The organism is Moheibacter stercoris (assembly GCF_040545805.1).
Classification (GTDB): Bacteria; Bacteroidota; Bacteroidia; order Flavobacteriales; family Weeksellaceae; genus Moheibacter; species Moheibacter stercoris.
This window is the reverse complement of sequence record NZ_JBEPMO010000008.1, coordinates 1-57,671: the sequence shown is the minus strand read 5'-3', so window position 1 is coordinate 57,671 and position 57,671 is coordinate 1. Positions and strand designations below refer to the sequence as shown.

Below are 57,671 nucleotides of genomic sequence, written 5' to 3'. Positions count from 1 at the left end.
GTACGTTACAATTTGTTGTTTCATTTTTTTAATTTTTTGAGTTAGTTATGTTTTAAAAAGGTATTTGAATGATTAATTGTATGTTTCTACCCATTTCTGGAATTTCCAATGCGCGGTAATAGCTCATATGGTTGAAATAGGTTTGATTGAAAAGATTCTGTCCCGACAAAATGATGTCTGATTGAAACTTGCCCAATTTTAATTTTGATTGAATTTTTGCTCCAAATAGGGTATACGAACCTGTTTCTTCCTCATTCTTCGCCACTCGATCTTGTTTCATCGCATGTTTTACTTGAACTGAAAAATGTAGATTTTCAAAAGTTTTTCCCTTCGAAATAATTTCCCAATCCCATTCGTTGAAAAATTGAATTGGTGGACTAAAAGGAAGCGGATACTTCTCTTTTGAATCTCGATCTTTCTGTTGATTGTAAAGGAATTCAACACTGAATATTCAGTTCAAACGATTCCAAAATTTCTTTTCAATAGTCGCTTCCATTCCTGTGATAAACGCTTCCGCTTGGTTGTATTGGTAAATTTGACCACCGTGTGGAAGAGGCGAAAATTGAACGGTTGGTTGTAAGAAAATATAATTTTGGAAATAATAGAAGTAAGGATTGAAAATAAAATTCCACGAATCCGGATGATAGGTAATTTTCAAATCACTTGACCATCCTTTTTCAGGATCCAAATTGGGATTTCCTTTTTCATGACGAAATGAACCATGATGAATTCCATTGGAAGCCAATTCAATCGCATTAGGAACTCTGAAGTTGCTGCTTAGATTAAAATTAAAATCTAAATTGGAAGTTGGTTGATAAAGCGCTCCAATTGCATAATTCAGATTCCAATAATCATTGGATAAAGCTTCGCTTCTTTGTGCAAGAATTTCTGCGTTTTCGTTTGTATGACCATTTTGAATAAGAAATTGATGCAAATAATCATCGAAAAATTCAGCGATTGACAGTTTGGTATAATCCAATCTGATTCCAAAATTCAAATTCCACCTTTCATGAAATTTCCAGTTATTCGTCCAAAATCCTGCGAAATTTTGTTTCGTAAATTCTGGTAACAAAAAACTATATCCTTTGATTTGGTTGTGTTGAATTTGAGACTGGATTCCCAATACTGACTCCCAATTTCTCAAAATAGAATGTTCGAATTTCAGATGAGCATCATACGTCGATAAATTAAAATCCAATTCTAGGTTTGGATCAACCAGAGGAGGAGTGTGTGAATTTCCATAATGCGTATGGAACTCACTAAATTCTTGTCGATGATTGTTTTGAAAACCCAAAGAGAATTTCAATTCACTTTCCCCAAAGGGTAAGATGGTTTCGTTCTGAAATTTAAGATGTTGAACCTTTTGAAAAGGAAATCCAATGTTTCTTCGATCGCCATCATCTTCCACGCGACTTAAATCTGGAACGCCATGCGCACCTGGGAAAAATCCTAATTTTTGCTGATAGAGGCTGAAGTTAAATGTGTTCTCCAATTCATGGGAATCATATCCCAATTGGATGGAAGTGGACAATTCATTTCCAGCAGTATTCTTCAATCGGCTATTGTAAATAGGGATGTTTCTTGATAAATATCGGATGGATTCTGTAGGAATTTCGTAGTCGGCAAAATCAGTATAATTCGAGGAAAACTTCCAATAAAAATTTTCATATCGTTTCTGAATTTTCACCGCTCCGCCCAAAGATTGATTGCCAGATCTTCCAATTCCAATAAAATGTCCATTGAAAGAATGTTTCGCTGGTTTTACATTGTTCTGAATGGAAATCACACCTCCAATGGCATCACTTCCGTATTGCAAAGCTCCAGAACCTTTGATGATTTCTATCTTTTCAATTGCCCATGGACTTATCTCCAATCCGTGATCTGCTCCCCATTGTTGTCCTTCTTGTTTCATACCATTTTCGGTAACCGAAATACGGTTAAATCCCAAACCACGAATGACGGGTTTTGAAGTTCCAGAACCAATTTCCATGGACTGAACTCCTGGAATTTTCTCCAAAGTTTTGGCAAGAGATCCGGCAAATTCATTTTGCAAAAATTGACGATTAACAACTTCTTTGTTTTCAACCTTTGCCTCATGTTGATGCTGAATTAATGATGTTGACAATTGGATAATTTCGGGCTCCAAAATAAAATTTATAGTTTCATTTTGGGATAAATATTTTGACTCCAACCATGGTTCATATAAGGGAAAGTCAATGGAAATATCGTATTGACCCGATTCTGCTAAAACGATTTGATAGCGACCATTTTTATCTGTATACGCTTTCTTTTCATTGAATTGTATCTCTACATTTTTCAAAGATTCTCCCATTGCGGATGTTACTGATCCTTGAATGGAAATTTGTGCATTGGCTCCAATCCCTATGAAACATAAGAATAGAAGCAAACGATTCATTTGCATAATGATGTTTTAAAAATTACTAAAAACGATTAATAGAAAGGTTTTTAAGCAATTTTTGGAGGTCCTCTTAAAAAATTTGAGTCGAATTTATAGGTTGAAATTTTGGATTTTATTTCCCCTATAGATGGAAGTTGTATGTTGGTGGTAAAATCATTGAATTCAAAGACATCAAATGTGATTTCCAAAGGTTGAGCAAATTGGAATTCACATACTTCACAATGATTTTCACTGTTTTGAAACTTTTCTTGAGACGAATGATCGGTATGACAATGATGAGAATGATGATCAAATAAATGCCCAATTTGATGGATAGGTTGCATCATAATCAACAAGAAGAAAAGACTTGTTGACAAGATGGAAATCCAGTTTTTATGGGTTACTTTAAACTTCAAATTATTTGATGTTTTTTAATTCTTTTAAATTTTTACCTAAGCGTCGCAAAAATACACCATAAATCAATCCATAATAAATTCCGCTAAAAATTAACATTAACACAATGGTAACTATCGCCATGATGTATCCAACCTTTTGGGCGGTCATTTTGGTTGACTCAATGGTTTCATTTAAATGAGGCTGGCTATTGAGGTAAGTATTGGAACCCATCTCGACCATGATAGGGGTGAAGAGTAACAAAATTCCAACAATCCAGATGATGATAAACCAAGTGATAATTCTACGGAATTTAATTATCGAAGTCATTAAATCTTTTACCGATAAAGAAGAATTAATTTTTCGATAGAAATAAAAAGTAATTCCGAAAATAACCAAAGATCCAAATAAACCTATATGTGAGAAATTCTCGTATTTGGTGAAAATATCTTCACCAATAACTTTAATTCTTTCTTGATCATATACATGTTTTCCAGAAAATAAAGTCCAAATAGACATCGAGATACCAATAATTACCTCAATGATTGTGATGATAAATAACCATTGAATGGAATTGACTGATTTGCGATGAATCATTTTGAATATATCATCGGAATCATAGGTAATTTTATCTTCTTGGCTTTGCCATAAAGATTTTAAATCATCTAATTCGTTATTATCTGTATTATTTCCTTGCATAACTTGGATTCATCATTTCTTTAAGTTTCTCTTTGGCTCTGTTCATTTTTACACGAGCATTAACTTCTGTAATTCCCATTGTTTCGGCAATTTCCTTATAAGGAAGTTCCTCTAAATATAATAAAACCAATGCTCTTTCGACGTCATTTAATTTTTTAATACTCGAATTCAGTAGTTTTAAACGTTCTTCCTGAACTTCATCGTATTCCTGTGATTTAAGATGTGAAAAGTTAGTTGAATCTATGGAGGTTACAGGGATTGATTTTGATTTTTTACGTATCAAGGTAATGGCAGTATTTAACCCAACGCGGTACATCCAAGTACTAAATTTGGAATCCCCTTTAAAAGAATCAAATGATTTCCAAAGTTGCAACACAATCTCTTGAAATAAATCCTCATGTTCTTCTTGGGTATCCGTATAGATACGGCATACCTTATGAACAATCCCTTGATTGTTTTGAATTAATTGTGTAAAATCAATTTCTTTTGAATTCAATTCCTAACCTATATAGTAGACAAAAATAGAATAGAATATGAACATAGCAAAATTATGGGATAGAATTTCCAGAAGGGGTAAAAACGAAGAAACCCTCGCTCAAAACTGAACGAGGGTATTCCCCCTAACCAACTTAAACCTAATGAAAATAGTTTTCACTATTTCCAGTGCAATTTTACGACATATTTTTGAACTACAAAGAAGAATTCAGGAAAAAATTCAAAAAAATCTCAAGAAATTTATATCTCATTGATTTTCATGGCTTGACTCGGAGAAATTTTTGCAATTAAGTAGGACGGAAAGATCAAAACTACCGCCGATATTAGGATTGCGGAGAGATTTAAAAGCAAAATTTGAGTCAAATCTAGGTGAACTGGAGCTACAGAAAGGTAATAATTTTCTGCTGGAAGCTTAATGACCTTGAAATATTTTTGAATTAATAACAAACTAATTCCAATGAGATTTCCGAAAAATAATCCGGGGATCATAATGAAAATAGAGTAGTAGATAAATATTTTACGAACTCTCCAATTGGTAGAGCCCAATGTCTTTAATAAACCGATGGAATGCGTTCTTTCTAAGATAAGAATCAGCAAAACCATGATCATATTAATAATGACAACCAATAGCATAATGAACAATACCACAAAAATATTGGTGTCAAAGATTTCAATCCAATCATTGATTTGGGTAAAAGAACTCGTTGCGGATTGGGCGTATAATTGGAAATCAATATATTCATTGACTTTGTTAGCCGTTTGATCTATCTTTTCAACGTTATTGGTGAACAATTCAAAACTTCCAATCGTCAAACTATCCCATTTGTTCAAACGTTGAACATGTTTGATGTCTCCTAAAATATAAATATCATCAAAGTCTTTGATGTCCGTGGAGAAAATTCCTGTAACCTTAAACCTTCTATAGATAGGCTTTCCTGTGTCTTGAAGGAAATAAGTAACAAAGCTACTATCCACATCCAAATGCAATTCGTTGGCAATTTTTTGTGGAAGAACAACTTCATCACTGATCTTCGTTTTTTCGATGTTTGGAAATCTTCCTTTTACTAAATAGGAATCAAAACGTTGGACATCATAATCGGTTCCCACACCTTTTAATACAATTCCACTAAAATTATCGGGCGTTCGGATGATTCCACTTTTTAAAGCAATGGCTTGAACGTGGGTAACTTCTGGAATAGAGGTGAAGATCGGATAAAAATCTTGTTGAATGGATAAAGAATCCGAATTAAAGGATTGATTGCTGTTGTAAGGTTTGATGGTAATATGTCCATTGAAGTCGGCTAATTTTTGTTTGATTCCCTTTCTTGCGCCAATTCCTGTAGAAAGCGTGATCAATGCTACCATAATTCCAATGGCAACAGCTAATTGTCCAATACGGATAATCGTGGTAGAAAGGTTATTTTTACTACTTTTACCAAACGCAATTTTTTTTGCAAACCACCAAGAAAAATTCAAACCTTAAAATTTTAGTTATGTTTCAAAATCTTTTCAAATATACAGCATTTGCATTATTCCTTTCGATTTCTTGTCAAGCTCAAACACCAAAAGCTGTAAAGGATGTTTCTAAAGATGAAATCAAGACAAATGGTATAACAAAAGAGGTTCTAACCGGAGCACAACAATCCAATGTGTATTTGCCAATTTTAAAAGCAAAAAGAGTAGGAGTTGTGACCAATCAAACGGGTATAACCGATGGAACAAAGATGATAGGTAAGAAGAATTGTGGAAATGAACCCAATTCGGGGACTTGTGCCATATTTGAACAAATAAGCATCGTGGATCATTTGATTGCCAATGGAGTGGAAGTGAAGAAGATTTTTTCTCCTGAACATGGTTTCAGAGGAGATGCCGATGCTGGCGAAACAGTGAAATCGGGTAAGGACACCAAAACGGGATTGCCTATTGTCTCTTTGTACGGAAAGAATAAAAAACCAACCAAAGAACAATATGCCGATTTGGATATCATTGTTTTTGATATTCAAGATGTAGGAGCGAGGTTCTATACCTATATTTCTACCTTGCATTATGTGATGGAAACGGCTGCAGAAACGAAAAAAAAGGTGATCGTATTAGATAGACCAAACCCCAATGCACATTATGTAGATGGACCTGTTTTGAGTATGAAGTACAAAACTTTCGTAGGAATGCATCCTGTGCCGATTGTCTACGGGATGACAATCGGAGAATATGCGCAAATGATCAATGGAGAAGGTTGGTTGGCAGGTAAACTGAAAGCTGATTTAGAAATTATTCCATTGAAAAACTATACGCATGATACGCCTTATTCCTTACCCGTAAAGCCTTCGCCCAACTTACCGAACGACAAATCCATTAATTTATATCCGTCTACCTGCTTTTTTGAAGCATTCAATGGAAGTGAAGGTCGTGGAACAGATAAACCATTTATGGTATATGGTTCGCCATTCCTGAAAAATATGCCGTATCAATTTACACCACAGCCAAACGCAGGAGCCAAGGATCCACGATTCAAAGGTCAAGTTTGTTATGGCGAAGATTTGTCAAATCATCCCGATGTGCATGAAATTAAGTTGGAATGGTTAATTCGAGCTTATCAAAATTATGAAGGAAAAGAACCCTTTTGGATTAAAAATTCAGGGGAATTGTGGATTGATAAATTAGCAGGGACCGATCAGCTGAGAAAACAGATTGAAGCAGGACTTTCAGAAGAAGAAATTAAAAAATCTTGGCAGGCAGATTTGGATAAATTCAAAGAAGTTAGAGCAAAGTATTTAATTTATCCATAAGTTTATATAAAATTTATAAATTACTACATTAGAGTTATTTAAATTGAAATATAAAAATATAATTTTTGATTTAGATGGTACACTTTGGGACTCCAGAAATACCATCATCGATAATTGGAATCGCATTTTGCTTCGTGCTGAATTGATTTCAAAACCCTTAGAAATTGATGATCTAAATCCATACATGGGATTATTGGCAGAAGATATTTTACGCGATATTGTTCCTGGAATTTCATCGGAAAAGCTGGAAGCAATTCTGATGGAAATTAAACAACATGAAAACAAAACGATTCGTGAAAAAGGTGGATTGTTGTATCCTTATGTTGCCGAATCCTTGGCATATTTAAAAAAAGGTCATGATTTATACATTGTAAGCAATTGTCAGGACGGCTACATTGAAGCATTTTTGGATTATTTTGGTTTTGAAGATATATTCAAAGATTTCGAATCTTACGGACGAACGAAACAAAATAAAGCCTCAAATATTAAATCCGTCATAGACCGAAATAAACTAAACGAAACTGAAACTGTTTATGTCGGTGATACACAAACAGATTTTGAATCATCTAAATCCAATGGTTTGGATTTTATTTTTTGTGCCTATGGTTTTGGAGAATTAGAAACGGAAAAACCAAACTATATCATTCAAGATTTTAAAGATTTGATACCAATTTTATAAGGTATATATATAATATTATATAGGTTGGTGAATTTGCCTCATTTCTATCCTAAAATTTACCTAGTAAAAATGCCTATAATTTATATTATGTTAAATAGAATTTCAAGGAAGAAAAGAAACACTTCCTTTCCGTTTATTTGTTCTGTATGAAAATTAATAGATTCCCTTCTTCAAAATTTATTTCTACTTCATTTGATTCCGCGCGATTTCTAGTTCCGATCCGAGCGACGATAGATAAATCTTCATTTTGAAGCGGATATTTTAACCCTTTGGTGGTAATATTTTTTGTTTCTGGGAATGGATACAAGGAAATTATTCTTCCTTCGTAGCCATCTAATCTAGTTTGGTTATCTGCGAAAAAATAATAACTATAATCGTCAAAAAATAAAAGTGTCAATTTTTCTTTGAATTTCAATCCAGCTGTTAGATTCCCTAGAAAATGGTCATGTTCCATGCCACTACTTCCATATACATGAACTTCTTGGTGCTTTCGATCGTTGATAATTTGCAGAGCTTTTTCAAAATCTGTGAAGTTTTGATCGGGTGTCGGGATAATTTCAATTCCATCAGAAATTAATTGTAAATCCAGTGAATCCATATCACCCGTTATCACATCTGGTTGAATATTTAATTTAGATAAATATCCATAAGCTCCATCAGTACAATAAATTAATTCATACTGTTCAATATTCGGAACTAGCTTTGGGGCTTGGCCATTTAAGAATAATGCGACTTTATTCATTGGGTAGCCATTTAATTTCCTCATGCCCTGCATCCATAGCTATTTTTCGTGCGAGTACAAACAAATAATCCGACAATCGGTTTAAGTATTTAATCACTTCTGGGCGAATTTCTTCCAATTCATGTAAAGAAACAGTAATTCTTTCGGCTCTTCTACAGATACAACGACTCACATGAGCCTGAGAAGCCGCTAAATTTCCACCTGGTAATATAAAATGCATTAAAGGTTCAAGCTTCTCCTCCATTTCATCAATCCAGGTTTCCAATTGCAAAATGTCTCCCTCTTCCATCAACTTAGGTAATCGGCATTGACCATTGGCGAGATACAATTTTGCTGCAGGAGTAGCTAGCTCTGCTCCTACATGAAAAAGATTCTTTTGAATTTGAATCAATTGATCTATAATGCTTTGTGATAAAGGATAACTTCTAATTAATCCAATTGTGGAATTCAATTCATCAACGGTTCCGTAAGAATCAATTCGAATATGATTTTTGGAAACCTTTACTCCACCATATAAAGAAGTTTCTCCCTTATCCCCTGTTTTTGTGTACACTTTCATTTAGATAGTTTTTTCAAAGATATTTATTTTTAAGTTTCTCATAAGTTTTTGATAGTATTTTCAAATATTGAAAAACTTGGTTCAATTTTTGTTGCAATTTCGAAAATTCAAATAATTCTTTATCAAATATTTGAATTTTTGTTGTGTTAATTGAGAATCAATTTAACGTAAACTTTTTAAAAAATTTAAGGGAAAAAAGCGAATTATTTAAGATAAAATTATAGATTCGCATTCTTGTAAATAAAATTTAGTGATAATTTAAATTAAAAATGGAAATGGAAACAAATGAAACTATTCAAACAAGAACATCTAAAAGAGGGGGATTAAATGCTCCAATTACAATCATTATTTTAATAGGCGTTGCGATGGCTATTTTCTATGGTTTATTTGGAAGCGTAAATAACTTCGAAGGAGGAACTACGGCAGGACACCCGAAAAACTTCATGGGGATTATTTACAAAGGAGGTGTGATTATTCCATTCCTAATGTCTTTTTTCTTAATGGTAATCGTTTTTGGTATTGATAGATTTTTTGCATTGGGCAAAGCAGCTGGTAAAGGTAACATTACCAAATTCGTTGAAAACATCCGTGATTTAGTTGGAAGAAACAAAATCAACGAAGCTTTGGAATTATGTGATCAACAACAAGGTTCAGTAGGTAACGTTGTTAGAGAAGGTTTGACTACGTACAAAGCTTTGTCTAATGATAACTCTATGAACAAAGAGCAAAAGTTGATTGAATTAAACAAAACATTAGAAGAAGCTACAACGTTGGAAATGCCAACTTTGGAGAAAAACACTTCTATTATTTCAACCATTGCATCAGTTGGTACGTTAATCGCGTTAATGGGTACGGTAATCGGGATGATCAAGGCATTCTTTGCTTTAGGTGAAGGAGGAGGAACTCCAGATGCTGCAGCATTATCAGTAGGTATTGCAGAAGCACTTATCAACACCGGTATGGGTATTGGAGCTTCAGCTATCGCGATCATCGTTTATAACATGATTACAAATAAGATTGATGACTTGACCTTCAAAATTGATGAAGTAGGTATGAGCATTCAACAATCTTTCGCATCTCACCATTAATTCATTTTTTTGAAATTCAAGTGACGGAATCGTATTCCGTTTGATTAACAAAATTATTGATAACAAAAAAAAATGAATAATGGCAAGAGTTAAACCAAAAAGACAAGGTATCCACATGGATATGACGGCGATGAGTGATATGGCTTGGTTGTTGCTAACATTCTTCATCCTAACCACGCAGTTCAAGAAGCCGGATATTGTCCCTGTGAAAACACCTAGCTCTGTCGCAGAAACCAAAATTCAAGATGGTCATTTGATGAGAATCACCATCAACAATGAAGGAAAATATTATTTTAGTATTGTTGACGACAGTAATAAAGTTCCAGTATTGGAAAGTATGGGAGCAAAACATGGTATTAATTTCACCGAAGCAGAGAAATTCGCATTTAGTAAAATTTCAGAAATTCCTGTTCCGATTAGACAATTAAAATCCTATTTGAATTTATCAGACGGTGAAAAACAAACATTCATTCCTGGTATCCCATTAGATAGTGTAGATACGCAATTAATTGACTGGGTTCAATTGACAATGGCTCAAGACCCTGAAGTAAAAATTGCAATCAAAGGAGACGTAGGGACACATTACCCTGAGTTCAGAGATTTAATTAAGCAATTAGTTGACCGCGACATTAACAAGTTTCAGTTACAAACTAATTCAGAAGCAAAACCTAAAGATTAATACCCATGGCACAAATAGAAGAAAAACAAAGCAATGATAGTGGCAAGGTAAGAGCGAAGAAGCAGTCGACAGCAGTTGATATGACTCCTTTGGCAGATTTAGGTTTCCTTTTGATCACGTTCTTCATGTTTACCACTACATTTAGTAAACCCAACGTGATGAGCTTAAATATGCCTCCGAAAACTCCACCTAAGGAAATTCCTCAGGAGACTCCGGAAATTCATTTGTCAAACTCAATTTCCATTATTTTAGGAGGAGAAAACACAATATTCTGGCATCAAGAGGATAAAACTAAATTGGTAGCAGACGGTTTGAATCAAACCGATTATACCAAAGAAGGTATTAGAAAAGTTATCATCGATGCTCGTAAAAGAGCAAGAGATGCTGATAAATTTACCGTGATCATTAAACCAACAGATGATTCAACTTATGAAAATTTGGTGAACGTCTTGGATGAAATGGAAATTACTGAGTCTTCAAGATATGGTATCGTTGATATCATAGAAAACGAAGTAAATGTGTATAGAGAGAAAAGTGGAATTAGTAGTAAAAATTAATCTGAAAAGTCATGTCAAAAGAAAATTACAAATCGCTAGATGACATTGTATTCGAAAACAGACACAAAGAATACGGTGCGTATGACCTTAGGATGACCGAACGTTCTACCTTGTTAAAAGCATTTTTAATCGGATTATTGGTCATTGGTTTAGTAACCGCAGGTGTTTTCACGTATAATTCGGTTTTCAATAGAAAAGATAAAGTTGAAACAGAAGTAGTTGTAACTTTGGAAAATATTGAAGAACCAGAAATTATTGAAGAAGAAGAAATCAAACCTGAGGAAGAACCGCCACCTCCTCCACCAGAACCAGAAGTAGCACAAGTTAATGCGGTTATTCCTGAGCCTAAAGAGGAAGTGAAAATTGAAATTCCACCTGCAAAACAGGAGGATATGCAAGACAAGCAAATCTCTAACGTTGACAAGGAAGGTGAGAAAACCACCACGATTGTAAGTAAACCAAAACAGGAAGAAGGAACAGGTACTGCACCAGCTCCAAAACCTGCTCCAGTTGGAAACTTTACAGCACGTCAAGTTAAAGATATGGCGGTATTTCCTGGATGTGAAAAGTTCAGTGGAGACAAAACGAAGTTAACACAATGTATGTCTCAAAAATTGAACGAAGAATTAGGAGATCAATTAGCTGATTTTTCTGATAGAATGAGTGATAGAGGTGAATCTCAAGCAGTAGCTAAAGTTCGTTTCGTTATCGACAAATCTGGAAAAATCATCCAAGTTCAAGCCTTACAAGGTGGCGCTGGAGGTGTTAATGCCGAATTAGGTAGAGAGTCTGAAAGAGCGTTGAAAAGCATCGCTACTCGTCTAGCTTCACGCGGTAGATTAATTACCCCTGCAAAACTAGAAGATGGTTCAAGTGTAAACTTACAGTTTGACTTACCTGTAACTTGGAGATCTGCGAATTAATAGATTACCACGTACAACCATACAAAAAAGAGAAGCAATTGCTTCTCTTTTTTTTGTCTCTATTTATAAGGATTGATTTCTAAAAAGTATAAAATACAAAAAAAGCGAAATAAAACTATTTCGCTTTCTGTGACCCGGCTGGGGCTCGAACCCAGGACCCCAACATTAAAAGTGTTGTGCTCTACCAACTGAGCTACCGAGTCATAAACTCTAAAATTAACATTAAAATAGCGAAACTATTGTTCCGCTACTAGTGACCCGGCTGGGGCTCGAACCCAGGACCCCAACATTAAAAGTGTTGTGCTCTACCAACTGAGCTACCGAGTCATCGTTAGTACTTGTCTAACGGGATGCAAATGTAGAAATAATTTTTAAAAACCAAAGAGCTTTCTAGGATTATTTTTAAAAATATTATTCTTTCTTTTTTAATGGTCTGATTATAAGATTTTTTCGAAATTTGTGCCCAGATAAAAAATTATGAAGATTTCGTTGGTTGGGTATATGGGAAGTGGAAAATCCACTATTGGTGAGCTTTTGGCAAAAACATTGGGTATATATTTTATCGATTTGGATAAGCAGATTGAACATAAAACAAATCAATCCATTTCAGACACTTTAAAGGCTTTAGGGGAAATTCGATTCCGTAAATTGGAAAAAGCGACGTTAGAAGAAGTACTAAGCTTAGAGGACAGTTATGTGCTTTCTTTGGGTGGTGGTACTCCCGTTTATTATGACAACATGAATCAAATTAATCTCCACACTCATTCGGTTTATTTACGCATGACTCCTATGGAATTGAGAAATCGTTTAGTTCATGAAAAAGAAAATAGGCCTTTGATTGCGCGAATTCCTGATGATGAATTACCCGAATTTATTGCCAAACATCTATTCGAAAGAAGTAACTTTTACAACCAAGCGAAATCAATAGTAGATGTAAAGTCAAAATCTGTAGATGAATTGGTGGAAGAGATTAGGCTTCTTCTTCCCCATCCATAAAATCGTCCAAATCACGACGATCTTTTTTGGTAGGTCTCCCCTCACCTTTTTCGCGGTAATAATCTTGTTCCATTTTGCGCAATTCCAATTTCGCATATTCTTCTTTGGGCGTTTTGTCCATGATATGTAGACTAACCAATTTCGCTCCTAAACGAGTTTTGGGCAATTGGATAATTTCAAATTGGTAATCGATTTGATCCTTTCTAACGGTAATTACATCAGAGGGTGTAACTTCTCTGGAAGCTTTTGCAACGTCGCCATTTACTTTCACTCGATTTTTTTTTACGGCATCTGCTGCAATACTTCTTGTTTTAAAATACCGAACATACCAAAGGAATTTATCTAAACGCATGATTAAATTTGATTATAGGAAGTTTATTTTTGTAAATTCGCAACTTAAAGACAAATTTATGATGAAAAAATGGGGTTTTGCAATAATTGCTTTCGTTTTCGTATTTACAGCTTGTAAAAATGATGATGATAACCGTGAACCTTCTATTGCAGATCAAAACAAATGGGATGATGAAGCGATTTTGGCTTTTTTAGAAGATCATTATTTTGAACCAGAAAGAGGTTTGATCAAACGATTTGATGTAACGGATTCTGCTGATGATAATCACCCAAATTTATTATCCCAAGGAACCAAATTGCCTTCTGGTGTTTGGGTTGTGAAGAAGAATGAATTTGTAGCTGAAGGAAGAGCTGTTGTGAACAATGCACAAGACAGCATTTTGTTGTCTTATGAAGCAAGAACATTTAAAGCCAATAAAGAAGAATTAGCAGATGGTCAAAAGCCATATACCAATGAATCGGCAATTATTTATTCGACCATCAATGCTTCAGGTAGCCCGCAATGGGATCCTTATTTCTATTATACGCACATCTCACCTGCAATGGCTGAGAATGGTAGAAAAATGGAAGAATATGTCATTGAAGGTTTCGTAGAAGGAATCAAACACTTTCAATCTACCGCCAATGATGGTTTAAATGCCTATAATTTTCAAGGAGCTATTCTTGTGCCTTCTAGAGCAGCATTTGCTCGCGATGTGAATTATATTGGAGGTTCTCCTTCTTATTCATTTAGAAATACAAGTTTCGTATTTAATTTTGAATTGCATAAGGTGGTTGATCGAGTTGAATAAATTGATACCATTTGAAAAAATAAAAGTGTAAAAGGCAAATTGTTTTTTACACTTTTTTTATTGTGTATTTTTGTAGGAATATGGAGTTAAATCTCAGAAATTTTCAATCGAATTTACCCAAAACAGATTTCCAAAATTTACCCAAAATTTTAGTTGCGGTGAGCGGAGGAATCGATAGCATGGTTTTGGTTGATTTATTTCTACAAACTGGTCTACCCTTTTCCATGGCGCATGCCAATTTCCAATTGCGTGAAAAGGATTCAGATGAGGATGAAGAATTTGTTCGTGAATTTGCCCAACAACATGGCATTTCTATTTTTGTGAAACGATTTGATGTCAAATCCTATAAATCATCTGGAAACTATTCTACGCAAATGGCGGCTCGGAACCTTCGGTATGATTGGTTTGAGGAATTAAAAGTTGAACATCATTTTGATTGGATTTGTACTGCCCATCATCTCAATGATTCGCTCGAAACTTTTTTGATCAATTTGTCTAGAGGAACGGGACTCGATGGTTTGGTCGGAATTTCATCTAATACGGAACATATTCTACGTCCATTGCATAATTTTTCTAAAGAATCGATTCTAAATTATGCAAAGTCAAATTCCATTCAATGGAGAGAAGATGCATCGAATTCTACGACAGATTACACACGAAATAAAATTCGACATGAAATTTTTCCGAAATTGATAGAAATTCATCCGGAATTCCTTCAAAACTTTCAGCGTTCAATCGAGCATTTATCGGATCAGAATTTGATTTTGAAATACCATTTTCAATCGGTTTCCAATGATCTATTTAAATCGAAAGATGAACAAATTTTCATTTCGATTGAAAGACTAAAAGATTTACATCCGCTTTCCACCTATTTGTTTCATCTTTTTCAACCCTTTGGATTGGAACATCCATTCGAAATTCAAAAATTAATGGATTCCAATGAAAATGGTGAAATTCAATCCAAAACACATCGATTGATCAAGAATAGACAAGAATTGATTTTGGTTAAAAAGGGTGAACACGACTTTCCCAATGAAATTGAGTTAGATCAAGACCAGATATTGGAAAAACCCTTATATTTGAGATTCTCAAAAACAAAGGAAAAACCTTTTGATAGTGCGGAATCGCTTGATTTAGATAAAGTTGAATTCCCTTTGCGATTGAGAAGACAAAAAACGGGTGATTCGTTCTTTCCGATTGGTATGAAGGGTTCAAAAAAAATAAGCAAGTTTTTCAAGGATGAAAAGTTATCAAAATTGGAAAAAGAATCGACTTGGTTATTGGTTGACAAAGAAGACCGAATTCTTTATGTAGTGGGAAAAAGACTGGATGATCGTTTTAAAATAACAGAGAACACACACAATTTCTTAAATATTTATTTATGTTAAAAAGGACTTTACTATTTCTATTATGTATTCCTCTGCTTGTCCATGCACAAGTATTGAATCCCGTCAAATGGTCGACAAGCTCGAAAGATCTAGGGAATAATGAATTTGAAATTTCGCTAACCGCCAAAATGGACCAAGGTTGGCATATGTATTCTCAAAAGCATCCAGCCGATGGAATTGGGGTTCCCGCCACCATCACGTTTGAGGCAAATCCCAATGTTGACTACAAAGGATCTGTAGCTGAAATTGGAAAATTATTGGACAAATACAGTGAATTATTTGCTCAACAAGAAAAATACTACGAAAATCAAGTTACGTTTAAGCAAAAACTGAAACTAAAGAACCCGAAGGAAACAACGGTTAAATTCACAGCAGAGACACAAGTTTGTGATGCTGAGAAGTGTTTGCCACCTGATTGGGTTGAGTTTTCAGTAAAATTGACTCCCAAAGTAACGGAAGAAATAAAAGAGGAAACAAAACCAGAAGAATCTGTTTCTACTACTCCAGAAGAATTAGCAGCCAAAGGAGATACTGCTACGGTTACCTCAATTCCAGAACCGCAAGTCAATGATTCTGTACAATTGGAAAAAGACCAACTAACAGAAGAAGCAAGCATTTCTGCAACCGATAAAGAAGAAGAAAAAAGTTCTCTTTGGGGAATTTTCTTAAAAGGTGTAGCTGGTGGCCTTTTGGCTTTGGTGATGCCTTGTATCTTCCCGATGATTCCTTTGACTGTTAGTTTGTTTACCAAACAAAGTAATAATCGTTCTCAAGGAATTTTCAAAGCCGGAGTTTATGGTTTATCTATCATTGTAATTTTTGTTGGATTGGCATTTTTAGCATCAAGATTTTTAGGTCAATCTGCCTTAAATGAATTTTCAACCAATCCTTGGGTCAACGTTGGATTCTTTGTAGTATTTGTGGTTTTTGCTATTTCGTTCTTTGGAGCTTTTGAAATCACTCTACCTTCTAAATGGGCAAATTATACCGATAAACAAGCGGATCGTGGTGGATATTTAGGTATCTTCTTCATGGCGTTAACCTTGGTGTTAATTTCGTTTTCATGCACCGTTCCAATTATTGCTGGATTGATGGGAGAAGCGGTTCGAACCGGTAATTATTGGTCACTCGTAATTGGCTCTTTAGGATTTTCACTTGCTTTGGCGATTCCGTTTGTTTTGTTTGCCATTTTCCCTAGTTGGTTGACTTCCTTGCCTAAATCGGGTGGTTGGATGAATACCGTAAAAGTTTGTATTGGTTTCTTGGAATTGGCTTTTGCTTTCAAATTCTTATCCAATGCCGATTTGGTATGGCAAGCTCATTGGTTAGAAAGAGAAGTTTTCTTAGCAATTTGGATTGCGATTTTTGGTTTGATGGGCTATTATTTATTAGGAAAATTCCGAATGAAAATGGATGCTCCTGAAGATCGTTTAAGTGTTGGTAGGTTATTCTTTGCCATCTTAACCTTCTCTTTTGTGATGTACATGATTCCAGGTTTATGGGGTGCTCCCGTTAAATTATTAAGTGGACTAACGCCTCCAATTCATTATGCTGAATCACCAAATGGAGTTGGAAAAGCATCAACTGGTGGATCTGGAACTACTTCAGAATTAATCGAAGGGCAAAAATATGGTCCGCATCAGATTCCAGCATTTTTGGATATTGCCGATGCGATTGAACATTCCAAAAAAGTGAAAAAACCTATCTTAATTGACTTTACAGGTCACGCTTGTGCGAATTGTCGTAAAGTTGAAGAAATCGTTTGGCCAAATCCAAAAATCAAAAATATGTTGATGGATGATGTGGTTTTGGTTTCCTTGTATGTAGACGAAAACACCAAACTTCCAGAAAGCGAACAAAAATATTCTCCAGCATTGGGTCGTAAATTGAGAACCGTTGGAAATAAATGGACGGCATTTGAAATTGAAAAATACCAGAACAATGCACAACCTTATTATATCATTGTAGATGAAGATTTGAACAATTACAATGAACCTTTAGGGGCCATTTATGATGTCGATGCCTATTACGATTGGATGAAGAAAGGAATAGACGCTTATCACGCAGCCAAAAAATAATCAATGATGATGATGACCTAATGTAATGGTCAAATAAGCAATCACAAAGCCCAAAAGGACCGTTAAAACCTTTTGGGCTTTGAATTTATGAGAATCTGTGCTTTCAAATAAAATAACCGTTGCTATATGGATGAAAATACCAGCCACAAAAGCCGAAGCTTCTTTGTGGTAATCTGCTAAAATTGTATTTCCAAATAAGACACCCAAAGGACCAGCCAAAGCAAACGCAAGCATAAATAATCCTATATAAACCTTGGAAATTTTTAACTGAGACAATGCGGCAAATAAAACCATTGAAATCGGAATGTTGTGGATGAAAATCGCATACAATAAATTATGTGAATGTTGATGCATCACGGGCATACCTTCAAAAAAGGAATGCAAAAACAATCCAATGAAAATACTGATGGGGAAATAGTTTTGGTTTTTATGCAAATGAACATGTCCATGTTCTGCGCCCTTACTCAAGGATTCAATAATCATTTGAAAAAATAAACCACCTAAGACATATAATCCTATATAATGATCATGAACTTCATAAACAGTTGGGAAAATTTCCAAAACTGCGGTTGCAAGAAAAAATGCACCACTAAAGGTCAATAAAAACTTGGTTAATTTCTTTTGGTTAACAAAGATTTGTCCCAAAACGCTTCCAATGAAAACAGAAAGTATCAGTATGGTAATTTCAAACATCTTGCAAAAATACAGCAACAAAGTTAAAATCTTCATTAAACCTAAATAATTTAGTAATTTCGTAAGATTAACACACAATACCATGCGATTTTCTTTTAATCGAATTTTTATTATTTTAAACTTTTTTTTAGCCAACCTTCAAGCGCAATCTATCCTTGTCAACCCAGCTTCCTCTCCAAATTCAAATTTATCAGCAGAGGAATTAACAAATGAGGTTCTTATTGATGGTGGAGTTTGTTCAGAAATATCCAATTTTGAGTTATTTGATAATCCAGGTGCACAATTTCCAAATGCCAATAGAAGTTGGGGGTATTTTGAACGAGGTACCTCTGATTTCCCATTTGAAAAAGGCATTATTTTGACGTCAGGTTATGCTAGAAACTCAGTAGGACCAAGCAATGGTACAAATTCAGATGGATCATGGGGAGGAGATCAAGATTTGGTAGTTTTATCTGGAGGATTTCCTAGTAACGATGCTACCATATTTGAATTTGACTTTGTTCCTTTTGGAAATGAAATTTCCTTTAACTATATTTTTGCTTCAGAAGAATATCCAGATTGGACTTGCGGAACTTTTAATGATGTTTTTGGGTTTATTATAAGTGGTCCTGGAATCGTGAATGACCCTGGTTTGAGTGGGAAAAATATCGCCTTGTTACCCAATGGTGAACCTGTTACGATCAATAATGTAAACGATGATGGTTGTGGGGATAATACCTTCTATGTGGGTGGACCTTTCCAAGATATTGCTTTCGGAGGTCGAACTACTCCTCTTACTGCTTTTGCTGAAGTGCAAGCTGGAGAAACCTATCATATCCGTTTGGTTATATCCGATATTTCAGATAACCAATGGGATTCTGCTGTTTTTTTAGAAGCAGGTTCATTTAATTTAGGAGGAACTATGGTCGATTTGGAAGGAGCTGAATTGGGCGAAAGCAAAGTTTTATGTGATGTAACTTCTTTTCCTTTGATTATCAATTTAGAGGCAGAAAATGTAACCTATCAATGGTATTTCAATGATGTTGAAATTCCGGGTGCAATAAATGCAAGTTATAATGCAACTGAAACTGGGAATTATAAAGTCGTTTTCATTGCCAATAGTTGTAATGGAGAAAAAGACATTGATTTAACCTTTTCAAGTTCACCTGAAACGGAAGATCCAGAAGAAGACTATGTCTGTACAGTAGATGGATCTCATGTATTCAATTTGGAGGATTATTTACCAGAAATAACAGCTGATTTCGCTAGTCTTTCCTTTCAGTTATATTCGACTGAATTGGGAGCGCAAACGCAAGACGACAATGAATTGATCCTCAATCATCAAAACTTTCCTGTTAATTTGGGAGATGGAATCGTAACGGTTTACGTACGGGTATTCAATGAGCATGGTTGTTTCGAAATTGCAAGAATTTCTTTGGAAGTCGGATTGGGACCAGAAACACAGCCTCTTCCCTACGCGATTTGTGATGATGATGGAGATGGAGTTCAAACATTTGATTTGGTAAGTTTTGTTCCAAATTTGGTAACCTCAGATCCTGCTGGTTTGGTGTATGAATATTATTTGGATTCTGCAGGAACAGAATTAATTCCCAATCCAGGAAGTTTTCAAAATACTACGAATCCTCAAATTGTCTATGTTCAAATTTATGATCCTTCTGTAGGTGAGAATGCTTGTATTTCCCTTGAGGAACTTACTCTTCAAGTAGATGAATTCCCTGCTCTTCAACCTTTAATCCTTGAAATTTGTGACAATGAAAATGACCAATCAGAATTCATTGATTTGACCTCATTGGATTTTACCAATAATTCTCCCATAAATGTTACTTATGAATATTTTAATGGGATAGGTGGAGCTTTGATAACCAATCCTACCAATTTTGAAATAACAAGTTCACCATTGGTTATTCAAGTAAAAGTTAAAAACGAAATGGGTAATTGTGAAGATTTCACTACGTTGACTATTCAATTTTTAGATGCTCCTTTGTTAGTTGAAGATATAGTAATTGTGGAAGAATGTAGCCTTTCTGATTTTGCTACGTTTAATTTAGGATATGCAAATGCTCAATTGGTGGCAGATATAACAGGATTAATTTTCAGCTACCATCTTACAGAAGCAGATGCAAGAAGTAATTCGGGGGCTTTGCCTATTAATTTTACCAACACAGAAGTCAACCAAATAATTTTCGTAAGAGTAGAAAATGAAAATGGTTGTTTTGAAATTGGTAGAATTGAATTGAAAACTGTATTGATTCACAATGAATTATCTACTGCAACTTCAGTTTGTGATGACCCTTATCAGCCCAATGATGGAATTGCAAATTTTGATTTGACCCTTCGTCATGGAGAAATCGAAAATTCATTAGGCGCAAATGGCTACACAATATTCTATTTCGAAACATTGGAAGATGCCCTTTCTGGAAATAATGCTATTCCGAATCCAACCAATTATCAAAATATCACCTCCCCACAAACCATTTATGCACGTGCAGAAACCAATTCAGGTGCTTGTGGTGGAATTGTTGATTTTGAAATTGAAGTTTTGGAAGTTCCAGAATTTGAATTGGACGAAAATGCTTACTTCTGTAATACAGATATTGAAAAGATATTTCAATTTTTTGGAAATTTTGAATCCTATAAATGGACCGATCAAGATGGAAATGTTGTAAGTACAACTTCTCAAATCGAGTTTTTGGCAGAAGGAACCTACACTTTAGAGGTAACAGAAACAGGATTAAGTTGTCCAGCAAAACGAGATATTCATGTAATTTTTGATAATCAACCTACAATTACCAACATTTCAGTAGAAGGAAATACGGTAACAATTTTTGCTAATGGCGGATATGCCCCTTATCAATACAGTTACAACAATGGTTTAACATGGCATGATCATTATATTTTGAACAATGTTCCTGGTGGAATTCATGAATTATTGGTGAGAAGTAAATATGGTTGTATTTCGGAAGCCAAAGTTTTTGGTGTTTTGGGTATTCCAAATTTCATCAGTCCTAACGGAGACGGAATCAATGATTATTGGGAAATTCGTGGATTGGAAGTTCATCCAGATGCCCATATTCAAATTTTTGATCGCTACGGAAAACTATTTGTCGATCGAAAAATTGATGCTGGATTTAGATGGGATGGTAAATATTTAGGAAATCCAATTCCTTCTGGAGATTATTGGTATATCATTACAATCAGTGATGGAAAAAAGGTTTCTGGACATATTTCTGTTCGAAATCAATAAATATCTAGGAAAAATAGTAATTTAGTGTGCATTTATTAACACACATTTTATTATTTTTCCTTTTTATGAAGAAAATTCTATCTCTATTTATAAGTATTTCCTTTACAATCAATCTATTTGCTCAAGATCTTCAATTATATGAAGCTTTTTTGGGAAAATATGATTTTACGATGTTTGGAAATACAATGAATACTACAGCAAATGGAACAGGTGCTCCATGTACAATCAATACAAGTTCAAGTGCAAATTTAACATTGACGCCAAATCAAACATTGGAAAAGGCTTATTTGTATTGGGCCGGTTCTGGTGGTGCACATAATTTCGATTTTAATATTCGACTCAATAATATTCCAATTACACCGACGAGAACTTTTACTACAGACATTGCTTCACGTGATGTAACGAGTGCGTTTGCAGACATAACCAACATTATTGCTGCCAATGGAAATGGTGTATATACCGTTTCTGATTTTGATTTATCTGCTGTAATATGGGATTATTGTGGAAATGCCACAAATTTTGGTGGTTGGGCTGTTGTGGTGGTTTATAGTGAACCCACTTTGACAAACAATTTGGTAAATGTTTATGATGGATTTGTTCGAGTAGATCAATATAATAATGAAGCCGAAATTACACTTCAAAATCTTAATGTTTTGAATCAGCAAGGTAACCGTGTTGGATTTTTAGCTTGGGAAGGAGATGAAAATATTGCGGTAAACGAACGATTGGAAATCAACAACATTATTGTTAGCAATCCGCCATTAAATCCTGCAAATAATGCTTTCAACGGAACAAACTCTTTTACTGGGAGCAATACGTTGTACAACATGGATTTAGATGTGTATGATATTAGTAATAATACACAAGAAGGTGATGATCAATTGTTCATCAAGTTAACAAGTGGACAAGATGCAATTATCATCAATAATTTAGTGGTTGTATTAAATTCCGAGGTGCCAGACGCTACGATTGAATGCGATGTGGCTCAAGGAGGTTGTGATGATCGAGATATCGTCATTGACTATACTGTTGGAAATTATGTTGCAACTAGAGATTTAGCTGGTGGTACTCCCATTGCCTTTTATGCAGACAATGAATTAATTGGTACCTCAGCAACTCAAAACATCATTCCTATTGGTGGCTCAGAATCTGGAACCATAACCTTAACGGTACCGATGTCTGTAGCCAACACATTTGAATTCCGTGCGAAAGTCGATGATGATGGAACGGGCCAAGGAACTGTAACAGAATTTAGCGAAACAAACAACGAATATATTCGTGAAATAACTTTGGGGATGACTCCCTTGGTCAATCCTTTTGATGCATTGGTTAAATGTGATACAAACGATGATGGTTTCGAAATTTTTGATTTGACGATTACGGGAAATCAAATGGTCGGAACACAAACAGGAATCCAAATTCGTTTTTATATTAATCAAGCCGATGCAGAAGCTGGAAATGGAAACAATATTGTCAATCCAAATGCCTATACCAATATATATTCTCCTCAAACTATTTATGTAAGAATGAATGATATTGTAGGTTGTTATGTGGTGACACCTTTTCAAATTGAAATTACATCACCCGTAGAATTAACGACAGGCTTACCAAATTTATTGGCTTGTTCTTTGGATATGAATCCAGTTGGGGATAGTTTCGATTTAACCCAGCACGAAGCCCTTATTTTAAATGGAAGCAATCCTGCCGACTTCACCTTTACCTATCACTTAACCCAATCAGATGCGCGAACTGGAAATGCACCGATAGCCAATCCAACAGCCTATATCAATACGGCTTCTCCACAAACGATTTGGGTGAGAAAAATTAGCGCTGAAGGCTGTGTAGAATTTGTTACCTTCCAAATCGAAACAACTTTACCTACAGAATTGACTCACGAAATCGATTCTTTGTCAGAATGTGCTCCAACGATGACATTAACGGGAATTACCATCGATTTAACCGAAAATTTAGCATCCGTTTTAAATGGTGGAAATGCTGCGGATTATATCATTACCTATCATTTGAATCAGCCAGATGCTGCAAATGGAGTTGGTGCAATTGTGAATTCAAATGCTTATCAAAACACTTCGGCTACTCAAACGATATGGGTACGATTGGTTGATGATCAAAATTGTGTACAATTTGGTTCATTCGAAATTATGATAGTTGCTCCAGATGCAATTGACTATACGATTCCAGATTTTGAAAATTGTTCGGAAGATCAAGTTTTAACAGGAATTGCTACCGATCTAACCTTGCATGAACCGGCAATCTTGAACGGTGCAGATCCTACATCGGTTGTTATTACCTACCATACAAGTCAAACTGGCGCAAGAAACAATACAGATATAATTGCGATTCCAACTAATTACATTAATATAAGTTCTCCTGAAACAATTTGGGTGAGATTGGAAGATGAAAATGGATGTATCAGTGTTGGTTCTTTTGAACTGATTTACCGTGCTGCACCTTTGTTGCAGACTGCTCAAATCGAAGAATGTAGTATGTTTGGACCTGCTGAATTTAATTTGGCTAATTTCAATCCCTTGATTTCAGATGGTTCTACGGATTTGGTTTTTGAATATTATGCAACCTTGGCCGATGCACAAAATCAAACCAATGCTTTACCTGTCAATTATACTCCAACGACAATTTCTGCCACTGTATTTATACGTGTGGCCAACCAATATACATGTTGGTCTATAATTGAGGTTCAATTGGAAACGGTTATCAATACCTCTGAACTGGATAATACTTATTTTGAATGTGATTCACCTACGGAACCCAATGATGGATTTACGAGTTTTAATTTACCAAGCTTACAAAACCAAATCAATACATCTCTTGGTTTAGCAGGCTCAATATTAACTTTTCATACATCAATGAACGATGCGGAAACTGGAGCGAACCCTATTCCCAATCCTTCGAATTATGTGAATACTTCAAGTCCACAAACCATTTATGCAAGAGCATTGGATGCTGATGGAAACTGTGGTGGAATTGCAGAATTCATCATCGAAGTTGCGCCAGTTCCAGAATTTGAACTTCCAGAATATGTTGCGTATTGTCCTGGTGATGAGAGAATATTTAATTTCTTTGATCCGTATGGTGGATACCTTTGGTTGAATCCAGATGGCGAAATTATAAGCAATTCGTCTACTGTAACTTTTGAAGAAGAAGGAATGCATACGTTAATTGTGAGAGAAACGGCGGATGGTTGTCCAGCAGAAAGACAAATTGAAGTTATTTTTGATAATCCACCTACCATTACCAATATTGTTGTAAATGATCATACAGTTACGATTTCTGCAACTGGTGGAACTCCTCCATATCAATACAGCTATAACAACGGATTGACATGGCATGATACCTATATTTTGAACAATGTTCCGGGTGGAATTCATGATTTAATTGCGAAAAGCAAATACGGATGTATCTCAGATGCTAAAACATTTGGAGTTTTAGGGATTCCAAATTTCATCAGTCCAAACGGTGACGGAATCAATGATTACTGGGAAATACGAGGATTGGAAGTTCATCCAGACGCGCATATTCAGATTTTTGATCGCTATGGAAAACTATTTGTAGATCGTAAAATTGATGCTAATTTCCGTTGGGATGCGAAGTACTTAGGAAACCCAATTCCGTCGGGTGATTATTGGTATATCATTACCATTAGCGATGGCAAAAAGGTTTCTGGACATATTTCTGTGCGAAACCGATGAGAATAATGTAATTTTGCAAAAAATTCATTCTTGGAAAATTTTAAAATGCAAGCCAAAACTTTTTTCGGATTCGAAACCGTTTTGGCAGATGAACTGAAATCTTTAGGGGCAGCAGATATAGTCGTGAAAAATCGTTTGGTCGAATTCTATGGCGATCAAGGATTTCTATACAAGGCAAATTATAGTTTGGCTACAGCTTTACGTATTTTAAAACCGATTCATTCGTTTTCCGTTCGAAATGAGGAATTTTTATATGCAAGATTCAAAAAGTTCAATTGGGAAGATTATTTGGATATCGACCAAACTTTTGTGATTGATGCAACCGTTCATTCCGATTATTTTACGCATTCGCATTACGCTGCATTGAAAGTGAAAGACGCTTTGGTCGATCGTTTTCAAGAGAAATTTGGACGTAGACCAAGTGTTGACAAAGAAAATGCTGACATCTGGTTCAATTTGCATATTAGCCATGATAAAGTGACCTTATCTCTCGATAGTAGTGGTCAATCTTTGCATAAACGTGGATATAAGTTAAACGGAGGCCCTGCTCCTATCAACGAAGTTTTGGCAGCTGGATTGTTGAAATTAGCTGGTTGGGATGGAAACGGAAACTTCTTGGATCCTATGTGTGGATCTGGAACGATCTTAACCGAAGCAGCCATGATGGCGACAAACATTCCACCACAAGTTCATCGTAAGGGCTTTGCTTTTCAAAATTGGAAAGATTATGATGAAAATCTATTTGAAAAAATCAAGGAAACTAGATTGAATCGAATCAAAGAATTTCATGGAAAAATTGTCGGATATGATATCAATTCAACTATGTTGAAATTGGCAGAAGACAATAGTATTCATGCTGGTTTAGATGAATTCATTGAAGTGAAATACCAAGATTTTTTCAAATCTGAAAAAGATATGTTTCCCGTTTTGGTGCTTTTCAATCCGCCATACAACGAACGTTTGATTAGCGACAATGAAAAACTATACAAAGAAATCGGCGATACCTTGAAAGCGAAATATCCGAATACCTTTGCTTGGTTCATCACGTCAGATTTATCGGCAAAAAAATATGTCGGACTTCGACCTTCCAAAAAAATCAAAGTTTTCAATGGGAAATTGGAATGTGATTTTCTACGATACGATATTTATGAAGGAAGTAAAAAGGCTTCGAAAAAAGATAATTAAAATATAAGCGACTTTTGGGTCGCTTTTTTAATGCATTCAATTCAAAAATTTTTCGCGCAATTCAGGCGTTGGAATCCAGCAATTGTCTTGCTTTCCAAACCATTTGTATCGATTTTTTGAAATAATGGAATAAACAAAATCGCGCATAAATTTCGGAACAATCCAAAACACTTTGAGCCATTTCAATCCCTTCAATTCCTGACCAATTTTCAGGGCTGCAGTAGATTTTGAATAATATTGATCTTTTTCTACCAACAAAATTGAATCAAAGGTTTCTGTATTCAATTGGTGCTTTCTGAGGAAATTTTGACCAAATTGGGATTGCAAGGAAGAAAATTTGAAACGATTTTCAACATCTCTTTCAATGATAAATTGAACAGATGAATTGCATAAATTGCAAACGCCATCAAACAAAATTACCGGATGGTTTTCCATAGTTGAAAGGTACGAATTTCTGAAGAATTTTATAATTTCGTCTCTAAATCCAAAACCATGTTTGATCAAATCATAGAAATTGCACTTTTATGCGGAATTATCTTTTTAGTGGCAGGTTTTATCTTTCTAAAATATCCGCCTAAAAAAATCAATTCCCTTTATGGTTATAGAACGCCAAGATCTATGAAATCACAAGAAAGATGGGATTTTGCACAAGATTATGCCGCAAAAGAAATGATTAATCTTGGATTTTTTCTTGGAATTTCATCTTTTATGGGCAAATTTTTCGAAATGGAAGAAGACACAAGAATTTGGGTAGGACTTGCGATGACCATTTTCATGGTTATTGTCTTAATTCTTCGTGTGGAAAAAGCCTTGAATGAGAAATTTCGTGATTAATGAATGTTTTTGGTTTGAATGTAAAAATTACGATCAATTTTAAAATTTTTGCCAGTTTCTGAATCCAATTTTTCTGTTTTCCATTGTTGAGTCGGATAAATCCATTTATTGGTTTTAGCGATTTTCAATGGCATATCAAATCCGTCTACAACATTGGTCCAACGATACATCAATTCATTTCCAGTAATCGAATATTCAAGAATTGGAATTTGAGTTGTACGTAAATATTGATGGAAAAACTCTGTCAAATCAATTTTACTTTTAACGCTCATGAAATCTTCAATTTCTTTTGTTGTAACCGTTTTATGGTAAAATGTTGAATTCATTTCTCTCAAAATTTGACGAAACAATTCATCATCTTCCAACAATTGACGAAAGGTATGGATCATATTGGCACCTTTGTAATAAATGTCACCACTACCCTCTTGATTGACTCCATAATGTCCAATCATAGGAATGTCATTTAAAATATTCACTCTTGTACCAATCACATAATCGTTTCCTGCTTCTACGCCAAATAATTCTTGTGTATGCAAGGTTTCAGAATAGGCAGTGAAACTTTCATGAATCCACATATCGGCTACATCTTTGTTGGTAATGTTGTTTCCAAACCATTCGTGACCAGATTCATGAATTAAAATAAAGTCCCATTTTAGTCCCCAACCAGAACCCGATAAATCTCTTCCTAAATACCCGTTTTCAAAATGATTTCCGTATGCAATCGCAGACTGATGTTCCATTCCTAAATGGGGTGATTCTACCAATTTAAATCCATCTTCATAAAATGGATAAGGTCCAAACCAATGTTCAAAGTGTTTCAACATAGGTTTTGTTTGCTGAAATTGATGCGTTGCCGCTTCAACATTGTAATCCAAAACCCAATAACTCAAAGGTAGATTTCCTTTTTCGCCTTGATATGAATCCTTAATTTCTGCATATTTCCCAATGTAAGGAATGATATTATAATTGTTAATTGGGTTCACGACTTCCCATGTATAACTATCGGAATTTTCTGAGTGAACGACTTTTTTCAAATTCCCCATGGCAATTCCCATCATATTTTTGGGAACAATCATCGTTAATCTAGCGCCCTTGTCTGGTTCATCACCTAAATAATCTTTGTTGGGAAACCAAACACTTGCTCCTAAACCTTGGCAGGCAACCGACATCCACGGGTTTCCATTTTTGTCTTTCTTGAAAATCCATCCGCCATCCCATGGCGCATTTTTGGCTACACGTGGATTTCCTTCAAATTTCATTTCCAATTGATAGGATTTATTTTTCTGCAATTTTTCGTTGAAAGTCAAAAAATAAACGTTTCCTTCTCGAACCATGTTTTTGAGCTTTTTCCCATTCAACAATGCGGAAGTGATTTTCATAGGTTCTTGTAAATCAATCTGAAGGATTTGTTTAGATACATTTTTTTCAACTTCAAACTTCAAAATATTCTTCCCTTTAATGAATTTTTGATCAAAATCTGCTTCGATAGATATGTCATAATGCAAAACATTCCACCAATTTCTGAAATCATTGTTTGAACCACGTAAACTATCTTGTTTAGTAAAGAGAGTTTTATGGTTAAGGACTTGAGATTTAGCAGGTAAGCATAGGAATAACATGGCCAAAAAGAAAAGTCTCATAGTTGTTTAATTGATGGTTCTAAGATACAATTTTAAAAATTTATGAATAGTTCAAAAATTTATCTGTAAATTTAATGGAAAGAGGCGCAACCATTGTGAATTTTCACCATCTATAAACTAAAATCCTTACTATGCAAAAACTTACTTTTCTATTTTTCTTTTGCTTCCTGATTGTATTTTTGGTGTGTGAGAATTTTCTCAATCCAAAAATGGAGGATTTTTAAGCATCAAAAGAATTAAAATTCACTTACGAAATGCAATTTTACACTTGGATATTTTTCTTGTGTCATCTGAATGGTAAAAGAAGAATCTGCTAAGAATACCAATTGATTGAATTTGTCTCTTGCCAAAAACTTCTGTTTCACTCGTTTAAATTCCAAGAATTCTTCTGACTTTTCATTGTCAACTTCTACCCAACAAGCTTTGTGTATGGAGATAGGTTCGTAAGTTACTTTCGCTCCGTATTCGTGTTCCAAACGGTATTGAATAACTTCATATTGTAAAGCACCAACCGTTCCAATGATTTTACGATTGTTCATTTCAAGTGTAAACAATTGAGCAACACCTTCGTCCATCAATTGATCTATACCTTTTTCTAATTGCTTCGCTTTCAATGGGTCAGCATTGTTTACATAACGGAAATGTTCAGGTGAGAAAGCAGGGATTCCTTTGAACATCATTTTTTCTCCTTCTGTTAAGGTATCTCCAATTCTGAAATTTCCTGTATCGTGTAATCCGACAATATCACCTGCGAAACTTTCGTCTACAATTTCTTTTTTATCGGCAAAGAAAGCATTGGGACTACTGAATTTCATGTTCTTATCAGATCGAACATGTAAATAATTTTTATTTCGTTCAAATTTTCCTGAAACGATTTTTATAAAAGCCAAACGGTCGCGGTGTTTCGGATCCATATTGGCGTGAATCTTAAAGACAAATCCGCTGAAATTCTTTTCATAAGGTTCAACGATACGAGTTGTGGTTTCTTTGGGTTGAGGATTGGGCGCAATGTCCACAAAAGCATCCAATAATTCGCGAACACCAAAATTATTCAATGCCGAACCGAAAAATACAGGTTGCAATTGTCCAGCCATGTATTCATCTTGTGAGAATGGCGGATAAACCTCTGAAATTAATTCGATTTCATTGCGAAGATTTTCTGCATAGGTATCACCAATAACTGTTTCCAATTCTGGGTCTTCTAAATTTTCAAAAGAAATGGCATCAGAAATCTTTTGTTTGTTTTCTGAACTGAATAAATTGATGTTTTTCTCCCAAATGTTGTAAATTCCTTTGAAGGTAGATCCAATTCCAATGGGCCAAGATAAAGGCGTTACATGAAGTCCTAATTTTTGTTCAACTTCATCCATCAAATCAAATGCATCTTTCCCTTCGCGGTCCATCTTATTGATGAAAACCAACATTGGGATATTTCTCATTTTACAAACTTCCACTAATTTTTCTGTTTGTTCCTCCACCCCTTTCGCAACGTCAACTACTACAATTACGGAGTCAACAGCCGTTAAGGTTCTGAAAGTATCCTCTGCGAAATCTTTGTGACCTGGCGTATCGAGAATATTGATTTTTTTTCCTTTGTAATCAAACGCTAAAACCGATGTCGCAACAGAAATACCTCTCTGACGTTCAATTTCCATAAAGTCAGATGTAGCACCTTTCTTTATTTTATTACTTTTCACCGCACCCGCTTCTTGAATAGCTCCACCAAACAATAAAAGTTTTTCAGTTAAGGTAGTTTTACCAGCATCGGGGTGAGCAACAATACCAAAGGTCTTTCTGCGATTTATTTCTTTCTCTAACGACATACTAATTTTTTGCGGTTGCAAAGATATAAAAAACCCTTTTGCGAATGAAAAGGGTCTATAGGATTAATTTCGATTTCTATTTTGAATTAAAGCATCATGACATCTTTTACAGATGCCGCTTGTTGGTAATAATGAATTACCTGGTCTGCATCCAAAACATACACCACAACCGTTACGGAAGTGTATTTACCCGTTTTGGATTCTTTCATTTGAAATTGTGGACGAGCGCCATCAAATACACGTTGCACTTCAGCCAATCGTTTGTTATCTGTCGGAACGATAAATTTATAGGTGTAATCTGAAGGGAATTCTGTGGTGTTCTCAAGTCTCTCTTTGAATTTTATATAAAATTCTTCTTTTTCTTTATCACTCATATCAATTTGTTTAGCTGTTTAGTTTGTCCAAAATTTGAACCAATTCTTCATTGATTCCTCCAGTTAGGTGACTCATAGGTCTAGGAGCGTTATCATCGATTAATTCACCATTCTTCCCAATAATTAAAAATCGAGGAATGGAATTCACTTTGTAATCTGCACTAAAAGAGGTTGATTTTCCTGCAAATAGTTGAACACCTTCCATTTCTTTTTCTTTCACCATTTTCTCCCATTTAGCTTTGTCTCTATCTTGATCGACAGAAATACTTACAAATTGAACATTGGTATCTCTGTATTTTTGTTCCAATTCTTTCATAGCAGGTAATTGTTGCAAACAAGGTCTGCACCAAGTTGCCCAAATATCAACATAAAGAATTTTTCCTTTTAAATCTTCCAATGAAATGGCCTCTCCTTCTATGGAATTGAATTGAAAACTAGGAGCATATTCCACATAAGAAGCAATTTCCTCTGGGGTTTTTTCTGTAATTGCACCAATTTCAATTTTTTCAGTTTTCTCACATTGAACAAAAAACAAGGAAACGGTTAGTAAACATAAAATTCGTAATCTCATAGAAGTAATTGTGTTTTGACTTACAAAAATAAACAAATAATTAGTCTCAAGAAATCCTTAAATTCATTAAAATACAAGTTTTACTTGACTTTGGGGTATGGCACATCGTATATTTGCACAAAATTTTGCGATATGAAAATGAAAACTTCCGATTTTAACTTTAAGTTACCGGAAGAATTATTGGCTGAACACCCATCTGAACAAAGAGATGAGGCAAGACTAATGGTTCTAGATAGAAAAAATCAAACAATCGAGCATAAGCAATTCAAAGATTTAATTGATTATTTCGATGAAGGTGATGTGATGATTATGAACAATACCAAAGTATTTCCTGCTCGTTTAATGGGTAATAAGGAAAAAACGGGAGCTAAAATTGAAGTTTTTTTACTTCGTGAATTGGACGCAGAAACTCGTTTATGGGATGTTTTGGTTGATCCAGCAAGAAAAATTAGAATTGGAAATAAATTATTCTTTGGAGACGATGATAGTTTGGTAGCAGAGGTTGTGGACAATACGACTTCTCGCGGAAGAACGTTACGTTTCTTATTTGATGGATCATACGAAGAGTTCCGTCAAGCTTTGGAAGATTTAGGAGAAACTCCACTGCCAAAATACATCAAACGCGAAGTAGAACCAGAAGATGCAGAACGTTACCAAACAATTTATGCAAAACATGAAGGTGCAGTTGCAGCTCCTACAGCTGGTTTGCACTTTTCGAAACATTTATTGAAACGTTTGGAAATCAAAGGAATTGAATTTGCAGAGTTAACTTTACACGTAGGATTGGGAACTTTTGCTCCAGTTGAAGTAGAAGACTTATCCAAACATAAAATGGAATCTGAACAAGTGATCATTCCAGAGGAAACTGCAAAAATTGTCAATGCAGCGATTGATGCCAAAAAACGCGTTTGCGCTATTGGTACAACATCCATGCGTGCGATTGAAAGCTCTGTTTCTGCTAACAATCATTTGAATCCATATAACGGATGGACCAATAAATTCATTCACCCACCGTATGATTTTGGTGTGGCAAATTGTATGATTACAAACTTCCATACGCCGAAATCAACCTTAATTATGATGGTGAGCGCTTTTGCTGGTCATGATTTGTTGATGAAAGCTTACAAAGAAGCCGTGAAAGAAGGATACAAATTCTATTCGTACGGTGACGCTATGCTAATTATTTAATCGAAATTCGAAACTCGAGTTTCGCAAAATATGAGTCAAATCAAAAAAGATATCAGAAAGTTAAGTCTTCAAGAAATTGAATCAGAATTAACTTCGATTGGGGAAAAATCTTTCAGAGCCAAACAAATTTATGAATGGCTCTGGAAGAAAAATGCCCATACATTTGAGGATATGACCAATTTGTCCAAAAAATTACGTGACGAATTGAATCAAATCTTTAGCATTCAAAATGCCAACGTCGATTTACTACAAAAATCCAACGATGGAACCATCAAAAACGGTGTAAAATTACACGATGGTTTGATGGTCGAATCTGTTTTAATTCCAACCGAAACAAGAACCACAGCTTGTGTTTCTTCTCAGGTTGGATGTTCTCTTAATTGCGAATTTTGTGCAACTGCCAAATTGAAACGTATGCGAAATTTGGACGTAGCCGAAATTGTCGACCAAGTAGCCTTAATCGATCGTCAAAGCAAATTGTATTTTGATCGTCCTTTGTCCAACATTGTTTTTATGGGAATGGGCGAACCGATGATGAACTACAAAAATGTCGTAGATGCAATTCGCAAAATAACCACTCCAGAAGGTTTGGGAATGTCACCTCGAAGGATTACTGTTTCAACTTCAGGGATTCCGAAAATGATTAACATGCTGGCCGATGAAAATTTACGTGTAAAGTTGGCGTTATCTTTACATACCGCAATCGAACACAAACGAAATGACATTATGCCTTTTTCGGATAAGTTTCCTTTAACTGAAATTATGGAAGCTCTTCAATATTGGTATAAAGCAACAGGATCGGTTATTACCTTTGAATATTGTGTTTGGAAAGGGATTAATGATGGTGATGAAGATATCAAAGCTTTGATTAAATACTGCCGACAAGTTCCAAGTAAAGTGAATCTAATTCAATACAATCCAATTGGCGAAGGGAAATTTGACCATAGAAGTATTGAGGCAGAAGAACGTTATGTGCGAGAATTGGAAAAAGCTGGAATTACGGTTATGGTACGCAAAAGTCGTGGTGGCGATATTGACGCAGCTTGTGGTCAATTGGCCAATAAGTCAACGGAGGCCGAATAAAAAAAGTTTTTAAATTGATAGAAATAAAAAAAGTGGGAATTACTCCCACTTTTTTTATTGGATTAAGGTTAACTTATCGTTTGATGAATTTTTCCATAATACGCCCTTGATTCGTTTCCATTACCAGAATATAGATTCCAGCTGTTAAATGAGAAACATTCAATTTATTTTGATGAACTGTATTTACATTAAATTGTTCTTTACCAGCCAAATCCAAAATCTTAATCGATTTGATTTCTGCATTTGTGTCAATGTTCAAAACATCTATTACTGGATTCGGATAAATTTTAGCAAAAGCATCAGCAAATTCGTCAGGAATTGCATAAGAACTATTTGTTCCACTACCAATTACAATCGTGTAATCTTCCACTTCGCCATATGAGAATGTTTCACAAGCAGTTGGAATTGCGTTGTATTTCATCGAAACCCTCATTCTAGTTGTACCATTTAAAGCTGAAGTCGGTACTGTGAAGCTTCCAGAAACAGATGTTGCATTGGTTGCTGATCTTGAATATACGCGTTCATTGGATTCAAAAGTTCCATTTTGGTTGTAGTCAATCCATACAGCGTAACCTTCATTGTAGCGAGTACCTGTCCAACCTGGAGTAATGGTGATAGTATAACTTGTACCTTTCGTTAAATTGGTGGTCAAATGAGTGAAATTTCCATATCCACCATTTGCACCAGAAGTATTATTGATGGTATTCAGTTGAACTCTGTTGATGAATTCATCTGCCACACTATTTCCTTTGGAAGTACAATAGTTTGCACTAGGCGGTGCTGGAGTTGTTACGGTAACTGTATTACTATTTGCTGATTGATTTCCTGCCGCATCTTTTGCTTTCACAAAGAAGCTATAAGTTGAAGAAGCTATTAATCCCGTAATGTTTGCCGAAGTTGATGTAACAGTTCCAATCATGGTATTATTGCTGTAAACATCGTATCCAGTTACTCCTACATTATCGGTTGAAGCATTCCAACTCAATGTCAAAGAAGTAGATGTAACATTACTTGCTGCAAGATTTAATGGTGCAGAAGGCGCCTGTGTATCTGCAACTGATCCCCCAATTACAACAGTATAATCTTCCACTTCTCCATATGAGAATGTTTCACATGCCGTTGGGATTCCATTGTATTTCATGGAAACTCTCATTCTAGTAGCTCCTTCTGTAGCTGAAGTAGGTACAGTAAAGGTTCCGCTCGCAGGTGATGCTGTTGATGCAGCTCTTGAATACACCAACTCATTGGAGTCAAATGTTCCGTTATTATTGTAATCAATCCAAACTGCAAATCCTTCTGAATACGTACTACCTGTCCAGGTTGGCGTAATGGTAATGGTATAAGCTTGATTTTTGGTCAAGTTTGTGCTGATATTGGTAAAATTAGAATATCCAGAAGCTCCTGAAGCATTGTTAATGGTATTCAATTGAACTCTACTTATGTATTCATCTGAGAAATCATTTCCTTGAGAAGTACAATAATTCATTTGAACTTCTGTCGTAGTGAAATTAATTGGAGAAGAATAAGCAGAATTACTTCCTGAAGGACATTTGCTTCGAACTTGAACATTATAACTAGTATTGGCAGCCAATCCAGATAAATTGTGTGTATTTCCAGAAACAGCTACTGTTGTCCAAGTAGACGCGCTTGCTAATTTGTATTGCAAATCGTAAGTAGCACCTGCAACTGCTGACCAAGAAACGGTTGCAGCATTAGCAGTTACATTGGAAGTTGCCAATTGAGTTGGAACAGTTGCAGTACATTCTACCGGAGCCGCAGAAATACCTGTAACAATCAAGGAGTAGTTTTGAGATCCATTGGTTAAGGTACCTTTATGCGTAATGGTGATTGTGTATGTTCCAGAAGCGCCTGCTACATCCACTCGTTCAAATGGATCGCGGATGTTGTCTCCTTTTCCGTTGGTAGTTACACCAGTTAATCTCCAAGGCATATGAGTCGTAGATCCTTGTGTAACTCGGATGTCCAAATCGTTTACCAAACGAGGTGTTGTATTGTTCAAAGCAGTCGTAGTTGTTCCCGCTGGGTCTGTCCAAGAAATGGAAGCCATCAAAGGCGAAGTTCCATTGCTGTTTACTTGTAAAGTCACCGTTTGTCCTGGGCTTAATGTGGATTCTTGGATGATAGAAGTACTGCCATTTCCTGTAATGGTTTCTGCAGCTCTTTTAGCATTCAACAATCCCCATCCAAAAACAGCATCTGGTCCTGTGGTTCCAGAATCATCAGCTGTATGTAGTGCTAAACCTTTTATGGTTGCCGCTCTATACAAATTTCCGGTGGTGTTTCTTGCATGTTCTTGAAGCAATAGCAAGGATCCAGCAACGTTTGGTGAAGCCATGGATGTTCCAGTAATTGATGCATATGCATTGTCAGCGTTTTGATAAGTCGAATAAACACCTACACCATTTCCGGCAATATCTGGTTTGATTCGATAATCATCTGTTGGTCCTTGACTACTTGAAGATGCAATCGAAACCGAAATTAAATTCCCATTGTTGTCGATATTAGCATCATTGGCATTGGCCACAACCAAATTATTTTTTGCAGTAGCATGACCTGTTAATTTATCGTATCCAGTCATTCCGTCCAATGGACTGTTGGTAATCGGATATTGGCCATCATTACCTGCCGCAACCACCATTAAATAATAAGGAGCATTGTACATAATTTGATCCCACGAACGCGAATCAGTAATATAAGCACCCGGATAATAAGATGGCAATGTCATTGCACCTGTATTAGGATTGATGGACTGATATCCATACGAGTGATTGGAAATAATCATACCGTTAGATGCAGCAGATGTAGCTTCCGAAACATCATTGTTCCACATATATCCGTTGACTTTTGCGTGCGGAGCCATCCCTTTTGCATTGGCTACAACTCCAGATGCCATAATGGTTCCTGTTACGTGTGCCGCATGAAAATTCAGCTTAGTTCCTCCTTCTGAAGCCGTATCCATTAAAGTTACACGATTGGTTCCTCCAGCACCATCATATTCTTGATGAGAAACACGAGCGTGTCCTCCATCCCAAACATGCGCGGTCATATTAGTTCCCATTAAATTCAATCCTAAACTTCCACCGGAATGAAGGTGATTGGTTCTAGTGGATCGAGCCGCTGCTATATTATAGGTTTGATAGTAGATTGGAGTCCCGTCTGATTCGATTCGTTGTATTTCAAATAAAGTTCCATCCTGTGTGCTGTACGATTTTGGAACATTCATTCGTACCACATAATTATCTACTTTCACTTGATTTTGAAGAAATCGATTTTCAAATTCTTGTTGTAAGAGATTTAAAGTTCCAACGTTGTTTTCAGCAACAATTCGTTGTTTTTCCTGAGTGGTTTGCGCGAAATTAATCGTGCAACCTAAAGACAGCGATGCAAAGATTGCTGACTTAAGAATGTAGTTTTTTCTCATGTGTTAATGTTAAAATTGCCCACATTAAAAGTAAACAAAATTTTAACAAACTCATAAGAAAACATGATTTATTTCATGTTATAGGGGCCTAAGCATGTCCATTAGACATTTTTAATTCTTAAATCATAGATGAAATCTTCAATTTTCAGAATCTTGAAATGAGCTTTATCAAAAAAGGGATTGATGAGATAATTAAATTCCATAGGGATGACCGTTGACGGAATCTTCAGAATGGGCGCACCATTTTTCAAATGTTTGGTTCCCAAATCTTTGGTTGAAAAGGGTGCTGGAACTTCTTTCCAATCTCCAGGAAGTTTTTTAAGTTTTATTTCTTTGATCAATCGATCGTCTATTTCGAACGTAATGATGCTCAAAGCTCTGGGAATAAATTCAATGTTTACATTCACCGAAAATTCCAATACTGCCAAGGCAATACTTTGAGAAGTATAAATACAAGGCGTATCGATATGGTTCCAGCGGCCACCAAATAATTTGGCTCCTGTACCATTCAAATCATCAGCATATTGCGTTTTGGAAATTCGATATACCAACATAGACTAGGAATAAACACCATAAGCGATACGACCAATAAGGTTGCGGACTTCTTCTCTCCCGTAAATATTGTCTATGATTTCAAGTGGAGCAACCCCACCCAAAGCTTGGTTGGACGTAGTCATCCATTTGTTGAATTTTTCCTGATTTTCAAAAACTTCATAACCAAATGAGTACAAATCTGCCAAAGCAATGATTTTTTCACTGATTTGGTCACTGAATTTTTCATTTCCTTTTTTGTTGATTAAAGTAGAACGCGTCACAGAAAGTGCTTCTGCTAAACTGTCATAATCCAATGAGGTAGATTTTTTAAATATTTCTAAATACTTTTTGGAAATACCTGATTTGACAATATGCATTTTTTGAATGGAAGTCATTTCTGCCAAAGGTACAGCGGCATTGCCTACAAAATACGTCGTAGGCATATCTTCAACGAATTGCTTAATGTCCTTGTTTTTGTAGGGTGTTGTCGCCATTTTTAGTATGATTTTAAACTTTTAATAGTTCAAATTTACACATTATTTTTGGGAGTTCAAACTATTTAACGTTTTAAAAATCAATTTTTCTCCATTTGGCCAAAGTTCTTTTGATCTAAAAAATAGAAAATAGCTTTTATGCGGGAGTATATCAAAATAGTTCGAACTGAATTTTCCTTCAGCATTCAACTTGACTTCCACAAATTTTTGCAAAGAATTGGACGATAAGTAAATTATATAACCACTTCCGTCTGCAGTATCAAATAAGGAGGTTTTAATAGGTGATTCTTTTAATTTCATTTCTTTTGGAGAAACAAAATAAAAGACATTTTCATAAGATTTAAATTCTGAATGAAGATAGATTTCGTCTTTTCGGTTTAGATGATCAGAGATATCCAATGTATGTACAATAGTGGATGAATTTCCGTCAACTTCGATTTCTTTTTCAATTTGATCTAAAATATTCCCATCAAAATCAGCCAATGTAATTTTCAATTTTCCAAATTGCTTAGACAAAGAATCATTGACGATGAACACATCTACCAAATTAACTTTTCGTTCAAATGAAACCAAAATTTCATTAAAACTTTCCTTCGCCTGATAATGCATTGCTTTCCAATTCCCTTTACAATCTATACTCGACCAAGAAACCGCGGGCCAAACGTCGTTCAATTGCCAATACAAACTTCCCATTGTATTGGGTTTGTTTCGTCTTTGGGCTTCAATCCCCTTCCCGATTCCGTATGCCTGAACCAATTGACTTACGTACGCATAATCCAACGGATCATTTGGAACAGGAAAATAACGCTCCATATAAGTTTGGATGGTTTCAAATCCGGAGCGGTGTTTTTGATGGTTTTTGAATTTAGAGGAACTAAAATCAATGGAATCTTTACCAAACATTTCGTGAATCAATTCAGTAGATGGAAAACCTTGAAACCCAAATTCACTCATAAAACGAGGTCGTTTGGTTTCTAAATTTTCAAACGGATGGCCATCGTGCCAAATCCACCAATCGTGGGCATCACCTTCCGAAACATAACGCGCATCGCCCCGACCAAATTTCGGAGAGGATTCCCAATACGGCGTTTGGGTGTATTCTTTTACTGTATTGGGTAAAATTTCATTGAATAATTTTTGGTAATCGCGCCAAATATCCTGTTTTTCTTTGTCCGATCGTCCATCTTGCCAACCCCAACGGTGCCAACCTTCATTGCTTTCATTATTTCCACACCATAGCGCGATGGACGTATGATTTCGCAAACGTTTGACATTGTCAATAGCTTCTTGTTGGACATTTTCGATGAATTCTTCATCGCCCGGATACATTGCGCAGGCAAACATAAAATCTTGCCAAACCAAAATGCCTAGTTCATCGCATTTTTCGTAGAAATAATTGTCTTCGTAAATTCCGCCGCCCCAAACCCGAAGCATATTCATATTGGCTGCTTTCGCATCGTTTAAGAGCTTGTCGTAATGGTCTTGTGTGACCCAATTTTGAAAACTATTTTGGGGAATATAATTCGCTCCTTTCATATAGACCGGAACACCATTTACATTGAAATAAAAACTCTCCCCGATTTCATCTTTTTCGGTTACGAGTTCAATGGTTCGAAGGCCTTTTCGAATGACTTGCTCATCTAATATAAATCCTTGTGAATCTCTAAGTTCAATTTTAATATCATACAAATAAGGTTGTCCAAGATTATGTGGCCACCAAAGTTTCGGATTTTTTATCTCAAATGGAGCAATAATCTTATTTCCAGACGTTCGACCAAAATATACAACCTCATTATTGACATAAATATGAATACTATGTAAATTATTTTTAGGATTAATTAATTCTATTTCGACTTCAAGATTTGCTTTTTCTTCGGTTAAATCCAATTGTTTAAGAAAAACATTATCATATCTTGCATCATTCCAAAACTCCAAATAAACATTACGCCAAATGCCCATTGTATTGTATTTTGGACCCCAATCCCAACCGTATTGAAATTGGGCTTTTCGGGTGAAAATTCGGTTGCCTTCGGGAAGTTTGTAGGGATTTTTCTGGGCTTTGATTTCTTCGATTGAATTCGGATTCGTGAATTCAATTCGTAGAGTATTTTTCTTTTTTAACCGTTTTTTCACATCTGATTTGTAGGTGCGAAAAGCATTTTGCGTATCCAGAATTAATTGGTTATTCAAATAGATTTTTGCATAAGTGTCCAACCCTTCAAAAACCAAATCGATGTTTTCATTGTTGAGTTGTTCTTTGGTTAATTCGAATTCTGTTTGATACGTCCAATTCTTTTCGGAAATCCATTGCAAATCTTTTTCATTATCGCCTTCGAACGGATGCGGAATGATTTGGTTGTCAAATAAATCGGTATGGATATTTCCCGGAACCGATGCAGATTTCCAATCTGATTTTTTGGATTCGGTAAATTTCCAATTTGAATGCAAATCCATTCGTTTCACTTGGGAATGAAGTAGAATAAATAGAAGGAATATGATTATAGAAAGGATTTTTTTCAATGCAAATTATTTATTCGAAAATAAAGATTTCTTTTTTAGGTTCCTATTGTTTTATAATTCCAAATTTAAACCACATAGGAACATAGATAGAGTGCATATTTTTTTAGTTTTTCATAGAAAACTTTCGTTTCATAGTAATTTAAACTTATTGTTCTTAAACATCTTAATTTCTTAATGTTTCAAAAACGCTGTCGTAATAGTTATTACGGAAAGGATTGCAAAAGTGCAAAGGATTGCAAAGCCCTTCGACTCCCGATAGCTATCGGGGCAGGGTGACTAGGAGATTCCTTCGCTCCACTTCGTTTTGCTCGGAATGAAAAACAAGAAAGAATTCATTTCTTTCCCCCAACCCTAAAGGGAGGAAATGAATTAATCATAAATCCTTATAAACTCTTTGCGAAACTTTGCGTATTCTTTGTGAAGCTTGGCGTAATAGTTCTTTAAACGTTAAGAATTTGAAAAGTTTGAGATTCCTTCACTCCACTTCGTTTTGCTCGGAAAGACAAACAAGAAAGAATTCATTTCTTTTCCCCAACCCTAAAGGGAGGAAATGAATTAAAAAAAACCTTGTCAAGGAAATCTCAACAAGGTTTATATTATAAGTTTTGAAATTCGTCAATCGAATTTCGTTTATCGTCAATCGAATTACATATTACGACGGTACTTCCCTCCTACGTTGAACAAGGAATTGGTGATTTCGCCTAAAGAATTTGACTTCACGGATTCCATGATTTGTTCAAATAAGTTTCCGTTGTTTAAAGCGACTTCGTTCAATTTTTGGATGCTTGTCGCAGAATGTTCGGCATTGGCTTTTTGGTAATTATGAACCGCTTCAATTTGGTATTCTTTTTCTTCTTCTGTTGAACGAATTACCTCATCTGGCGTTACAGTTGGCGAACCATCTGCTCCTAAGAACGTATTCACCCCAATGATAGGAAATTCGCCTGTATGTTTCAAATGTTCGTAATACATCGATTCATCTTGAATTTTTCCACGTTGGTACATTGTTTCCATCGCACCTAGAACGCCACCACGATCGGTCAATCGATCAAATTCAGCATACACGGCTTCTTCCACCAAATCGGTTAATTCTTCAATGATAAACGAACCTTGAATTGGGTTTTCATTTTTCGCTAACCCTAATTCTTTGTTGATGATCAACTGAATCGCCATTGCGCGACGAACTGATTCTTCGGTTGGGGTTGTAATTGCTTCGTCATAAGCGTTGGTATGTAATGAATTACAGTTATCGTAAATCGCATACAAAGCTTGCAACGTCGTTCGGATGTCGTTGAAGGCAATCTCTTGCGCGTGTAACGAACGACCCGAAGTTTGGATGTGGTATTTCAACATCTGTGAACGTTCGTTTCCGCCGTATTTGTTTTTCATTGCTTTCGCCCAAATTCTTCTTGCTACACGTCCGATTACTGCGTATTCTGGATCGATTCCGTTTGAAAAGAAGAACGATAAATTCGGAGCGAAATCATCGATGTGCATTCCTCTCGACAAATAATATTCCACATAGGTAAATCCATTTGCAAGGGTAAATGCTAACTGTGAAATTGGGTTTGCGCCCGCTTCTGCAATGTGATACCCTGAAATGGAAACCGAATAGAAATTACGTACTTTTTTATCGATGAAATATTGTTGAACGTCCCCCATCAAACGAAGCGCAAATTCAGTCGAGAAAATACATGTATTTTGTGCTTGATCTTCTTTTAAAATATCGGCTTGAACGGTTCCACGAACGGTTGACAAAGTTCTTGCTTTGATTTCGTTGTAAACATCAGCCGGCAAAATTTCATCACCTGTTAATCCTAACAACATCAACCCTAAGCCATTGTTTCCTTCTGGTAATTCACCGTTGTATGAAGGTCTTGGTAAACCTTTGTCGTCGAATTTTTCTTTTAAACGCGCTTCCACTTTCTCTTCTAAACCATTTTCTTTGATGTAGATTTCGCATTGCTGGTCAATGGCTGCGTTCATAAAGAAACCTAACAACATCGGAGCTGGACCATTGATGGTCATCGAAACTGAAGTCGATGGCGCACATAAATCAAAACCTGAATATAATTTTTTGGCATCGTCTAAGGTTGCTATCGAAACACCAGCATTTCCAATTTTTCCGTAGATATCAGGACGAACTGCCGGATCCTGACCATACAAAGTCACACTATCAAATGCCGTAGACAAACGTGCTGCAGGCATTCCCAAACTTACATAGTGGAAACGACGATTGGTACGTTCTGGCCCTCCTTCACCCGCAAACATACGCGTTGGATCTTCGCCAGTACGTTTGAACGGATAAATTCCGGATGTATATGGGAATTCTCCTGGAACGTTTTCTTTCAAACTCCATTTCAAAATGTCGCCCCAAGCCGTATATTTTGGTAAGGCAACTTTTGGAATTTGAAGGTGTGATAAAGATTCCGAATGCGTAGCGATTTTGATTTCTTTGTCGCGAACTTTGAACGAATAAAATTCGTCGGAATATTGTTTTTTCTTTTCGTCCCAAGTCAGAACGATGTTTCTATTTTCAGGCGTTAAACGCTCTAATTTTTCAGATTTAACTTGCTCTAAATTAGATTTTAAAGAATCATCATTTAGTATGGAACTTGAAACGTCTAATGCGTAAGCTTCTTGTGCCAATTTTGCTTGTTCCTCTGCCCATTGATCGTAGGTTTGGTTGTTTTCTACGATTTCAGATAAGTAACGATTTCGTTTTGGAGGAATGATGGCTTGGGTTTGTTCTTTTGCCACTGGACCAAATTCCAAAGAAGATTCAAATTTACCAGAAGCGATTTCGTTTAGACGATTGACCAAAGCTTTGTACAATGAATTGGTTCCTGCATCATTGAATTGAGATGCACGTGTCGGATAAACCGGCATTTGGTCTGGCATCACGTCGAAACGCTCGTGATTGCGTTGGTATTGTTTTTTTACATCACGTAAGGCATCTTCTGCTCCTTTTTTGTCGAATTTGTTGATCGCTACGATTTCCGCATAGTCCAACATATCGATTTTCTCTAACTGAGAAGCAGCACCGTATTCGGGCGTCATTACGTACAATGGAAGATCTGCGTATTCCAATACTTCTGCACCTGATTGACCGATACCAGAAGTTTCCAAAATGATCAAATCAAATTTTGCCGCTTTCAAAACATCTAATGCAGGCGCAATGTGTTTGGAAATCGAAGAATTCTCTTGACGCGTCGCCATCGAACGCATATAAACACGTGGATTGTTGATGGAATTCATACGAATTCTATCGCCTAACAAAGCTCCACCAGTTTTACGTTTCGTTGGATCGACTGAAATGATTCCGATGGTTTTATCAGGGAAATCCAACAAATAACGACGAACTAATTCGTCCACCAAAGAAGATTTTCCTGCTCCACCCGTTCCGGTCATTCCTAAAACGGGAATGTTATTTTGTTTTGCTTTCTCCTGAATATGGTTGAAAGCGTCTTGATGTGTATCTAAATTGTTTTCGAATGCTGAAATAACTTGCGCCAAGGAATGAATGTTTTTGTCTTCCAAAGAAGCAATCATCTCATTCGTCAATTTGTCACCCGTTGGAAAATCTGATTTCATGACCAAATCATTGATCATCCCTTGTAAACCTAATTCACGTCCGTCGTCGGGTGAATAGATACGGCAGATTCCGTAGTCCATCAAATCTTTGATTTCGGTTGGAAGGATTACTCCTCCGCCTCCGCCGAAGATTTTGATGTGACCTGCGCCTTTTTCTTGCAGCAAGTCGTACATATATTTAAAATATTCGTTGTGTCCACCTTGGTAGGAAGTCATCGCGATGGCTTGTGCATCTTCTTGAATGGCAGTGTTGACTACTTCTTCAACGCTTCTGTCGTGTCCTAAGTGGATTACCTCGACACCTGTACGTTGGATCATACGACGCATGATGTTGATGGCTGCGTCGTGGCCGTCAAAAAGTGAAGCGGCTGTTACAACACGAATGGCATTTTTGGGTTTGTATATGTCTTTCTTGATATCGAAATCTTGTGTGGTTTGTGTCTCTTGCATTGTATTAATCTTGATTCTGCCAAAAATACGGATTTATTTAGAATTTTGATTTCTGAATTCTGATTGTTGAATTTAGATTTCTGATTGTTGATTTTGGATTGATGAATTGAAAGATTTAAGTGATTGAACTTCCTTTTCCCCTAGCCTTACTTCGATCCTCCTACGGCGGACAGGCGAGCTCAGCATAAAAAAGGGTGAGGAAGTTCTAAAGGATAAATTGAAAGTTGTAATGTAGTCGGGCGTAAAGGTTTGAAACATTAAGAAATGAAGATTATTAAGGTAATAAAGACTATACATATATTATATCTTAAAATTTAATTATCTTCCCTTAATGTTTAAAAACCTCCTTTTTATGGCTTCATTTTTTTCGATGTTTGGGATAGGGAAATCACAAGACTTTCAGGTGGGACAGGTTTGGTCGTATGAAAGTCGTGCGCAATAACCTGAGTCGACACTTCAGATTTTAAAAATTGATTCGATTTCCGCTACTGAAAGATACATTCATATCGCTGTAAAAGATTTAAAAATTGCGAAATCGGTCGATGGTGAATTTGCTGAAACCATTGGACATCTACCTATGGCGGAAAGTTCTTTACGAAATTCTGTTTTGAAATTGGTTTCGATTAAGGAGCCTCTCCCCGATTTTGAGGAAGGATATGCAATCTGGCTAGAGGCTTTTGATGCGGGTAAAGCTGGGGCTTTTGAGGTTTCGGTTGCTGAAGCTGTGCAGTTTGTGGAAGATGCTTATAAGCAAAATGGGCTTTGAATTTAATTGAATGATTTATCTATGGGCTTAGATTCGGTGGAATTGTTGATGGCGATTGAAAAGGGGTTTGGGGTTGATATTCCGGATAAGGTTGCTGCTACAATTTATACGATTCAAGATATGACGCAGGCTGTTGCTGATTTGAAAGGGGTTGGTGTAGAGGAATCTAAACGAGATAAGGAGTTGAAAATGGAAATTATGGCTAATCTTCAGTCTGTTTTTCCGACGGCAATGATTTCTCCGACTGATAAGATTTCTACGTATCTACACAAAGATTCTACGGAACAATGGAAGCGGTTGCGGGAAGCATCGGTTTATACAATTGAAACGCCTTATTTCGGGGATTCGAATTGGCAAAGGGTTTCGCTTTCATATGTTTTCAGCAAACCTTTGTATAAATGGAAGGATTTGTTGGTTTCGGATTTTATTAATGGTGTTTTGGTGGCGAATTTTTTGGAAATAGTTGATTTTGAAAATTCTAATTCGCTTTATGAGATTTATTTGGGTGTGGCGGGAATTACGGTAGACAGGATTGGAGCGGATGTTTATGAGGTTACGCCTGAGAAGTCTTTTGTGAAGGATTTGAGGATTGATTGAGGAGGTTTTAGGATAGATTTTTGATTCTTGATTCTTGATTCTTGATTTCTGATATGAAACATTAAGGAGTTAAGGTTTTTAAAGGAATTAAGTTTTAGCGTCTTAATGATTACTGTTATTTAGGTAGAAATTAAAAAGCCTCTCTTTCGAAAGGCTTTGTTTATTATTTGTTTTGATTTTCTTCTTCGTTCCAGAATTCGGCGTTTTTGATGCCCAATTCAGTTGGATTGAAATCTGGGTCTTTTCCTTGTTTCTTTTGTGCGCGGTAATCTCTTAATGCTTTTAGTGCGGGTTTGTGTAAGATTAGGATTGCTATTAAGTTTAACCAAGCCATGCTCCCTACTCCAATATCACCCAAAGTCCAAGCAACATCTGCTGTTTTGACAGCTCCATAGTAGGTGGAAGCTAAAACCATCAAGGCAATTACCCATTTTCCGTATTTGAAATACTGGTTTTTCTTGTCCAAATAGGCGAAATTTGTTTCGGCCATGTAATAATAGGCAATGATCGTCGTAAAGGCAAAACAAAACAAAGCAATGGCTACAAAAGCACTACCCATTGCAGGGAAATGATGTGCAATCGCGTATTGTGTAAAGGCCGTATAATTGACTCCCGGAATATGGGTGATAAGTGCTTCTGAATCTGCTGGCGTAACGTTGTATTGGCCAGTAATCAAAATTATAAAAGCCGTCGCGGTACAAACCAAAAGGGTGTCGACATAGATTGAAAATGCTTGAACCAAACCTTGTTTCGCAGGATGCGTTACGGCTGCTGCAGCTGCGGCATGTGGAGCAGTTCCTTGTCCGGCTTCGTTGGAATAAATTCCTCTTTTTACTCCCCAAGCGATGGCTGCTCCGATGATTCCGCCGAAGGCTTCTTCCATTCCAAATGCTGAACGAATGATCAATGAAAACATTTCGGGAACTTGGCCTATGTTCATTCCAATGATGATCAGCGCCAATAAAATGTATCCGCCACTCATGATGGGAATGATGATTTCGGAGAATTTGGAAATCCGTTTAATTCCTCCCGAAATGATCAATAAAGTTAAAACAACTAACGCGATTGCGGTATAATGAGTCGGGATTTCAAAGGCAGTTCTCATTCCACTCGAAATACTATTACTTTGTACGCCTGGTAATAATAATCCAGTGGAAACAATGGTAACCAATGCAAATAACATGGCGTACCACTTCACGCCCATTCCTTTTTCTATATAGTAAGCGGGTCCTCCTCGGTATTCGCTATCTTTCTTTTCTTTGTAAATCTGCCCAAGCGTGGCTTCAATATAAGCTGTCGCCGAACCCAAAATGGCAATTACCCACATCCAAAAAACGGCTCCAGGACCACCCATGGCAATGGCGGTTGCTACACCCACGATGTTCCCTGTTCCAATACGTCCGCAAAGTGCTACCGAAAATGCTTGGAAAGAAGAAACGCCAGAATCATTGGTTGCTTTGGCAAACAATAATCGAAGCATGTCTCTGAAGTTGGTGATTTGTAAAAATTTGGTTGCAATGGAAAAATAAATTCCTGCGCCAATACAAAGAATAATCAAGGCTTCGCTCCAAACGATTCCATTGATTTTGTTAATAAAGTCTGTCATGTGTTTTGCTTTTGGCTTTTTGAGCCGATTTCAAAAATACATAAAAAATTAGTTTGAGGAATTTTCGCCGAATATAATTGTCCAATTTAAATTTAAACCAGAAGATTTCCCACTACGGATTTATTCCCGTAAATTTGCGCCCTGAATTTCAAGTGAATTATGCGTACAAAATCGACAGGGAGAAAGAAAATCAATTTGATCACATTGGGTTGTTCTAAAAACGTTTACGACTCAGAAGTATTGATGAGCCAATTAAAAGCAAACGGAAAAGACGTGAGTCATGAAGCCGATCACGGCGATATCATCGTTATCAATACCTGTGGTTTTATTGACAATGCAAAAGAAGAAAGTGTCAATACGATTTTGGAATATGTCGATTTGAAAGATCAAGGAAAGGTTGAGAAGGTTTTTGTAACCGGATGTCTTTCTGAACGTTACAAACCCGATTTACAGCGTGAGATTCCCGATGTGGATCAATATTTTGGAACGCGTGAATTGCCCTTGTTGTTGAAAGCTTTGGGCGCAGATTATAAGCACGAATTGGTTGGGGAACGTTTGACGACTACCCCAAGACATTATGCTTATTTGAAAATTTCTGAAGGTTGTGACAGACCTTGTTCGTTTTGTGCGATTCCTTTGATGCGCGGTGGACACGTTTCGACTCCGATAGAAACTTTGGTAAAAGAAGCGCAAAATCTAGCAAAAGGTGGAACAAAAGAATTGATTTTAATCGCCCAAGATTTGACCTATTACGGATTGGATATTTACAAAAAACGTGCGCTTGCGGATTTATTGAAAGAATTGGTCAAAGTTGACGGAATTCAATGGATCAGATTGCATTATGCATTCCCAAGCGGATTCCCAGAAGATGTTTTGGACGTAATCCGTGAAGAACCTAAAGTTTGTAATTACATCGATATTCCTTTACAGCATATTTCTACCGATATTTTAAAATCGATGCGTCGCGGAACTACCTTTGAAAAAACGAATGCTTTGTTGGATGCTTTCCGTACGAAAGTTCCAGGTATGGCGATTCGTACAACCTTGATTGTAGGATATCCAGGAGAAACAGAAGCGCATTTCGAAGAGATGAAGCAATGGATCAAAGACCAACGTTTTGATCGAATGGGATGTTTTGCTTATTCACACGAAGAAAATACACACGCATTTAATTTAGTGGACGATGTTCCAGAAGAAGTAAAACAAGCGCGTGTTGAAGAATTGATGGAAATTCAAACGCAAATTTCTTGGGAACTTAACCAAGAAAAAATTGGCAAAGAATACAAAGTTTTGATTGATCGCAAAGAAGGAAATTATTTCATTGGTCGTACAGAATTTGATTCGCCCGATGTGGACAATGAAGTGTTGATTTCTGCTGAGGAAGTTTATTTGTCTCCAGGAGAATTTGTCAATGTTGTCATTGAACGTGCGGAGGAATTTGATTTGTACGGAAAACTTGTCTAACGTAAATTGTAGTTTGATACTGTATACTTGAAGATATACAATATACATTTTACATTCATACATTATACTTTTAAAAAATTGAATTCAAAATATTATGCAGCCGCCATTATAGCATTCACCATTTGGGGGTTGTTTAGTTTGGCGTTGAAACCTTTGAGTGCGTATTCGTCAGTCGATATTTTGGTATATCGGATGAGTTTTGCGTCGATTTTTATTTTGTTGTTCAGTTTTGTTATTCAATGGAAACAAACCCAAAAGAACATTCAAGGTTTTAAAGGATTTTCTCGAAAGGAACGATCCAATATCATTTGGGTAAACGTTGCTAGTGCAGCTTTGCTTGCTTTGAATTGGTTTTTGTTTATATATGTAATGAACAATGTCAGTGTCAATGCGACTTCTCTCGCCTATTTGATTTGTCCGATTCTTACCACAGTTTTAGCCTTTTTCGTCTTAAAGGAAAAATTAAGCAAGGTTCAAAAAACCGCTATTTTATTAAGTGGAATTAGTTGTTTGATTTTATCGATTGGTCATTTCCTCGATTTGCTTTACAGTATGATCATTGCGCTTTCTTATGCGATTTATTTGATTTTACAGAAGAGAAACAACCAGTTGGACAAATTGTTTACGTTAACGGGGCAAATTGTATTGGGTTCTATCCTACTTTCGCCCTTATTTTTCATGAATACCGATACAGGCGTTGAAAAAGGAAGTTTGTTCTATGGATTGGTTGTATTGATTGCCATTGTATTTACGATCATTCCGATGTATTTGAATGTATTTTCCTTGAAGAAATTGAATTCTTCTGTTGTAGGCGTTTTCATCAACATCAATCCGATTTTAAGTTTTTTATTGGCTGTATTTTACTTTCAAGAAAAGGTAAATTTAGCCCAAGGATTTGCGTATTTCTTGATTTTCTTTTCGGTTTTACTATTCAATTGGGATGTTATCAAATCAAAGATAGGCAAACAAAAAGCCTGATGAATTTCTCCATCAGGCCGGATTGCATCTATTTATTTGATAACCTAACCTAAACCTTAATTAACTGCAATCTTGATTTTTGTATTCTTTGCTTCTTTGATTTTTGGTAAAGAAACTCGTAAGATTCCATCCACATAATTGGCTTTCATATTGTCTGTGTCAATCATATTTTTTGGAAGTGAAAAGTTTCGTTGAAATTTTGTGAAATTGAATTCTTTGCGTGTGAAGTTTTCTTGTACGGTTTCATTTTCTTGCTTTTTATCCACACTCAATTTCAATAAATCTTCTTCTACCTCGATTGAAAAGTCTTCTTTTTGTAAACCTGGAGCTGCTAATTCAATTTCAAATTCATCTTCTTTGTCTTTGATATTTACTGCTGGCATAACCCAAAAGTTTTTCAATTCCTTTTTAAAGTTCTGCGTATCGTTCAACATGTTTTCAATTAATCCTCCAAATAAATCTTGGCTTCTTCTTATGGGTGTTCTCATTTTTTTTTAAATTTTAATTTGTTTGAAAAGTAAATTTCAATTTGTATTCCAATGAAATTTATCAGTCATTTTGGCTGATTTTATCGAATTTCGATTAAAAATAGGTGTCAAATTGACGTATTTAGTATGGTTTGAGGAAATGTTTTGATTTTAAAATTTATTGTGTACCTTTAGGAAACAAATCCTTAATAGAAAATAACTATGAAAAAATCTCTATTGTTTACCTCTATGTTAGTGGCTGGAATTACAGTAAATGCACAAGATATTTATGCTGCAACAGGATTAACAAAAGGAAAAATCGAATTCAATGATTTCCGAACATTGGATGCCAACAACTTGAACTCTTCCAACATTTTGCTTTCCAAAGCAGATAAATTAACGATAGAAAATGCTGAAACCAACGCAACCAAAGCGTGTAGCTGCGGAAAATACATTGCGGCTATGACGGTTTCAAATACGGGTGAATTGGTGTATATGCCGATGAACAATAATCGTGTTGCTTTGGTAGATGCTGCTTCAAAACAAGGAAGTATTGTGGAAATTGCTTCGGCAAATGTGGTGAACACAGACCAAGGAAGTTATTATGCAAGAATGACTACGGCTTCCGATGGATTTATGTATGCCTTGAACAACAATGGAACGGAATTATTGAAAATCTCTTCCAATGGAACTGTTCAAAATTTGGGTTCTATTCCTTCGATTGCTGAATTTGCGAAAGCTTCTGGCATTGCAACTTCTGTTTATGGAGGTGATATGATTGCAGATGCCTTTGGAAATATTTATGCGCTTTCTGCAGCGGGACATGTGTTCAAAATCAATCCCAACAAAATGGTTTCTGACTATTTAGGGCAAATCAAAGGTTTACCGGAAAAATATACTGTAAATGGAGCGGCTGTAATGGCTGACGGAAAAGTTTTGATTGGAACAACGGCTAATTTCGGTTTCTATACATTGGACTTCGAAACCTTGAAAGCAACCTTCCGTTCAGATTATGCAGTTCCTGTCTATGATTTAGCAAGTAAGCATTTCTTACGTCAAGCGGAATTAGATGGAATGGCAAATTCGAATTATAGTTTGTATCCAACAATTGTAAAAAACAGCGAATTGAACATTGTGGCAAAAACCAATGATTTAAGCAATTTGAATGTTGTCGTTTATAACTTAAACAACAAACAAGTGTATGCCAATACGTTGAATGTACGTTCGGTTGGCGAATACAAAGTAAACTTAAGTGGATCTTTACAACCAGGAATTTATATTTTGAAAGCGACGAACCAAGCAGGTGTAGAAGTCATCAATACGAAATTTACCTTGGTGAGATAATAAACTTCTATTTTAATAGATAGCTCAATCAACAAAAACGGACAATGCATTCTGTGAGGTAGATTGAGCTATTTCTTTTTCTGAAACTTGGTAAATTTCTGCCAATCGATTCACCACATTGACCATATAAGAAGATTCATTTCGTTTTCCTCTGTAAGGAACGGGAGCCAAATAAGGAGAATCGGTTTCCAATACAATATGTTCCAAAGGAATTTCATGCAAGAATTGATCAATTTTCCCATTTTTAAAGGTTGCTACTCCTCCAATTCCCAATTTTAAATTGAATCCAATTGCTCGTTCTGCATCCTCTTTTGTTCCGGTGAAACAATGGAAAATTCCGTATAGTTTTTCGTCTTTTTCTTCTTCCAAAATCTCGAAGATTTCTTCGAAACTATCGCGTCCATGAATCACAATTGGTAAACCTTTTTCCTTTGCCCAATTGATTTGTTGTTTAAATGCAATTTGTTGTTGTGGCAAAGTCGTTTTGTCCCAATACAAATCAATGCCAATTTCGCCTACCGCAGAAAAGGAACGTTTGTCTAACCATTCTTTGACATGCGCCAATTCTTCTTCAAAAGTTTCGGGTTTAACATAGGTTGGATGCAAACCCATCATCAAATGCATATTGTTGGGATAGTTTGCTTCCAAATCCAACATTCTTTCGGTATAAGAAGAATCAATTGCAGGAATGTAAAAATGCTCAATTCCAGCATCAAAAGCACGTTGAATCATGGCGTCTCTGTCCTCGTCAAATTCTTCTGAATACAAATGGGTATGCGTATCAATTAGCATTGGTCATCAATTTTCTTACTAATAATTTTTCCATCATGAAACTGTCTTTCGGGAATTTATCCTCAACCGTTTCAATGTGTTTTTGGGTTTTGTATAAAAATTCCTTGTAGGCCGTTGTGTTGGTATTCATCGGTCTATGCGCCAAGGAAAGTTGAATTTTTTTGGCAATGGCGATTTTCTCTTGGGTCGATTTTTCAAAATAGGTATCGGAAAATTTCTCCCAAATGTATTGGATCGCAGTTTCGTTGGGATGAATCAAATCTTCTTTGTAAAAACGATAATCCCTTAAATCATCCATCATCAATTCAAATGCTGGGAAATAATCCACATTTTCATATTGCATCGCGACATCGCATAGATTGGAAATCAATCTCGATTTGCTGATGTTGTTTTCTACCATTCCATCTTTTGTATGACGAACAGGACTGATGGTCGTAATAATCTGCGCATTGGGATTGATATCAAAAATCAAATTGAAACAATTCTTAATAGATGATTTGATTTGGGTATCGGTTAACAGATATTTTTGAAAATTCGGATTGGGGACTTTATGGCAATTCGCCACAAATAAACCTAATTCTTTCAATTTATACACCCAAGAAGTTCCAAACGTCAAGATGAAACAATCTGCATTTTGCAAGAAATTATTGGCCATCTCCAACTCATTGTTGATTTTTTCCAAAGTCGCTTTCAAGGTTGTTTGGCTAAAGGAAGTATGATGGTCCCAACTGAAATACAATTCTTTGTATTTAAAAATTTCGTCTTGAGTATAATAGGTCAAAGAATGCATTCTTGCCAAAGCATTTTCCATAGCAAGCGGATGAAACAAAGTTCCAAATGGGTTCAATAACACTTGAAACTTGGATTCTTCCATCTTCTCGCCTATGTTGTCGACAAAGCAAGAACCGATTCCCAAAATTTTATGGGAATGAGAAATTTTTCTGTCAGACTCGGGTATCTGTAATTCGGTTCTGAATTGCATTAGATTTGTCTATCAATCAAAGAAGCAGCTAAAGCTTTTAAGGAATTTTTCTTTTCTTCTGAAACATTGATTTTGTTCAAGAAACTCATGGCTTTATCAGTGTATTCTCCAATTAAATTCATGACTTCATGATCAATTTTGGAAGCTTTATAGATGCGTTCTACTGCATATACCTTGTCAATGTTATCGGTTTTCATACCATACCAAAACTTCAATTCATCGGCATCTGATTTTTCTGCCAATTCCAAAGCTTTGATGTATAAAATGGTCTTTTTATTTTCGATGATGTCTCCAGCATGTATTTTTCCAAAATCTTTTTGTCCGAACACATCTAAATAATCATCTTTTAATTGGAAAGCAATCCCTAAATGCAATCCGAAATCGTATAAATTTTGGCAGTCTTCAACATTTCCACCAGCAATCATTCCACCAATTTGCAAGGAAGCACCCATCATCACACCGGTTTTCAAAGAAATCATTTTGATGTATTCATCATAACTAACTTCTTTCTGAGTTTCGAAATTCATGTCGTATTGTTGTCCTTCACAAAGTTCAACTGCTGTTTTGGAGAACAATTGGGTTACCGCTTTGAATTTTTCTGCAGGAAGATCTTCAAACATTCTATAGGCTTGAATCAACATAGCATCTCCAGACAAAATTCCAGTGTTGATGTTGTATTTTAAATGAACGGTTTGCATACCTCTTCTCAAAGGAGCTTCGTCCATAATATCATCATGCATCAAAGAGAAATTATGGAAAAACTCGATGGCTAAAGCGGGTTTGATTACATCTTCCACGTTTCCATCAAAAATATACGATCCCAACATCACAATCACTGGGCGCAAACGCTTTCCACCGATGCTTAAAATATAATCACAAGGTTCATATAATTCTTTTGGTTCAGCGTTGTTAAACTGATAATTTTCTAGCGCTTTGCTTACTATTTCCTGATATTCTTCGATTACATTCATGATTTCTATTTCTTGTGGGGCAAAGATACATCAAGCAGCTAAGTTCCAAAAATGAAAGATTCCTTTTTTCTTATCTAGAAAGCGTTTTAGTTTTTCGGTTTCCAATTTTGAAAACTTATATTTGTCTTTATATGAATTTTAAAAACAAGTAAATGAAACGCAGTTTAGTTGCACTTGCCATTTTTCTAGTCCACAGTTTCGGATTCTCACAAGAAAATCTCGAGTACCAAAAGCCACCAAAAGAAATTTTAGAATTATTTGATTTTGAGCGCACTCCATCTGTTTTGATGGATTCTGACAAGAAAATCATGTTATTATCCTATCGAAATACCTATAAATCACTTGATGATTTGAATCAAGAGGAAATGCGTTTGGGAGGAATTCGAATCAATCCCGATCATAATATTTCGAGTACGATTACCTACATCAATAATTTAAAAATTCGAAAAGTTTCGGAATCTTCCGAAAAACAAGTTTCGGGATTGCCAACCAATCCTAGAATTGCGAATTTAACTTGGTCACCCGATGAAACCAAAATTGCTTTTACGCATACAGGAGAAAAAGGATTGGAATTATACCTTGTAGACATTGCGACTGTTAGTGCAAAGAAAATTTCAACTCAACCCTTAAATGCCAATTTAGGAAATCCAATCACTTGGTTTAGAGATAGTCAAAATTTATTGATTAGAAACGTTGCACCAGGAAGAAATTTAATCGACACGAAAAAATATTTGCCAACGGGCCCAATTGTTTCGGTTTCAGATGGAAGCGTTTCGCAAAATAGAACCTATCAAGATTTATTGAAGAATAAAACAGACGAGCATAATTTCGAACAAATTGTTTCGACTGAAATTTACAAAGTCAACATCAATGGTTCGGTAAACAAATTCAAAGATGCCAATCTTTATAGAAGCATTTCTTTTTCTCCAGACGGGAATTTGATTTTGATTTCAACCATTCAAAGACCTTATTCCTACTTGGTTCCAATGAGCCGTTTCCCAATGGAAACTTCGGTTTATGATATCAATGGAAATTTGGTAAAACAAGTAAACCAATTGGACTTGGCCGAAATTATGCCAAAAGGATTTATGGCGGTTCGCAAAGGAAAACGTGCCATGTTCTGGAGAGACGATTTGCCAGCTACTTTGGTGTATGTAGAAGCTTTGGACAACGGTGATCCTGCAGAAAAGGTTTCGCATAGAGATGCGGTCTATTCTTGGGACGCTCCTTTTACTGCTGAGCCAAAATTATTATTGAAAACGGAACAACGCTATTCGGGAATCGAATGGGGAAATCAACAAACAGCTATAGTCTATGACAATTGGTATGATACAAGAAACTTACGAACTTTCCTTTTCAATCCATCCAATCCATCTGCTGGATTAAAACTGATCAATGACCGAAATTATCAAGATATTTATAGCGATCCAGGTGTATTTGAAACAAGAAAAAATGAATTCGGAAAATATGTTTTGGCAATTGACAATCAGTCTACCTACTTGATTGGTGAAGGTCATACGCCCAAGGGACAATTTCCTTTTATCGATCAATTGGATTTGAATACTTTGAAAACGAAAAGACTGTATCAATCTTCTTATTCCAATAAAAAAGAAGACATCATTACGATTGTGGATGCAAAGAAAGGAACGGCTTTGGTTCGAATAGAATCCGCTACGGAATATCCGAATTTCTACTTCCGAAACATCAAGAAAAAAGAAAGTTTGACGCAATTGACACATTTCAAAAATCCGTTTGAAAGCATCAAAGGAGTTCACAAAGAAGTGGTAAAATACCAACGAAAAGATGGAGTTGAATTATCTGGAACCCTTTATTTGCCGGCAAACTATAACAAAAAAGACAAATTACCTTTGTTGATTTGGGCTTATCCGGCAGAATACAAAGACAAAAATAGCGCAGGACAATCTGCTCATAACCCCAACGAATTTACCTTCCCTTATTATGGAAGTTTCGTGTATTGGGTAACGCGTGGTTACGCTGTTTTGGATGATGCAGCTTTCCCGATTATTGGTGAAGGTGAAACCGAACCCAATGACAATTTCGTAGAGCAATTGGTTTGGAATGCGGAAGCTGCCATCGATGCAATTGATAAAATGGGCTACATCGACCGTAAGCGCGTAGGTGTTGGTGGACATTCTTATGGTGCTTTTATGACAGCGAATTTGTTGACGTATTCCGATTTATTTGCGGTTGGAATTGCACGAAGTGGTGCTTACAACCGTTCCTTAACGCCATTTGGATTTCAAACAGAACAACGAAATTTCTGGGAAGCAAAAGATGTGTATACCAAAATGTCTCCTTTTATGAATGCCGATAAAATGAAAACGCCGATGTTGTTGACACATGGTGAAGCAGATAACAATCCTGGCACATTTACCTTACAAACCGAACGTTATTTTCAAGCATTAAAAGGATTGGGAGCGCCGGTTCGAATGGTTATTTTGCCAAAAGAAAGTCATAGTTATGTGGCCAAAGAGAATTTGATGCACCTTTTGTGGGAACAAGATCAATTCTTAGAAAAATATTTGAAACCCTCTGAAGGGAAATAAAAGAAAAAGCTCCGAATTTACTCGGAGCTTTTCTTTTTTATGCTAATGTCTCGTCCTGAAATAATGATACAAAAAAAAAGAATCATTATGAAAGAAGAGACAAATTATCAAAAGCGTACCCAACGCGATTACACCATGACA

The 57,671-nt window shown here is 35.9% G+C and carries 48 protein-coding genes and 2 tRNA genes (1 of these 50 running past the window's edge); 22 read left to right on the top strand and 28 right to left on the bottom strand.

From position 1 onward, the window contains the following. From ABID46_RS08075 to ABID46_RS08045, 7 genes are all read right to left on the bottom strand, one after another. Positions 1 to 24 carry the beginning of a DUF4625 domain-containing protein gene (locus ABID46_RS08075; RefSeq protein ID WP_354508878.1) on the bottom strand. The gene continues 423 nt to the left of window position 1, outside the view, so only the first 24 of its 447 coding nucleotides appear in the window; the start codon lies at positions 22 to 24; the stop codon falls past the left edge of the window. A gap of 28 nt (positions 25 to 52) precedes the next feature. Then, positions 53 to 280 (bottom strand): hypothetical protein, encoded by a 228-nt coding sequence (locus tag ABID46_RS08070; protein ID WP_354508876.1) that lies wholly within the window; start codon positions 278 to 280, stop codon positions 53 to 55. 171 nt (positions 281 to 451) lie between these two features. Beyond that, positions 452 to 2,422, bottom strand: coding sequence for a TonB-dependent receptor (locus tag ABID46_RS08065; protein WP_354508874.1), 1,971 nt, complete (start codon positions 2,420 to 2,422; stop codon positions 452 to 454). Positions 2,423 to 2,466: 44 nt separating this feature from the next. After that, the gene (locus tag ABID46_RS08060; protein WP_354508872.1) at positions 2,467 to 2,814 is read right to left on the bottom strand and encodes a hypothetical protein; all 348 of its coding nucleotides are present in this window, start codon (positions 2,812 to 2,814) and stop codon (positions 2,467 to 2,469) included. 1 nt (position 2,815) lies between these two features. Continuing rightward, complete coding sequence (locus tag ABID46_RS08055) at positions 2,816 to 3,490, bottom strand: DUF8845 family protein (RefSeq protein WP_354508870.1); 675 nt, start codon at positions 3,488 to 3,490, stop codon at positions 2,816 to 2,818. After that, complete coding sequence (locus ABID46_RS08050) at positions 3,477 to 3,986, bottom strand: RNA polymerase sigma factor (protein WP_354508868.1); 510 nt, start codon at positions 3,984 to 3,986, stop codon at positions 3,477 to 3,479. The genes ABID46_RS08055 and ABID46_RS08050 overlap by 14 nt, the downstream gene beginning before the upstream one ends. Before the next feature lie 239 nt (positions 3,987 to 4,225). Continuing rightward, positions 4,226 to 5,461, bottom strand: a complete 1,236-nt coding sequence (locus tag ABID46_RS08045) for an ABC transporter permease (RefSeq protein WP_354508866.1) — start codon at positions 5,459 to 5,461, stop codon at positions 4,226 to 4,228. A 17-nt stretch (positions 5,462 to 5,478) separates the two neighbouring features. On the opposite strand from ABID46_RS08045, the gene ABID46_RS08040 reads away from it, so the two are divergent. Further along, complete coding sequence (locus tag ABID46_RS08040; protein WP_354508864.1) at positions 5,479 to 6,771, top strand: exo-beta-N-acetylmuramidase NamZ family protein; 1,293 nt, start codon at positions 5,479 to 5,481, stop codon at positions 6,769 to 6,771. A gap of 43 nt (positions 6,772 to 6,814) precedes the next feature. Then, on the top strand, positions 6,815 to 7,450 hold the full coding sequence (locus ABID46_RS08035) for an HAD family hydrolase (RefSeq protein ID WP_354508862.1): 636 nt from the start codon (positions 6,815 to 6,817) through the stop codon (positions 7,448 to 7,450). A 133-nt stretch (positions 7,451 to 7,583) separates the two neighbouring features. Here ABID46_RS08035 and ABID46_RS08030 read toward each other — a convergent pair whose 3' ends face one another. Then, positions 7,584 to 8,192 (bottom strand): thiamine diphosphokinase, encoded by a 609-nt coding sequence (locus ABID46_RS08030; protein WP_354508861.1) that lies wholly within the window; start codon positions 8,190 to 8,192, stop codon positions 7,584 to 7,586. Beyond that, positions 8,185 to 8,751, bottom strand: coding sequence for a cob(I)yrinic acid a,c-diamide adenosyltransferase (locus ABID46_RS08025; RefSeq protein ID WP_354508859.1), 567 nt, complete (start codon positions 8,749 to 8,751; stop codon positions 8,185 to 8,187). The genes ABID46_RS08030 and ABID46_RS08025 overlap by 8 nt, the downstream gene beginning before the upstream one ends. A gap of 269 nt (positions 8,752 to 9,020) precedes the next feature. Here ABID46_RS08025 and ABID46_RS08020 point away from each other — a divergent pair, with 269 nt between their 5' ends. The 4 genes from ABID46_RS08020 to ABID46_RS08005 all read left to right on the top strand — a co-directional run bounded on the left by ABID46_RS08020 (position 9,021) and on the right by ABID46_RS08005 (position 11,998). After that, positions 9,021 to 9,839: a MotA/TolQ/ExbB proton channel family protein gene (locus ABID46_RS08020; RefSeq protein WP_354508857.1), complete on the top strand. Its 819-nt coding sequence runs from the start codon at positions 9,021 to 9,023 to the stop codon at positions 9,837 to 9,839. Between the two features lie 79 nt (positions 9,840 to 9,918). After that, positions 9,919 to 10,518, top strand: coding sequence for an ExbD/TolR family protein (locus ABID46_RS08015; RefSeq protein WP_354508855.1), 600 nt, complete (start codon positions 9,919 to 9,921; stop codon positions 10,516 to 10,518). A 5-nt stretch (positions 10,519 to 10,523) separates the two neighbouring features. Further along, positions 10,524 to 11,075, top strand: a complete 552-nt coding sequence (locus ABID46_RS08010) for an ExbD/TolR family protein (RefSeq protein WP_354508853.1) — start codon at positions 10,524 to 10,526, stop codon at positions 11,073 to 11,075. Between the two features lie 11 nt (positions 11,076 to 11,086). After that, complete coding sequence (locus tag ABID46_RS08005) at positions 11,087 to 11,998, top strand: hypothetical protein (RefSeq protein ID WP_354508851.1); 912 nt, start codon at positions 11,087 to 11,089, stop codon at positions 11,996 to 11,998. Positions 11,999 to 12,128: 130 nt separating this feature from the next. On the opposite strand, the gene ABID46_RS08000 is transcribed toward ABID46_RS08005, so the two are convergent. Both ABID46_RS08000 and ABID46_RS07995 read right to left on the bottom strand, forming a co-directional pair. Then, positions 12,129 to 12,201 (bottom strand) — tRNA-Lys (locus ABID46_RS08000). Positions 12,202 to 12,252: 51 nt separating this feature from the next. Continuing rightward, positions 12,253 to 12,325, bottom strand: a tRNA-Lys gene (locus tag ABID46_RS07995). A gap of 150 nt (positions 12,326 to 12,475) precedes the next feature. Between ABID46_RS07995 and ABID46_RS07990 the strand changes: the two genes are divergently transcribed. Then, on the top strand, positions 12,476 to 12,994 hold the full coding sequence (locus ABID46_RS07990) for a shikimate kinase (RefSeq protein ID WP_354508849.1): 519 nt from the start codon (positions 12,476 to 12,478) through the stop codon (positions 12,992 to 12,994). Here ABID46_RS07990 and ABID46_RS07985 read toward each other — a convergent pair. After that, the gene (locus ABID46_RS07985) at positions 12,969 to 13,346 is read right to left on the bottom strand and encodes an RNA-binding S4 domain-containing protein (protein ID WP_354508847.1); all 378 of its coding nucleotides are present in this window, start codon (positions 13,344 to 13,346) and stop codon (positions 12,969 to 12,971) included. The two genes, ABID46_RS07990 and ABID46_RS07985, sit on opposite strands and share 26 nt — an antisense overlap. A 58-nt stretch (positions 13,347 to 13,404) precedes the next feature. Between ABID46_RS07985 and ABID46_RS07980 the strand changes: the two genes are divergently transcribed. From ABID46_RS07980 to ABID46_RS07970, 3 genes are all read left to right on the top strand, one after another. Then, the gene (locus ABID46_RS07980) at positions 13,405 to 14,136 is read left to right on the top strand and encodes a hypothetical protein (RefSeq protein ID WP_354508845.1); all 732 of its coding nucleotides are present in this window, start codon (positions 13,405 to 13,407) and stop codon (positions 14,134 to 14,136) included. Positions 14,137 to 14,216: 80 nt separating this feature from the next. Next, on the top strand, positions 14,217 to 15,524 hold the full coding sequence (tilS, locus tag ABID46_RS07975; protein ID WP_354508843.1) for a tRNA lysidine(34) synthetase TilS: 1,308 nt from the start codon (positions 14,217 to 14,219) through the stop codon (positions 15,522 to 15,524). Continuing rightward, on the top strand, positions 15,518 to 17,602 hold the full coding sequence (locus tag ABID46_RS07970; protein ID WP_354508841.1) for a protein-disulfide reductase DsbD family protein: 2,085 nt from the start codon (positions 15,518 to 15,520) through the stop codon (positions 17,600 to 17,602). The genes tilS and ABID46_RS07970 overlap by 7 nt, the downstream gene beginning before the upstream one ends. Here ABID46_RS07970 and ABID46_RS07965 read toward each other — a convergent pair whose 3' ends face one another. Beyond that, positions 17,603 to 18,331 carry a ZIP family metal transporter gene (locus ABID46_RS07965; protein WP_354508839.1) on the bottom strand — a complete coding sequence of 243 codons (729 nt, stop codon included), beginning with the start codon at positions 18,329 to 18,331 and terminating at the stop codon, positions 17,603 to 17,605. It abuts the gene before it with no gap. Between the two features lie 46 nt (positions 18,332 to 18,377). Here ABID46_RS07965 and ABID46_RS07960 point away from each other — a divergent pair, with 46 nt between their 5' ends. The 3 genes from ABID46_RS07960 to ABID46_RS07950 all read left to right on the top strand — a co-directional run bounded on the left by ABID46_RS07960 (position 18,378) and on the right by ABID46_RS07950 (position 26,449). Next, entirely contained in the window at positions 18,378 to 21,539 is a 3,162-nt protein-coding gene (locus ABID46_RS07960) for a T9SS type B sorting domain-containing protein (protein WP_354508837.1), read from the top strand. Between the two features lie 65 nt (positions 21,540 to 21,604). After that, positions 21,605 to 25,264, top strand: coding sequence for an FIDD domain-containing protein (locus tag ABID46_RS07955; RefSeq protein WP_354508835.1), 3,660 nt, complete (start codon positions 21,605 to 21,607; stop codon positions 25,262 to 25,264). 45 nt (positions 25,265 to 25,309) lie between these two features. After that, a complete protein-coding gene (locus ABID46_RS07950) occupies positions 25,310 to 26,449 on the top strand; it encodes a THUMP domain-containing class I SAM-dependent RNA methyltransferase (RefSeq protein WP_354509017.1) in 1,140 nt (379 codons plus the stop codon). 36 nt (positions 26,450 to 26,485) lie between these two features. On the opposite strand, the gene ABID46_RS07945 is transcribed toward ABID46_RS07950, so the two are convergent. Beyond that, positions 26,486 to 26,884, bottom strand: a complete 399-nt coding sequence (locus ABID46_RS07945; RefSeq protein WP_354508833.1) for a thiol-disulfide oxidoreductase DCC family protein — start codon at positions 26,882 to 26,884, stop codon at positions 26,486 to 26,488. A 57-nt stretch (positions 26,885 to 26,941) separates the two neighbouring features. Here ABID46_RS07945 and ABID46_RS07940 point away from each other — a divergent pair, with 57 nt between their 5' ends. Beyond that, entirely contained in the window at positions 26,942 to 27,283 is a 342-nt protein-coding gene (locus ABID46_RS07940) for an SdpI family protein (protein ID WP_354508831.1), read from the top strand. Here the strand turns inward: ABID46_RS07940 and ABID46_RS07935 are convergent. From ABID46_RS07935 to ABID46_RS07920, 4 genes are all read right to left on the bottom strand, one after another. Next, a complete protein-coding gene (locus ABID46_RS07935) occupies positions 27,280 to 28,923 on the bottom strand; it encodes a M1 family metallopeptidase (protein ID WP_354508829.1) in 1,644 nt (547 codons plus the stop codon). The two genes, ABID46_RS07940 and ABID46_RS07935, sit on opposite strands and share 4 nt — an antisense overlap. Before the next feature lie 236 nt (positions 28,924 to 29,159). Beyond that, positions 29,160 to 30,746 carry a peptide chain release factor 3 gene (locus ABID46_RS07930; protein WP_354508827.1) on the bottom strand — a complete coding sequence of 529 codons (1,587 nt, stop codon included), beginning with the start codon at positions 30,744 to 30,746 and terminating at the stop codon, positions 29,160 to 29,162. Between the two features lie 86 nt (positions 30,747 to 30,832). Beyond that, complete coding sequence (locus ABID46_RS07925; protein WP_354508825.1) at positions 30,833 to 31,120, bottom strand: DUF493 family protein; 288 nt, start codon at positions 31,118 to 31,120, stop codon at positions 30,833 to 30,835. Positions 31,121 to 31,130: 10 nt separating this feature from the next. Beyond that, positions 31,131 to 31,691 carry a TlpA family protein disulfide reductase gene (locus tag ABID46_RS07920; RefSeq protein ID WP_354508823.1) on the bottom strand — a complete coding sequence of 187 codons (561 nt, stop codon included), beginning with the start codon at positions 31,689 to 31,691 and terminating at the stop codon, positions 31,131 to 31,133. A gap of 138 nt (positions 31,692 to 31,829) precedes the next feature. Here ABID46_RS07920 and queA point away from each other — a divergent pair, with 138 nt between their 5' ends. Both queA and rlmN read left to right on the top strand, forming a co-directional pair. Continuing rightward, complete coding sequence (queA, locus tag ABID46_RS07915; RefSeq protein WP_354509015.1) at positions 31,830 to 32,879, top strand: tRNA preQ1(34) S-adenosylmethionine ribosyltransferase-isomerase QueA; 1,050 nt, start codon at positions 31,830 to 31,832, stop codon at positions 32,877 to 32,879. A 30-nt stretch (positions 32,880 to 32,909) separates the two neighbouring features. After that, entirely contained in the window at positions 32,910 to 33,962 is a 1,053-nt protein-coding gene (gene rlmN, locus ABID46_RS07910) for a dual-specificity RNA methyltransferase RlmN (RefSeq protein WP_354508821.1), read from the top strand. Positions 33,963 to 34,035: 73 nt separating this feature from the next. On the opposite strand, the gene ABID46_RS07905 is transcribed toward rlmN, so the two are convergent. The 5 genes from ABID46_RS07905 to ABID46_RS07885 all read right to left on the bottom strand — a co-directional run bounded on the left by ABID46_RS07905 (position 34,036) and on the right by ABID46_RS07885 (position 44,996). Continuing rightward, positions 34,036 to 37,404, bottom strand: coding sequence for a GEVED domain-containing protein (locus ABID46_RS07905; protein WP_354508819.1), 3,369 nt, complete (start codon positions 37,402 to 37,404; stop codon positions 34,036 to 34,038). Positions 37,405 to 37,505: 101 nt separating this feature from the next. Continuing rightward, entirely contained in the window at positions 37,506 to 37,958 is a 453-nt protein-coding gene (locus tag ABID46_RS07900) for an RES family NAD+ phosphorylase (protein WP_354508817.1), read from the bottom strand. A gap of 3 nt (positions 37,959 to 37,961) precedes the next feature. After that, positions 37,962 to 38,432 (bottom strand): Xre family toxin-antitoxin system antitoxin, encoded by a 471-nt coding sequence (locus tag ABID46_RS07895; protein WP_354508815.1) that lies wholly within the window; start codon positions 38,430 to 38,432, stop codon positions 37,962 to 37,964. 42 nt (positions 38,433 to 38,474) lie between these two features. Beyond that, complete coding sequence (locus ABID46_RS07890) at positions 38,475 to 40,886, bottom strand: beta-mannosidase (RefSeq protein ID WP_354508813.1); 2,412 nt, start codon at positions 40,884 to 40,886, stop codon at positions 38,475 to 38,477. 711 nt (positions 40,887 to 41,597) lie between these two features. Beyond that, positions 41,598 to 44,996, bottom strand: coding sequence for a methylmalonyl-CoA mutase family protein (locus ABID46_RS07885; protein WP_354508811.1), 3,399 nt, complete (start codon positions 44,994 to 44,996; stop codon positions 41,598 to 41,600). 577 nt (positions 44,997 to 45,573) lie between these two features. On the opposite strand from ABID46_RS07885, the gene ABID46_RS07880 reads away from it, so the two are divergent. Further along, positions 45,574 to 45,762, top strand: a complete 189-nt coding sequence (locus ABID46_RS07880) for a hypothetical protein (RefSeq protein ID WP_354508809.1) — start codon at positions 45,574 to 45,576, stop codon at positions 45,760 to 45,762. Between the two features lie 21 nt (positions 45,763 to 45,783). After that, complete coding sequence (locus tag ABID46_RS07875; protein ID WP_354508807.1) at positions 45,784 to 46,359, top strand: acyl carrier protein; 576 nt, start codon at positions 45,784 to 45,786, stop codon at positions 46,357 to 46,359. Between the two features lie 163 nt (positions 46,360 to 46,522). On the opposite strand, the gene ABID46_RS07870 is transcribed toward ABID46_RS07875, so the two are convergent. Beyond that, positions 46,523 to 47,965, bottom strand: a complete 1,443-nt coding sequence (locus ABID46_RS07870; RefSeq protein WP_354508805.1) for an alanine/glycine:cation symporter family protein — start codon at positions 47,963 to 47,965, stop codon at positions 46,523 to 46,525. Positions 47,966 to 48,124: 159 nt separating this feature from the next. On the opposite strand from ABID46_RS07870, the gene rimO reads away from it, so the two are divergent. After that, entirely contained in the window at positions 48,125 to 49,429 is a 1,305-nt protein-coding gene (gene rimO / locus ABID46_RS07865; RefSeq protein ID WP_354508803.1) for a 30S ribosomal protein S12 methylthiotransferase RimO, read from the top strand. A 78-nt stretch (positions 49,430 to 49,507) separates the two neighbouring features. After that, entirely contained in the window at positions 49,508 to 50,407 is a 900-nt protein-coding gene (locus ABID46_RS07860) for an EamA family transporter (RefSeq protein ID WP_354508801.1), read from the top strand. Between the two features lie 56 nt (positions 50,408 to 50,463). On the opposite strand, the gene ABID46_RS07855 is transcribed toward ABID46_RS07860, so the two are convergent. Beyond that, positions 50,464 to 50,895: an Hsp20/alpha crystallin family protein gene (locus tag ABID46_RS07855; RefSeq protein WP_354508799.1), complete on the bottom strand. Its 432-nt coding sequence runs from the start codon at positions 50,893 to 50,895 to the stop codon at positions 50,464 to 50,466. A 201-nt stretch (positions 50,896 to 51,096) separates the two neighbouring features. Here ABID46_RS07855 and ABID46_RS07850 point away from each other — a divergent pair, with 201 nt between their 5' ends. Then, a complete protein-coding gene (locus ABID46_RS07850; protein WP_354508796.1) occupies positions 51,097 to 52,218 on the top strand; it encodes a T9SS type A sorting domain-containing protein in 1,122 nt (373 codons plus the stop codon). Positions 52,219 to 52,242: 24 nt separating this feature from the next. Here ABID46_RS07850 and ABID46_RS07845 read toward each other — a convergent pair whose 3' ends face one another. From ABID46_RS07845 to ABID46_RS07835, 3 genes are read right to left on the bottom strand one after another with little or no spacing between them, the layout of a single operon-like run. After that, positions 52,243 to 53,010, bottom strand: coding sequence for a TatD family hydrolase (locus ABID46_RS07845; protein ID WP_354508794.1), 768 nt, complete (start codon positions 53,008 to 53,010; stop codon positions 52,243 to 52,245). Beyond that, entirely contained in the window at positions 53,000 to 53,992 is a 993-nt protein-coding gene (locus ABID46_RS07840; protein ID WP_354508792.1) for a GSCFA domain-containing protein, read from the bottom strand. The genes ABID46_RS07845 and ABID46_RS07840 overlap by 11 nt, the downstream gene beginning before the upstream one ends. After that, positions 53,992 to 54,963 (bottom strand): polyprenyl synthetase family protein, encoded by a 972-nt coding sequence (locus tag ABID46_RS07835; protein ID WP_354508790.1) that lies wholly within the window; start codon positions 54,961 to 54,963, stop codon positions 53,992 to 53,994. Before ABID46_RS07835 ends, ABID46_RS07840 begins: the two co-directional genes overlap by 1 nt. Positions 54,964 to 55,115: 152 nt before the next feature. Here ABID46_RS07835 and ABID46_RS07830 point away from each other — a divergent pair, with 152 nt between their 5' ends. Then, the gene (locus tag ABID46_RS07830) at positions 55,116 to 57,530 is read left to right on the top strand and encodes an alpha/beta hydrolase family protein (protein ID WP_354508788.1); all 2,415 of its coding nucleotides are present in this window, start codon (positions 55,116 to 55,118) and stop codon (positions 57,528 to 57,530) included. Positions 57,531 to 57,671: the final 141 nt, after the last annotated feature.

Excerpts from the sequence above, each read along its gene's own strand:
- ABID46_RS08070 (WP_354508876.1), bottom strand. The coding sequence starts at position 280 with ATGAAACAAGATCGAGTGGCGAAGAATGAGGAAGAAACAGGTTCGTAT.
- ABID46_RS08065 (WP_354508874.1), bottom strand. The coding sequence starts at position 2,422 with ATGCAAATGAATCGTTTGCTTCTATTCTTATGTTTCATAGGGATTGGA.
- ABID46_RS08055 (WP_354508870.1), bottom strand. The coding sequence starts at position 3,490 with ATGCAAGGAAATAATACAGATAATAACGAATTAGATGATTTAAAATCT.
- ABID46_RS08040 (WP_354508864.1), top strand. The coding sequence starts at position 5,479 with ATGTTTCAAAATCTTTTCAAATATACAGCATTTGCATTATTCCTTTCG.
- ABID46_RS08030 (WP_354508861.1), bottom strand. The coding sequence starts at position 8,192 with ATGAATAAAGTCGCATTATTCTTAAATGGCCAAGCCCCAAAGCTAGTT.
- ABID46_RS08025 (WP_354508859.1), bottom strand. The coding sequence starts at position 8,751 with ATGAAAGTGTACACAAAAACAGGGGATAAGGGAGAAACTTCTTTATAT.
- ABID46_RS08020 (WP_354508857.1), top strand. The coding sequence starts at position 9,021 with ATGGAAATGGAAACAAATGAAACTATTCAAACAAGAACATCTAAAAGA.
- ABID46_RS08015 (WP_354508855.1), top strand. The coding sequence starts at position 9,919 with ATGGCAAGAGTTAAACCAAAAAGACAAGGTATCCACATGGATATGACG.
- ABID46_RS08010 (WP_354508853.1), top strand. The coding sequence starts at position 10,524 with ATGGCACAAATAGAAGAAAAACAAAGCAATGATAGTGGCAAGGTAAGA.
- ABID46_RS08005 (WP_354508851.1), top strand. The coding sequence starts at position 11,087 with ATGTCAAAAGAAAATTACAAATCGCTAGATGACATTGTATTCGAAAAC.
- ABID46_RS07990 (WP_354508849.1), top strand. The coding sequence starts at position 12,476 with ATGAAGATTTCGTTGGTTGGGTATATGGGAAGTGGAAAATCCACTATT.
- ABID46_RS07985 (WP_354508847.1), bottom strand. The coding sequence starts at position 13,346 with ATGCGTTTAGATAAATTCCTTTGGTATGTTCGGTATTTTAAAACAAGA.
- ABID46_RS07980 (WP_354508845.1), top strand. The coding sequence starts at position 13,405 with ATGATGAAAAAATGGGGTTTTGCAATAATTGCTTTCGTTTTCGTATTT.
- tilS (WP_354508843.1), top strand. The coding sequence starts at position 14,217 with ATGGAGTTAAATCTCAGAAATTTTCAATCGAATTTACCCAAAACAGAT.
- ABID46_RS07970 (WP_354508841.1), top strand. The coding sequence starts at position 15,518 with ATGTTAAAAAGGACTTTACTATTTCTATTATGTATTCCTCTGCTTGTC.
- ABID46_RS07965 (WP_354508839.1), bottom strand. The coding sequence starts at position 18,331 with ATGAAGATTTTAACTTTGTTGCTGTATTTTTGCAAGATGTTTGAAATT.
- ABID46_RS07960 (WP_354508837.1), top strand. The coding sequence starts at position 18,378 with ATGCGATTTTCTTTTAATCGAATTTTTATTATTTTAAACTTTTTTTTA.
- ABID46_RS07955 (WP_354508835.1), top strand. The coding sequence starts at position 21,605 with ATGAAGAAAATTCTATCTCTATTTATAAGTATTTCCTTTACAATCAAT.
- ABID46_RS07950 (WP_354509017.1), top strand. The coding sequence starts at position 25,310 with ATGCAAGCCAAAACTTTTTTCGGATTCGAAACCGTTTTGGCAGATGAA.
- ABID46_RS07945 (WP_354508833.1), bottom strand. The coding sequence starts at position 26,884 with ATGGAAAACCATCCGGTAATTTTGTTTGATGGCGTTTGCAATTTATGC.
- ABID46_RS07940 (WP_354508831.1), top strand. The coding sequence starts at position 26,942 with ATGTTTGATCAAATCATAGAAATTGCACTTTTATGCGGAATTATCTTT.
- ABID46_RS07935 (WP_354508829.1), bottom strand. The coding sequence starts at position 28,923 with ATGAGACTTTTCTTTTTGGCCATGTTATTCCTATGCTTACCTGCTAAA.
- ABID46_RS07930 (WP_354508827.1), bottom strand. The coding sequence starts at position 30,746 with ATGTCGTTAGAGAAAGAAATAAATCGCAGAAAGACCTTTGGTATTGTT.
- ABID46_RS07925 (WP_354508825.1), bottom strand. The coding sequence starts at position 31,120 with ATGAGTGATAAAGAAAAAGAAGAATTTTATATAAAATTCAAAGAGAGA.
- ABID46_RS07920 (WP_354508823.1), bottom strand. The coding sequence starts at position 31,691 with ATGAGATTACGAATTTTATGTTTACTAACCGTTTCCTTGTTTTTTGTT.
- queA (WP_354509015.1), top strand. The coding sequence starts at position 31,830 with ATGAAAACTTCCGATTTTAACTTTAAGTTACCGGAAGAATTATTGGCT.
- rlmN (WP_354508821.1), top strand. The coding sequence starts at position 32,910 with ATGAGTCAAATCAAAAAAGATATCAGAAAGTTAAGTCTTCAAGAAATT.
- ABID46_RS07905 (WP_354508819.1), bottom strand. The coding sequence starts at position 37,404 with ATGAGAAAAAACTACATTCTTAAGTCAGCAATCTTTGCATCGCTGTCT.
- ABID46_RS07900 (WP_354508817.1), bottom strand. The coding sequence starts at position 37,958 with ATGTTGGTATATCGAATTTCCAAAACGCAATATGCTGATGATTTGAAT.
- ABID46_RS07895 (WP_354508815.1), bottom strand. The coding sequence starts at position 38,432 with ATGGCGACAACACCCTACAAAAACAAGGACATTAAGCAATTCGTTGAA.
- ABID46_RS07890 (WP_354508813.1), bottom strand. The coding sequence starts at position 40,886 with ATGGATTTGCATTCAAATTGGAAATTTACCGAATCCAAAAAATCAGAT.
- ABID46_RS07885 (WP_354508811.1), bottom strand. The coding sequence starts at position 44,996 with ATGCAAGAGACACAAACCACACAAGATTTCGATATCAAGAAAGACATA.
- ABID46_RS07880 (WP_354508809.1), top strand. The coding sequence starts at position 45,574 with ATGGCGGAAAGTTCTTTACGAAATTCTGTTTTGAAATTGGTTTCGATT.
- ABID46_RS07875 (WP_354508807.1), top strand. The coding sequence starts at position 45,784 with ATGGGCTTAGATTCGGTGGAATTGTTGATGGCGATTGAAAAGGGGTTT.
- ABID46_RS07870 (WP_354508805.1), bottom strand. The coding sequence starts at position 47,965 with ATGACAGACTTTATTAACAAAATCAATGGAATCGTTTGGAGCGAAGCC.
- rimO (WP_354508803.1), top strand. The coding sequence starts at position 48,125 with ATGCGTACAAAATCGACAGGGAGAAAGAAAATCAATTTGATCACATTG.
- ABID46_RS07855 (WP_354508799.1), bottom strand. The coding sequence starts at position 50,895 with ATGAGAACACCCATAAGAAGAAGCCAAGATTTATTTGGAGGATTAATT.
- ABID46_RS07850 (WP_354508796.1), top strand. The coding sequence starts at position 51,097 with ATGAAAAAATCTCTATTGTTTACCTCTATGTTAGTGGCTGGAATTACA.
- ABID46_RS07845 (WP_354508794.1), bottom strand. The coding sequence starts at position 53,010 with ATGCTAATTGATACGCATACCCATTTGTATTCAGAAGAATTTGACGAG.
- ABID46_RS07840 (WP_354508792.1), bottom strand. The coding sequence starts at position 53,992 with ATGCAATTCAGAACCGAATTACAGATACCCGAGTCTGACAGAAAAATT.
- ABID46_RS07835 (WP_354508790.1), bottom strand. The coding sequence starts at position 54,963 with ATGAATGTAATCGAAGAATATCAGGAAATAGTAAGCAAAGCGCTAGAA.
- ABID46_RS07830 (WP_354508788.1), top strand. The coding sequence starts at position 55,116 with ATGAAACGCAGTTTAGTTGCACTTGCCATTTTTCTAGTCCACAGTTTC.